The following is a 57,671-nucleotide window of genomic DNA, read 5'->3' as shown; positions in this document are numbered from 1 at the left end:
TCTCCATAAACCATAACATGTAGATACTTATCTAATTGACTCTTTACAGCATTTACAACTTCAGGGTGAGAATGACCTAAAGAACATGCAGAAACACCAGCTACAAAATCGAGATAGGCTTTTCCGTTGGTATCGTATATATATGATCCTTCGGCATGGCTAATTTCCATAGCCAATGGATGTGGAGTTGTTTGTGCTTGATATTTAAAAAAATCATCTTGCATATACCAATTATTGATCCTTTGTTTTGGCTTTAACCTTTATAGTTTCTTTTAAGGGTTTCTTTATGGAGTCTGTTTCTTTTATTTTTGGTTTTAATGGTATAGGAGCCGTCTTTTTTGGTAAATTTTGAGCTGCTTTATTTGGCTTGTTTGGCGTTTCCTTACCAGCTTGCTCAATACGCTCACTTACACTTTCGTCAATAAAGTCTTCTGGAGGTACATAATCGGCTAAGCCTTTAATTTTAGGTAATACTAAAGGTGGATCGTCTTTAAATAAATCTTCAACCGATAATGGTCGTTCTTCTCCTCTCCAATCGAAACCTCTAAACAATTTACCACTTTGTGGAAATTCTGATTCTGGATATAATTTACCGTCAATTTGTTGAATAAGCCTTATTTCTTCAATTTCTTGCGCTTCAATTTTAATATTAATGCTTCCAGATTTAGATTTATTTATACCAACTAATTCGTTTTCAGCATTTCTCGAATAGTAAATGACTTCGGCATTTTTAATAATGTCAACATTATAGAGTTCATTATCTCTAAAAAGTCCGATTAAACGTTGTCCTTTTATTTGGTTAAAATTGTCTTTACTTAGTGTGTCCTTGCTCACTAAAAAGGCATTGTTATACACTTTTAGTGAATCTAATTTTTCTGTTTCTACATTAGAAAGTACATGAATAGTATCTCCTGTCATTTGATTTCCTAAATTCCACAACACTGGTTTTCGTTTTGTAGCAAAAGCATCTGTAGAACTAAATCGGCTAAGATTAATCATTTGCATTAATCCTGTTTTGTGATTAACGTGTATAGAATCTGCTTTTCCGGCCAGATCACTTTTGTATAGCCTTGCATTGTAGTATGCGCGAGTAATACGATTGTCGGCTTTGCCAGTTACCATGAGTTTATCTGCATGTAGGTAAACGGAATCTTTTTCTTGCACAGTAATAGCTAAAGCTCGTTTAGTAATATACATGGAATCTTTTTCTCGCCAAACCTCTGCATAATGCCCTTTAACAATACTTTTGTTTAAAGTATCTGTAACGGTAATATTGTTGGTGGCAGAAGCAAAACTTCGGTTTCTGTCAAAATATAAACTATCACCTTCAACGGTTCTGTTATCGTAATCTATTTTTGCGTTTCGTTGAAAATGTCCTGTATTATTATTGGTGTCATAAAAGCCACGCTCGCAATATATAGTACTAGTTTCTCCAGTAATGGTTGATGGCCCAAAAAGGTAGGCAAATCCGTTTTGAGTGAAAAAATCGAGACGTTCTGTATTTAGTGTATAATCAGGGTTTACCAAAACAACATCTTGGGTAAACTGATATTTATTTGCGTTCATGTAATAGCGCCCAATCTGGCTTGTAATAGTGCCAGACGAATCTCTTACTACTTTCCCTTTAGTATCGTAGTAGGCTAATTGTCTGCTTCTATCATAGTGTAATTTGTCTGTAGTTAAAACAGATTGTGGATCTGTTAAAACCACATCTCCTCTCGCAAATGCTAGTTGCGTTTTACCACTATATTCAATATACTTGGTAGTCATATTGATAGTGTCTCCTTGTTTCATCACTACATTACCAAAGGCTTCTAAGTAATCTTGGTCTTCATAATAGATAGCTCTATCACAGAACACATCGGCACCTTTATGAAAAAAATGAACTTGCAAAGATTTATCTCTTGTAAAAACTTTTGCGCCATCTTTAATCTCAGGATCTGTAGCTAATGTACCAGCATATTTAACCGTAATCTTTTGTTTTTGAGCAAAACTGACAGTGGTGATACTAAAACATAAAATAAAAAGAAAATACTTTATACAATTCAAAGCAAGCTGTTTTTTACAAAATAACATTTATAGGTTTGCTTTAGTATGAGTTAACAGTTTTTTTAACAGAAAAACGCAATTAACTATACAGTCTTTCTTACAATCGTCTGCTTACGATCTGGACCTACAGACACTATTGTAATCGGAATGTTAAGTTCTTTTTCTAAAAACTCAACATAAGCATTTAAGTTTTCTGGTAATTGTGATGCTTCAGTCATACCAGTTAAATCTGCTGCCCAACCTTTTACTTCAGTATAAATAGGAGTGACATTTTCTTCTTCAATATTGTATGGTAAATGTGTAATTTCTTCACCCTTATATTTGTAAGCAGTACAAACTTTTAAGGTTTTAAATCCTGAAAGTACATCACCTTTCATCATAATTAATTGCGTAACACCATTAACTTGGCAAGCATAGCGTAAAGCCACTAAATCTAACCAGCCACAACGTCTAGGACGACCTGTAGTTGCACCAAATTCGTTACCAACTTTAGCCATAGTTTCTCCGTCTTTGTCGAACAATTCTGTTGGAAAAGGACCAGAACCAACACGCGTTGTATAGGCTTTAAAAATTCCGAAAACTTCACCTATTTGGTTTGGTGCTACACCTAAACCTGTACAGGCTCCAGCAGCAGTGGTGTTAGAAGATGTTACAAATGGATAGGTTCCAAAGTCAATATCTAATAATGAGCCTTGAGCTCCTTCTGCTAAAATTGATTTTCCTGAAGCTTGTGCTTGGTGAATAAATTCTTCAGAATCAATGAATTTTAAGCTTTTTAAAGTTTCTATTGCATCGAAGAAATCTGCTTCTAATTCATCTAAATCGTATTGAATATCTACATTGTAGAATGCTATCATCGCTTCGTGCTTATCTGCTAAAGCTCTGTATTTGTCTTTCCAGTCGGCCAATTCAATATCACCAACTCTAATACCATTTCTACCGGTTTTATCCATGTATGTTGGACCAATACCTTTTAAAGTAGAACCAATTTTTGCTTTTCCTTTAGAAGCTTCACTTGCAGCATCTAATAAGCGATGCGTTGGTAAAATAATGTGCGCTTTTCGCGAAATGCAAAGTGATTTTTTGTAATCTACATTTTGCTCGTCTAATTTGTCTAATTCTTTTTTGAAAATCACAGGATCTATAACTACGCCATTACCTACAAGGTTTACCGTATCGTCGTGAAAAATCCCAGAAGGAATGGTGTGTAAAACATGCTTTCTACCATTAAATACTAAAGTGTGTCCTGCATTTGGGCCACCTTGAAAGCGTGCAATAATATCGTATTTAGAGGTGAATACATCGACAATTTTTCCTTTGCCCTCATCTCCCCATTGTAATCCAAGTAGTAAATCTACTGCCATTTTTAAAAATTAGTTAGTCGTCTTTTTTACGGTTACCGTAAAAATATAGTGAATGATTAGTTATCTGAATATCAAAAACCTCTTCTATGGTTTTTTTAATAGATTGAATGCGTGGATCACAAAATTCTATAACCTCTCCAGTATCGGTAAGTATAACGTGATCGTGATTTTTATCGAAATAAGATTTTTCGTAATGTGCCTGACTTTGCCCAAACTGATGCTTTCTTACCAAGGCGCATTCTAGCAATAATTCAATGGTATTGTATAGTGTTGCTCTACTCACACGATAGTTCTTGTTTTTCATTTTAATATAAAGTGACTCTATATCAAAATGTTCTTCACTATCATAGATTTCTTGAAGTATAGCGTAACGCTCAGGCGTTTTTCTATGACCTTTGTCTTCAAGGAATTGTGTAAAAACACGTTTTACAATTTCCTGATTGCTTTCTTCTTTAGTTGCATTCATAATTAAGGAGCAAATTTACATAAATTTATAGGATATGAATTGTATAATTTAGCATTAAAAGAGAAAGAAATGAACAAGTTTTCAAGAATGGTTAAAAACTAAAAAATTACACTCTTGTCACCTTATCAATACCATTAATCTTTTTGAGCTTGTCAATAAGGTTTTTTAACATGGTTTGGTTATTAACTTCAACCGTAATCTTTCCATTAAAAATACCATCGTCACTAGAAAAACTGATGCTTTTCATGTTAACATGTAAATTATCCGAAATTAAACTCGTAATATCGTTTACTAAGCCAAGATTATCAATTCCAGATAGCGTAATTTGTGAGGTGTAAACTCGCTGAGAAGAGTCTATCCACTTGGCTTGCATTATTCTGTATGCGTAATTAGATTGCAAGCTTACAGCGTTTGGACAATTCTTTTTATGAACTTTTATACCATCATTTATAGTTACAAAACCAAAAACTTTATCACCAGGAATTGGATTGCAACAATTAGCTAATGTATAATTAAGTCGTTCTTCTTCCTTACCAAAAACCAGCATATCGTATTTAGAAGTAATTTCATCTTTATCGATGTCTTTCGGAACTTCTGGTTTACGAATTCTGTTTTTAATATAGCTCATAAAAGCATTGCTTCGAGATGAAGCGAAGGCTTTTAATTTTGTGTTATCTATAGTTCCAATACCAACGCGGTAAAATAAATCTAAAGACGTTTTTAATTTAAAATAATTAACAAGCTCATTAATTGATTTTTCATTCAATGTAATTTTAAGCTGCTTTAGTTTTCGTCTTAAAATTTCTTTGCCTTCTTCAGCAATTAGTTTGGTATCTGCATTTAATGCTGATTTTATTTTGCTTCGGGCTCTCGCAGTAGTCGCATAATCGAGCCAGTTAGAGTTGGGTTTAGCATTTTCTGAGGTTAAAATCTCTACACGATCACCACTTTGCAACTCATGGCTAAGAGGCATTAATTTACCATTAACTTTAGCACCTCTAGTTTTCATACCAACTTCGGTATGGATACTAAACGCAAAGTCGAGTGGAGTAGCTCCTTTTGGTAAGGATTTTAAATCCCCTTTTGGTGAAAACACAAAGATTTCTTTAGAATAAAGATTGAGCTTAAACTGCTCCACAAAGTCAACTGCATCTGCCTCGTTATTTTCTAAAGCTTCTTGTAATCGGTTAATCCAAATGTCTAAATTATCCTCTTTGTCTTCTTTGTTTTTGTATTTATAATGAGCAGCATAGCCTTTTTCGGCAATCTCGTTCATACGTTCACTTCGAATCTGAACTTCTACCCAACGACTTTTAGGACCAACAACCGTAATATGTAGCGCCTCGTAACCTGTAGATTTTGGTGACGAAATCCAATCGCGAAGTCGAATCGGGTTTGGAGTAAAATGGTCCGTTACTACAGAATATATTTTCCAAGCTAGAAATTTTTCATTTTCTAAATCAGATTTATATATAATTCTAACCGCAAACTTATCATAAACTTCATCAAAGGAAACCCCTTGTTTTACCATTTTCCGTCTAATACTAAAAATGGATTTTGGTCGTCCTTTTATTTCGTAGTTAAGGCCTTCTTTATTTAATGATTTTTCAATGACTTTAGAAAACGATTGTATATAAGTGTCCTGCTCCTCTTTACTCTCTTGCATTTTTTCAGCAATATCATTGTATACTTCTGGTTCAGTGTATTTTAATCCTAAATCTTCGAGTTCTGTTTTAATGTTGTAAAGCCCAATTCTATGAGCTAAAGGAGCGTAAATGTATAATGTTTCGGATGCAATTTTAACTTGTTTGTCATGCCGCATAGAATCCATAGTTTGCATATTGTGCAAACGATCTGCGATTTTTATAATAATAACGCGCACATCATCATTGAGCGTTAATAACATTTTACGGAAATTCTCTGCCTGAAGCGACACATCCATATCTTTTTTTAGCGAAGAAATTTTGGTGAGACCATCTACAATTCTGGCAACGGTTTCACCAAAAAGACGTTCCATATCTGCAATGGTGTAATCTGGATTGTCCTCTACTACATCGTGTAGCAAAGCTGCAGCTATAGATGTGGCATCAAGTCCAATCTCTTGTGCTACAATTTTAGCTACTGCAATAGGATGAAAAATATAAGCCTCACCAGACTTGCGTCGTTGGTCTTTATGCGCATCAACAGCTACATCAAAAGCATGACGAATTAATTTTTTATCGTCTTCCGTCAACGTCTGATAGCTTACCTTTAGTAATTCTTTGTAAGCTTTAGCAATGGCTTTATTTTCTTTTTCTATGGCTTCTTCAGTCATAGAACTAAAGTAGTGAATTGGTTTTTAATGGGCAATGGTTTTTTTTAGGGAAATTTTAGGTGGTTTCGTTAACGGCTTCGGCTATGATTAGTGCGGGAATAGATAAACCATTAATTTCCGATTAAGAAATTAGCCTAAACTTTTTATTTTATTTTTTAAAGCTAAATCAAAAGATTTGGCGGACATTATAAAAATACACTAAACTTTGAATTAAAAACCAAAACTCGTATTAATTATAGCTATTGTTATGGGCTGGTTTTATTTTGTCCAACCAACAGTTTTTTTCCATTCCTCAATTTCCTGTTTTCTTTTTTCAAAGTCTTTCGGTGGCGATTGTTTATTGTTTTTAGCTTGTTTTCTTATAATTTTAGTTTGTTCTTCAATTGAATTAAGTCCAATAGATTTTCGCCTTTGATTCACTTTTTTCAAGTCATCAAAAATATTAGGGCTCAATTCTCCTTTTTCATCCCAATCAAATTGAGTTCCATAAAGTTGTGGTTTGCTCTCAAAAACTGCGATTCGGTCAGTCAAGTACGCTAAATTTTTTGAATTGGCTTTATTTTGATGAACAGCAATTTCTAATAATTTCACACATTTTTTCATAAAATTAGGTTGTCCGATAGAATGTTGTATTAATAACCAAGTTGCTTCATTTGCTTCTTTGCCAACTTTATCAAGCGTTGGATAACCTATTTTGTTTATTATTTCATTCAGAGTTTTGGCATTTTTGTTGTGAATTTCAGCCATTTCTTTATTGTAGCCTTCACCAAGTTTTCCACTTTCAATTAGCTTTTCACGAAATTCCAAATCAGCATTTTTCAGTTCGATTATTTTTTCTGCAATTTCGTTGTAATTCATTCTGCTAATTGTGTTGTCTTCAACTTGCCCATAACAAGGGTTAACGAAGTTAGTTGAAAATTTTTACAAAGTTAATCGATTATTTTCTCAAATTCCTTACACGTTCTAAAAGCGTTGGATGCGAATAATGCATAAATACATAAGCTTTATGTGGTGTTAAATTACTGAGACTATTTTTAGAGAGCTTTTTTAATGATGTAATTAAAGGCTCTGCTTTATAGGTGCTTTTGGCGTAATCATCTGCTTGGTATTCAAAGACGCGAGAGACGTAATTCATTATTAACCCTGTTATTTCGGAGATAGGTGAGTAGAGTAACCCAAAGGCAATTAACCCAACATGAAAACTTGGAGTTGCTACACCAATAGCATTAGATAACAATGGGTTAGATATAAATATGGATAAAATATACAAGGTCAATCCAGTGAGTAGGATAGAGGTCACTAGGTTAAAAATGATGTGCTTACGTTTGTAATGCCCAACTTCGTGAGCTAAAACGGCAACAATTTCGTCGTCCTCTAAATCGTTAACTAAAGTATCGTATAATGTTACACGCTTTTCAGAACCAAAACCAGAGAAATACGCATTGGCTTTTGTACTGCGTTTTGAGCCATCGATGATAAAGATTTTATTGAGACTAAAACCAACAGATTTAGCATACTCAGAAATTTTATTGCGCAAGTCACCTTCTTCTAAAGGTGTTTGCTTATTGAATAAGGGTACAATTAATCGGGAGTAAAACATATTCATAAATACAGTGAAAACGGTTACAATTCCCCAAGCATATAACCAAAATTGATTTCCTGTTAATTGGTAAAACCAAATAATAAGCGCAATGATGCCACCACCAATAATTGCTGTCATCAGCAAACCTTTTAGTTTATCTAATATGAATAGTTTTTTTGTGGTTTTATTAAAGCCAAATTTCTCTTCAATTACAAAGGTTTTGTAGTATGCGAATGGAGTCGTTATTATATCACTGGCTATCATTATAATGCCAAAAAATATGAGAGCAATGATAATAGGCTTATCAGAATAACTTCTAGCAATAGTATCTACATATTCAAATCCATCTAAAAAAAGAAACGCTAAAGTTAGTACTATTGAAAATAGTGAAGCCCATATCCCAAATCGGTAATTAGTTGCTTTATAGGTTTGCGACTTTTGGTATTCGTCTTTGTCGTAAACATCATTTAATTCTTCAGGAATTGGGTCGTTGTAATGTTTAGCGTTTATGGCATCGAGGATTTTATCTTTGATGAAATTTACTACTATAATTCCGATAATAATATAGAATAGGGTTTGTGCTGTCATGTAATCGTTTATTATTATGTATAATTCTAGTCACTTCGAGTGAAATTCCTTTTTTAGGAATTTTGTACTTCGACAGAGCTCAGTAGAGCTATCGAGAAGTCTATTCCTTTAAATAGTTCTCGATACAATTTTCTCATACTTCGAAAATCACTCGAACTGACGTTTTTGGTTATTTAAAATTTCGTTGTCGTTTTGCTTCAAAAATAAGAATTCCTGCTGCAACAGATACGTTCATAGAATCTATAACTCCTTGCATTGGTATGCTAATATTTTGAGTAGCGGCATCTCTCCATGCCTGTGTTAAACCTGTCGCTTCGGTACCCACCACAATAGCTGTTGGTAACGTGAAATCTTGGGTATGATAGACTTCTGATTCTTGAAGAATTGCCGAAAAAATATTGAAATTGTATTTCTGTAGAAAAGCTATTGCATCTTCAGAACTTGCCATTCCTATTTCTGTTGTAAACACACAACCAACACTAGACCGAATAATATTTGGGTTGTATAAATCTGATTTTGGATTCGCAATAATCACAGCATCAACATTTGCGGCATCAGCAGTACGTAATAAAGCACCAATATTTCCCGGTTTTTCAGGTGCTTCAGCCACAAGAATTAAAGGGTTTTTAGCTTTTAATTTTAAATCTTCAAGTTGATGATTTTTAGATTTCACTACAGCAATAACGCCTTCTGTTGTATCTCTATGCGCTAATTTTTGAAATACTTCTTTCGAGATTTCAATAATCTCAATACCATAACTGCTCATGGCTTTAGCTTCGCTTTCAGAAAATAAATCTGGAAAGAATAATAAGGTGTCGATTTTGTAACCACCTTTAATCGCTAATGATAATTCGCGTTTACCTTCAATTAAGAATAAACCCGTTTTTTTGCGATCTCGAGATTTTTCTTTAAGCTGAGAAAGCTGCTTAATTAATGGGTTTTGTGGACTTGTGATTAACTTATTCATAGATTAAGCAAAAGTAGTGTAATTTTACAGTACTTAAAACGTCAAAAGCATCAACTAAAAACCACATCATGAAAAAAACAGTATTTATTTTTCTTTTAGCCATCGTTTTTACAGCCTGTAAAAATGAAACAAAAACAGAATCGACCGTTATTGAGACTGTAGAAAAAGAAGACATTACAACAAGTATTTATCCAGAAAGTATTTCTAAAGTTTTCGATGCGCATGGAGGTATTGATAATTGGAACAAAATGCAGACACTTTCTTTTACCATGGAAAAGCCAAATGGAAAGGAAATAACAACGACTAATTTAAAGAGTAGAGCAGAGTTAATCGATATGCCAACGCATATGCAAGGTTATGACGGAACTTCTATTTGGATTAAAGAAAAAGGTGAGAATAAAAATGATGGTAGTAGAGCTAAGTTCTATAAAGGTTTAATGATGTATTTTTATACAATGCCTTTTATAGTTGGTGATGATGGTATTATCTATGAGGAAGCAGAACCGTTAACTTTTGAAGACAAAACGTATCCAGGTATTTTAATTTCTTACGAAGCAGGTATTGGAGAATCTCCAGACGATCAGTATATTATTTATTACGATGCTGAAACAGGCCAAATGCAATGGTTAGCCTATACGGTAACTTTTGGCAAAGATGGAAAGAGCAAAGATTTTCATTTTATTAGATATAACAATTGGCAAACCGTTAATGGATTAGTCGTACCAAAAAGTGTAGATTGGTATAAATATGAAAACAATGTACCAACTGAAAAACGAAATACCGTTGAGTTTACAGATGTAGTACTTTCTGAAAATGCACCAGATGCAAAGTTGTTTACAATGCCTGAAGGAGCAAAAGCGATAGAATAATACTCATATTTTTGTCAATCTGAATTTATTTCAGATTCTCGTACAATATTTAGATTCTGAATCAAGTTCAGAATGACACAAAAGAAAAAAGCGAACTTCTCAGTTCGCTTTTTGTTTTAATCTTGATTGCTATATTTCTCAGAATACCGTTTCCAAAGTTCGGTTTGGTGGGTTTCTAGACTTAAACCTCTTCCATCAATAAAGGCTTTTGATACCTTATTAGTTCGCATGTCTAATGCATCTCCTTCACTAATAAAAAGTGTAGCACTTTTACCAACTTCTAGTGTACCATACATATCATCAATACCCAGAATCTTTGCAGGATTCTGAGTGATTAATTGTAATGCTTGTTCTTTAGTTAGCCCATGAGCTACCGTTGTACCAGCATAAAATGGTAGGTTACGAGAATTCATACGTTCCATTTGTCCGCTTGGCTCTAAAGCCACTAAGACACCACCATCAACTAATTTTTTAGCTTGTTTAAATGAATAGTCGTAATCATCATCTTCTAATTGAGGTCGCGAGTGAACACGTTGTAACATGACAGAGACATTATTTTGTTTCAAGAAATTTGTAATATTTCCGGCTTGGTAACCTCCAACAATAGTAATCTTAGAAATTCCTTGTGACTTCGCAAAGTTTACAGCATCAGTGATACTCTTTTCATCATCTGCATTAATGTATAGATGTTTAGAACCATCAAACAAACCAGCTAATGCTTCAAAAGGTAAGTGGTTTTCTTCTTTATTACCTTTATTATAACTTTTAGACTCGTTAAAATAATCTCCTAATTCTTTTACTTGCTTTGCATAATTCTTATTAGGTTTTAAACCAGGATCTTCTCCAAGCCACCAACGTCCTCTACTAAAACTACTTGGCCAATTAACATGAATACCATTATCCATTTTAATTGCAGCATCTTCCCAGTTCCAAGCATCATATTGTACAACTGAAGATGTTCCAGAAATACGCCCACCTCTTGGTACTACTTGCCCTAGTAGCACACCATTTGGTCGCATAGATTCTACAACTTTAGATTCAGTGTTGTAAGCAATAATACTTCTAATATGTGGATTATAAGTGCCCATTTCAGATAAGTCATCAGATGCTTTTACGGCATCTACTTCCACCAAACCTAATGTGCCGTTAGAAACAATAAATCCAGGATACACATGTTTGCCTTTAGCATCTATAATATCCATAGCTTGTCTGGTAAGTGGTGTAGAAGCTTCTGGTCCTATTGTGGTAATTTTTCCATTACTTACAACAATTACACTATTTTCTATAACAGTTCCATTTCCAATATGTGCAGTTGCACCTACAATAGCAAAATCTTTAGTTTGCTTTGATGCTGGTGTTTGTTGCGCAAAACTTAACGAGGTACACAACAAAAACAATACGATATTTATTTTATTTAAAAGTTTCATTTTCTATATAGTTTTAATTGTGATTGTGTGATGTATGCTCGTTATCCATTGAATCGCAATGCAACAATTTCTTTTCTTTCTTAGTTACAGGCTGCGTTTTTAAGCCCTTATTTTTATCTTGAAGCATTAAGTTAATTAATTCACTTTTTTCTTTTTTAATGGCGTCGCGCATTTGCTTGTCCTTTTCTAAATCGAAATAGGTAACTCCTTCAATAATCGTTTTTTCTGCTTTGGCATAAATAGATAAAGGGTGATCTGTCCATAAGACAACATCAGCATCTTTACCAACTTTAAGACTACCAACACGATCATCTAAGTGTAAAAGTTTCGCTGGGTTTAACGTAACAAACTTTAACGCCTCCTCTTCACTAACTCCACCATATTTTATAGACTTAGCAGCTTCTTGGTTTAAACGACGCGACATCTCCGCATCATCACTATTAATAGCAACTGTTACTCCTGCATTATGCATAATGGCTGCGTTATATGGTATAGCATCATTAACTTCGTATTTATAAGCCCACCAATCGCTAAAGGTAGAACCTCCAACTCCATGAGCTTTCATTTTATCTGCTACTTTATAGCCTTCAAGAATATGCGTAAATGTATTAACATTAAAATCGAATTGCTCTGCAACTTTCATCAACATATTAATTTCACTTTGTACATAAGAATGACAAGAGATAAAACGTTCTTTGTTCAATATTTCTGCTAAAACTTCCATCTCAGCATCTTTACGATAAGGCTTTCCGCTTTTCTTAAGTTCGTCATAAGCTTTTGCTCTACTGAAATAATCTACAAAGACTTGCTCAACTCCCATACGCGATTGTGGAAAACGAGCATTTGATCGGCTACGCGATTGTTTTACGTTTTCACCTAAAGCGAATTTTATAAACTTTGGTGAATTGTCATAGATTAAATCTTCTGCAGCTTCTCCCCATTTTAATTTAATAATGGCCGAACGTCCACCAATAGGATTGGCAGAACCATGAAGAATTTGAATCGATGTCACTCCTCCAGCTAAATTGCGGTAGATATCGATGTCTTCATCATCTAAAACATCTTCAATAGTAACTTCTGCAGAAGAGTTTTGACCTCCTTCATTTATAGATGCAGCCGCTATATGCGAGTGCTCATCTATAATACCAGCCGTAATATGTTTGCCAGTAGCATCAATTACTTTTGCTTTTCTATCGGATAAATCTTTACCAATTTTCGAAATTTTACCGTCTTTAATTAAAACATCAGTATTTTCTAAAACACCATCCTTTTCATTGGTCCATACGGTTGCATTTTTAAACAAGATGCTTTCAGCTTTCGGTTTTTCTTTAAAACCGTATGCCAAATTAGGATAGGTAATCGGACTCATAAAAGAATCTTCAGATTTAGAATCCATCATTTTTTTAGCATCCTTTTTATCTCCCTCTTCATTTTGTATTTTATTAGCATAGAATGACAATACATTTCCGTTTGGCATGGTTGCTTTTCCGTTAAGGGTATTGCCATTAGCAGAATTTGCAACAATTCTTATGTATTCTTTTTTAGTACTATCAGCCGTTTTAAAAGTTAGGTTTACCCAATCATCTGTATAGCTCATTTTAGTACCTAAGCTGTTGTCACCAGACTCTATTTTTGCATTAGGTTTGCTATCACTACCAGAGATTGAAAGTTTATAATCATTACCAGCTAATTTAAAATTGTAATCACCATCAATGTCTTTTACATTCATATCTGCAATAACATGAGGTGTACCTTGAACCCAGTTTTCATAAAGCTTAGTTTTCTTGTCAAAAACATCTCCAGAGGTTATTAAAAAATTAGCGTAGCTTCCCGACTTTAATGTTCCTAGTACATCAGATTTCCCTAACAAACCTGCAGGAATAGTTGTTAAAGCTTCTAAGGCTTTTTGTTTTGAAAGTCCACTTTCAATGGCTTTCATTAAGTTAGATTTAAACGATTTTTTAGATTTTAGACCATGAGTAGTCAAGGCAAATTTAATTCCGTTTTCCGCTAGTAATCTAGGATTATGAGGTTCTTGATTCCAAGAGCGCATATCACTTAATGATAATGTTGAAGCCAAAAATGGATTATCGACATCATAAGCCAATTGAAAATCTATAGGAAGAATAATTGCGGCATTGGTAGCTTTAACTTCGTTAATACGTTCGTATTCGTCACCACCTCCAACAATAGTGTATTGTATGTTAAAGGCATCACCTACTTTATCAGCACGTAGAAGATTTGCTCTACTACCAGCTTCAAAAATTTGAGGTAGATTCTTATTACCATTTAATGCTTCTAGCGAAAGATCTTTAGTATCAATATTTCCACCTGCATACCATTTTGCATCATTATACATTTGGCGCAGTAAAGCCATGCTTCCCATTATAGATGATGGATACGACTGACGAGACGTTACACTTTTACTGAAAGATAAATGTTGAGAAGTCTCACCATCAACTACGCGTTGCGAGTTATCTGCATTATTATTTAGTGCAATTAAAGCTCCTGTGCCACGCACAATACCATCTGGCATATGTGTGTTTACAACACCAAAGCCTAGTTTGTGTAATTCTGAAGCCGATTTTGCATCATATTTAAAACTAGCCATTACATCTTGTTCTGGCATTACATGGTCGTTCCAATAGAACCCACTTCTACTGGCTCCATATTGAGGACCACTTCCTCCACGTTTAGGTTTTTGCACTCCAAAATCAGTGTACATATCAATAAAAGAAGGGTAAATGGTTTTTCCTGAAAGATCTACCGTTGTTGTATTCTTTGGAATGTTAACAGATTTACCAACACTAACAACTTTACCATCCTTAATAAGGAGTGTTGCGTTGTCTATAACTTCGGTTGGTGAAACGTGAATCGTAGCATTTGTAAATGCTGTGTAGTTGGAATTATTTGCTATTACTCCTGTATTACTTGGAAAATAATCTTGTGCAAATAAAGAGAAACTGCACATAAAAATGAGCAGCCGTAAATGTACTTTTATCATATAATTGAGTTGGTTAAATTAGTTCACTAAAGATATGAATTATAGGCTTAACGAAAATTTAATTAGAATATTTTAACGTTTTAATTCTGTCATTCAGAATGAGATATCAGTGAAGAATCTTATTAATGAAATATGGGGTTTAAGAGATGCTTCGCTGTATTCAGAATGATACATACGATTTTTTACAACTTAGGCAACCAAATATAATTAGATTGTTAAAGTGTTTTATCTTCATAGTAATTAACTAAAAGCGCAACCACATAACTATAACTTTTCATGCCAGCTGATTGATTGTTTGCTTTTAAGAAGCTATCAAAAGTTTTTTCAAAGAAGGGTTCAATAGGATTTTCATAATCCATCCAAAAATCTTGTACTTCTTGATAGTTTTTAATAATTCCTTTGTTGACCGTAGAAAGTATATTAGAATAAGTCTCAGGTTCTCTTTTATATATTTCAGCTAAGCAATAACGTAATGCAAAGGTGTACCCAGAATATTTAAAATAAATATCGTCGTTATGAATAGCTGCTAAACTTCCAATAAAATTAGCTTCATTTTCTGCGGCATAACCCAATTGATGAGCAGCTTCGTGGCAAGACGTTGTTGGGAATTTGTAAGTAGGCATCAATCTACTCACTTGCGCTTCATTGGTAAAAGGATTTAGATATCCAGAAAAGCCCATATAAATTAATGGTGTACTGTAGATAGATTTTTTTAGGCTTGTAGGTTGATAGTTAAGATGTGGATAGGTTTTAGATAATTCATCGTAACCGTTTTTTACATTGTTGAATATTTCGGCTCTAGTATAAGGTAATTCAACTTTTAAAGTATCATTTTTTGTAAGTTGAGTATGAACTGAGTTAGACTTTTCTATCAACTTTTCTGTAAATGTAATTAACTGTTCTGTTGTATATTCTGCTTCTAAATTTAAGGACTTATATAAAGGTTGCCTGTAATAATTAAAAGCCCAAAGCATATGAAAAGCAAAATAGGCAATAGATATGGTGGCACCAATATCTAAAAGCCACTTAATTGTGTCATTAAGGATGCGTTTTCGGTTTATTATTAACCATCTAATAATGTATATTCCTGCTAAGGTGTAAAAGATATCTCCAACTGAAAACGGTAACCATCCAAAAGCATAACGCATAAGTTTAGATAAGAAAACATATAGTCCATTGCTGTAAAATTGTTCTACGAATTCTGGATAATTTTTCAATATTGAAATCGTAATGATTTGGACTCCTAAGAAAATAACTAAGATTAGTTTTTTGTTTTTCAGCATCCTTCAAAAATAGGGAAAAGTTTGATGTTTTTCGCAATGCCGCAAAGTTGTGAAGAGATTCTAAAACAAGTTCAGAATGACAAAATATAATGATTGGTATTTTGTAATTTTACAATCTTAAATATTATAAAAATATGAGTCAAGATATAAGAAACCTAGAGCCCAAACAACTTTGGAATAAATTCGCAGATTTAAACGCAGTACCACGACCTTCTAAAAAAGAAGAACGTGTCATACAGTTTATGAAAGAGTTTGGTGAAAACTTAGGGTTGGAAACCATAGTAGATGAGGTAGGAAACGTAATTATTAGAAAGCCAGCTACCAGTGGGATGGAAGATAGAAAACCAATTGTAATGCAGTCGCATTTAGATATGGTACATCAAAAAAATAATGATACTGTTTTCGATTTTGATACGCAAGGTATTGAGATGTATATAGAAGGAGACTGGGTAAAGGCTAAAGGCACAACACTTGGTGCAGATAATGGTTTGGGTGTCGCTACAATTATGGCAATATTAGAAAGTGATACTATTGCGCATCCTGCATTAGAAGCTTTATTTACAATAGACGAAGAAACTGGGATGACTGGTGCAATGGGTTTAAAAGGAGGATTACTAAAAGGTGAAATTCTTTTAAATTTAGATACGGAAGAAGATGATGAGATTGGTGTGGGTTGTGCAGGTGGAGTAGATGTAACTGCCACAAGAACTTATAATGAGGAAGACACTCCTGAAACAAAAATAGGGTATTCAATAACGGTAAAAGGCTTGCAAGGTGGACATTCTGGTATGCAAATCCACGAAGGGTTAGGGAATGCTAATAAAATAATGAACCGTTTACTGTTTGACGGTTTTGAAAATTTTGGATTACGTATTTCTGAAATTGATGGCGGAAGTTTACGTAACGCTATACCAAGAGAAAGTAATGCTATAGTAGCAATTGATGCTATACATGAAGCTGCTTTTGAACTCGAATTAAAACAACTAGCAGCCATTATAAAGACAGAATTTAAAACTATGGAACCAGATTTAGAAATTGTAGTTTCTAAAACTGATACGCCAGAAAAAATAATGGATTTAGGTGTGCAAGAAGGAATCACTAGAGCACTGTATGCTGCTTGTAATGGTGTGTATAGAATGAGTCCAGATATTAAAGATTTAGTAGAAACTTCTAATAATATTGCTAGAGTTATTTTAAAAGACGGCTCTATTAAAATTGGTTGTTTAACACGTAGTTCTGTTGAGAGCTCTAAATTAGATTTAGCCAATACATTACGTGCTACTTTTGAATTAACAGGATGCGAAGTAGCGTTTTCTGGTCAATATCCAGGTTGGGCACCAAATATGGATTCTGATATTTTAAAAGTAATGGTGCCAATTTATGAGCGTTTAAACAATGGTGAAAAACCTCATGTGGCAGCATGCCATGCTGGTTTAGAATGCGGAATACTTGGACAGAATTATCCAGATATGGATATGATTAGTTTTGGACCAAATATTAAAGGAGCGCACTCTCCAGATGAACGTGCACAAATTTCCTCTACACAAAAATATTGGGAATTTGTTTTAGAGATACTAAAACACATTCCGAAAGCTTAATTTACGATAACAAAAAAAAGCAGCCTTAGGCTGCTTTTTTTATATCTAATAATGCTACTATTACTCTTTTATACTTGGTAATTCAATATCAAAGATAATATTGGCATTTCCTGGAATCACAGGCGGATTACCTCTTTCTCCATAGCCTAAATAATAAGGAATAAAAACACGAGCTTTATCACCAATTTTCATGTTAAGCATAGCTTCTCTGAATCCGGCAACTAAAGTTGCAGTTTCATTATAAGGCATATCGAAAGGCGCATAGCGTCCTGCTTGATCTTGTCTTTCATCGTACTTACCGTTTTTCTGGGCAACTTCTTTCCAAGTTGTCCAGAATAAAGTACCATCCTCAAAATAACCAGCACAATCAATATTTACTCTTTGTGATGATGTTGGTTTTACACCATTACCTTCATGTGTAAATATCATAGCCATTCCTGTTGGCGACTCAATGCGTCGTCCTGTTAATTCTGTATTACTTTTTAACCATTCTTGTTTAGCTTGGTCAGCTTTTGCTTTAATTGCTTTTTGCGCTTCTTCTTTCGCTTTTTTAATGTTTTCTTCCACTTTTGGCATCTCTTCTTCAAATACTTTAGGCGCATCAAAAGCTTTAGCTTCTTTTCCTTTTCTAATGATATTTAATTTAGTGATAACCACATCTTCTACTGGTTTATGATTTCTAGCAGCTGGATTCATCACTTTTACGTTAGAAATAGAATCTTGCACCGCAAGACCTTTAACAAGTTCTCCAAAAACAGAATGGCAACTTACACCTCTTTGATCACATGGTTTCATTGTTCCTTGGGCATCAAAAGCATCACCTCTTGGATAAGGTGCTTCAGTTATAAAAAACTGACTACCATTAGTATTAATTCCTCCACTATTAGCCATAGAAAGAATGCCTGGTTTATCGTGTTTTAACTCTGGAGAGAAATCTGCAGCAAATCTATAACCTGGTGTTCCTGTACCTGTAGCAGTTGGATCACCTCCTTGTATCATAAAATTATCCATTACTCTATGAAAAGTGATACCATCGTAAAATGGTTTTCCTTTATATTGTTCTTCTGCCATAGGATGGTTACCTTCGGCTAACGCAACAAAATTAGCAACGGTAACTGGCACTTTATCGTAATGTAATTTTGCCACCATTGTACCTTTTGTTGTTACAAATTCGGCGTAAATACCATCTTCTAAATCTGGATATTTTTCTTGACAAGATGTACTCGATAGTACTAATAATACAACTAACGTTGCAAGCGCATTTTTAATCATTTCTTTGAGTTATTGTGTTTAATGTTACTTCGCAAATTAAAGGAATGTTAGTTCCTATTTTATTTTCATCACCATAGTAACCAAATGCTTTTTGAGATGGAAAAATAAAGGTGACACTTTCTGCAGGTTTCATGAGTTTTAAGCCTTCACGTAAACCTGTAAATAATTCTTCTTTATCCATTACATAGGTTCTGTTTTCTGTAGCATATATCTCAGATCCTTGTATGGTTGATACGTTATAATCGAAATCTACTATATCTCCGAATTGAGGTTGTAAAGTATCATTTTCAATTTCATTAGTGTAGTAATACCAAAAACCACTTTCTGAGGCGATATAGTTTTTATCAGGATTACTTTCTATAATGTTTTTTATTTGTTGACGCTCTAATTCGTTGAGCTTTCTGTTGCGTTCCGCAGATTCTTTTAAGAAAGAACCAGACTGTACCGATTCTGGCATTCTGGCTTCAGGAGACTTACAGCTAAAGCAAAAAAGCGATAGACATAATATGAGTAGTAGGTTTTTCATTTTTTAATCTTTTTAATTGATACCAACTATTGGGTTTATTGGGACAATTCTTGTTTATAGGTTGGTAATATACTAATAAATTTGTCAATAGTGGTTTGCATATCAGTTTCACTACGTCCTCCAGCTGCATTGGTGTGGCCTCCACCGTTAAAATGAGCTCTCGAAAATTCGTTAACCGAAAACGCTCCTTTACTACGTAAAGAGATTTTAATTATGCCATCTTGTTGACTTTCAATAAATATGGCAGCAAAAATAATATCTTTTAAAGACAGTGCATAATTTACAAAACCTTCAGTATCTCCTTTTTTAAAGTTAAATTCATCTAACTCCACTTGAGACAATGTTATGTATGCCGTTCTTAATTCCGGAATTACTTTAAGGTTCTGTAAAGCTCTGCCAAGCAATTGTAATCGACTAAAACTATTTGTGTCGAAAATATTATTATGTATTTCTGAGTTGTTTGCTCCTTTTTCAATTAAGTTACCAATAACAAAATGTGTTCTACTTGTTGTAGCCGGAAATCTAAAAGAGCCTGTATCTGTCATTATACCAACATACAAACAGGTTGCAATAGTTGCATCTATCTTGTCTGTATCTCCAAGCATTTCAATAAAATTGAAAACCATCTCGCATGTAGAAGACATGCTTACATCAGAATAGGTATATTTTGCATAATCATCTGGTTGTTGATGATGGTCTATCATTAACTTAATGGCTTTAGAAACTTCTAGAGTTTCTTCCATATCACCAGCACGATGAAACGCATTAAAATCTAATGTAAACAGTAAATCGGCCTTGTCGATTAAAGCTTTACTTTCTTTTTGTTGGGTTTCAAACTTTAGAACCGTGTCATCTCCTGGTAACCATTTTAAAAAATCTGGATAATCGTTGGGTGTAATAACCACCACATTATGATTATACATATTTAAATAATGATATAAGCCTAGTGTAGAACCCATAGCATCTCCATCTGGATTTTTATGCGGAACAATAATAATGTTCTTAGGTGTACTTAATAGAGCTTTTATTTCTGGAATTTGTGCTTTAATCATAAGCAGCGAATTTACAATTTTTAGAGCTTTGGTAAAATGTTTTAATATGAAATTAATAATCTTGTCATTCCTGTGTAGGCAGGAATCTTCTTTTTAGTTAGATGCTAGATTCCTGCCTACGTAGGAATGACAAAAAAGACTTGATATATTAAAGAAATGCATTACTTTTGCACCTCATTAAAAAAAAATACATGGCAACTAACAGAACATTTACAATGTTAAAGCCAGATGCTGTTGAAAAAGGACACATTGGCGCAATATTAGAAAAAATTACAGCTTCAGGTTTTAGAATCGTAGCAATGAAGTTAACACAAATGACAACTGCAGATGCAGAAGAGTTTTACGGTATACACAAAGAGCGTCCATTCTTTGGTGAATTAGTAGAATATATGACTCGTGGTCCTATTGTAGCAGCAATATTAGAAAAAGACAACGCTGTTGAAGATTTTAGAACATTAATCGGAGCAACTAATCCTGCAGATGCAGCAGAAGGTACAATCCGTAAATTATATGCAGCTTCTATTGGAGAAAACGCGGTTCATGGAAGTGATAGCGATGACAATGCAGCTATTGAAGGCGCTTTTCATTTCTCTGGTAGAGAGATGTTTTAAGCCAAAGTATTAATAATACATAAGAAAGACCATCTGTAAGGATGGTCTTTTTTTATACCGTTAAGTTGTTTTTAGAGCGTAGTTTCTGTATAGTTTTTCTTAAGAATTTTACCATTGGTTAATGGTTTGTGCTTTTATTATTTTTTTAATTCTAGATTAATAATTTCAATAATGGAATCTGCTGTTTTATTAATTTTAGTAAGCTCTTTAATGCTGGTTCTATTCACAGCTTGTTTCCAGATAACGTAGGATTCAAATGCTATAATCAAATCTGGAATTCTATCATCAAAATCTAATTTTTTAAATAATTCTGGCTGATTAGGATAGTTCTCAATATTAAGTAGAACTCCACCTTTGTAAGCACAATTCTTCAACAAATCATTAACATCTTTATTGTTGTCCCTAGCAAGTATTTCAATCTGGTTTTTACTACCATTATATTCAGTAATTACATCCATTATCTTTGGGTTTAATATTTGCAAATCACCCGTATTAATTAAGGTTTCTATTGTTTTTGTTTTAAACTCTAAATCTAATGTTAAAACGTCATTTGTACCTAAATTTTGAACAATTTCTGCAAGGCTTAAATTCGGTTTTTTATAACTTTTTCTGTAGTTATCGTATAATACCAGAGAAGAATCAACTCTTGAGATATATCTATTGGCATACGCTTTATCCGCTTTTAAATCTGATATAAGACGATGGTAGTAATTTTTTGCTAATGCGTTTTCTTTCCGTGACTCATTCCAATTGTTGATTTGTAATGCCATTAAAATTCCGATTACTACAAGAATTATTTCTCCGATGGCGTAAGTTAGATATTTTCCGAATTTATTTTCAGAGAGTAGTCGTTGTCTTATGTGTCTGAAGAACTTAATCATGTTTAAAGGTTTTAAATCTTCCGCAAGCGGCTATCTCAACCAAATGCCCACAGGACATTTGATTTTGCTTTGCAAAATTATGTTTGGATATTCTAAAGAATTTTATCATTGGTTAGTGATGATCGATTAAATAATCTTCAATTTGTTTTTCTAATATTTCTCCTTGTTGATACAATCTAAGTCTGGCCACATGACTCGCCCAAATTAATGATTTGATATTACTATAAGTGTCTAATCTAAGGGTAGTGAGTTCATTAACTTCCTCGAAAGAAAAATTAGAAATATCGGGATTGCCAGAATAGGATTGCCAGCGTTTTTCAAATGTAGGCTCAATAAATGTATATAAATTTATACCTTTAGAAAGACTTTTTAAAAGTGCTAATATCTGATCATTATGCCACGATTCTTGCTTTTCAGTCTCTACAAATAGCCTATAATATTTTTGAATTTGAATACGAATACTTTCGGATTGTATTAGGTTAAGATCACCAGAGGATGTTAAATTAGAAAAGACTACATTTTGCCCTTCAAACCAATATGTTTTAAATACTTTGTAAATCATTGGTATCAATTCTTGCTCTGATACTGCAACTGTTTTTAAGTTGGCCTTCATAAAATACGTGTAAGCATCTAAAATAAGGGTGTCTGATTTAAAATGCCTATTTAGTTCTGCTTTATCTTCTTTTAGGTTGTTTTGAATTCCTTTTAGGTATGTCAGTTGTAATTGGTTGTTCTTTCTTGCTGTGTTCCAATTGTTGATTTGTAAAGCCAGCAAAATTCCTATCATTACTAAAACTATCTCTCCAATGGCATATTTAAGGTACTTGCCAGTTCTTCCTTCTGAAAGTAAGTTTTGTCTAATTTTTCTAAAGAATTTTATCATTGGTTAGTGGTTTATTGTTAATAAGCAAAAGTTGGTTGTTTATGGTTAGTGGCGTGTTTCAGCATCTAATTTAGTAAACAAAAACGAATGCGAGATAATTCTGAAGGAATTTTCAAAATAGACAACGACCTAATCAATTAATTATACTCGAGTTATGGATAGTTTTTATTCTAAAATCAGTTTTAACTCTCCGTTTTCAGGAATCAAATTCCACTTTTTGCACAGTTGGTCAAATTCCGATTTCATTTTTTCAATATCTGGTAAGTTCATAATCGGAACTTTAATTCCGCTGATATTTTTAGATTCCCAATTTACTAATTCAATGAACTGTTCAGTTTTTGCTGCACCAGAACCAATGGATTGAAGATTTCTCGCCATAATTTCTGATAGCCAAGTTTCAGAGCCTAAATTTTGGATTATTTTTTTATCGGATAATTCTTCTATTGTCATTCCAGATTTAACCTTTCCGTAAAAACCATTTTCCAGTTTGAATCCTTTCTCAACAACATAGTGAGCAATATCATGATACGGGATATCTGGTCCAAGATTTACACTTGTTATTGTTCCATCTTTTCTTTTACAAGTTAAGGTATTTCTATTTTTACCTTTAGTGATTATTATTTCCATTTTTCAAATTGTAAATAACGACTTTGATTAAGTACTAAACCACAATTATTTTTATAAGGTGTTGTAAATATTGCTTTAACTTTATTCTACTAATTCCATCAACATTTTTCTACCACCAAAATCTATTTCTTGTTTCAAAATCTTTCTTGTTGATTTATCTATGAAATAGTTCATTATTGCGGTATTATTTGAAATATCATCAGTAGTTTCAACTTTCCAGACTTGTGTCTTTTTGCCATTAAAATTGATGCTTGTCTCTTCTGTGTTTTTTATTGTTGCAGTTATTACTCCAATTTTAGAATTAGGATTATAGTCAAAAATCGAAATAGTATTTGAATAACCATTTTTTAGAGGAAGTAATCTTATTAATTGTGGATAAAAATTACTGTCAAAAAAAGGTTTATCTGCTTTTTCTGAAATTTCTGTTTTTTTGTCAGTTTGTTTATCTAAATAATAGCCTGTAATTTTTTCTCCAAATTCTAATATCATATCTCTTTGTTGATTAAATGAAGAATGATATATGGGTTTAAATGTTTCATTTTCTACTATTGTACTGTCAATCCATTTGGTTGGTGACTGTTTCATGCTGACGGTAGTGATAATATATATTTTCTCTTTTTCTTTCTGAATTTGAGTTTGTATAGTTCCTATTTGAATTTTGAGAGTATCCTGTAGCATAAACCAAGACATCTTTGATGTTTCAGAATTTATTAGTTTTTTATTAGCAGTATTATTTAACGGACTCAATAAAGTTTCTTGACTAAATACTTGAACAGTAGCTCCGAAAATAAATAGTAAAATGTAAAGGGTGTTTTTCATTTGTTTATGTTTTATATATGCTTTTAGGCATAATTTATTGTTAATCTCTTAATTGGAAAATAATATCCATAATTTCAAAATTTGGCGCATCATTAATAGCGTAGGCTGATGGAATACTTTTGGCTAAATCAGATTCTTGGTAATTTTTTAGAGATTGTAGAGAGTCCCAAACGTATACTCCTCCATATTCTCCGTCTTTACTTGTTTTTACATAGTATTTTTGTAGAAGACCTGAGATAGATTTAAAATTAGATTCTCTTTCTTTTGCTCTTTTTAATAACTCATCTTCTGGTAAATCCGATTTCAACTTAATAATTTGTAATACCATAATAATTAGATTTTGATTTTTAAAATCGCAATCTATTTATTTTTGATGATGGAAAATTGTAAAAATCGGTCGTTTTCATTTTTTAGCAAAGTAGAAGGTGTAAATCCTGTTATTTTCTTTATTTCTTTAATAAAATGAGATTGATCAAAATAACCTTCTTGAGGATATAACTTACCATTTTTTATCTGGCTATATGTAATAGCACCTTTTCGGATATTACAATAACTTTTTAAGGAAAGTCCAAAAGTAGATTGAAAATATCTATTTATTTGTCGTTTCGACCAATTAGCTTGTTGCGAATAATATTCAACTGTTTTATTTCCTTTAGTTTGGTTAATGGATTTTAAAAGAACTAATTTTCTGGAATCAATTATTTCTTTGTCTTTAATAGACGCTAACAAATATTTGTTAAGGTATTGAAATAAGCAATCATCGCTATTTTTATTAAACTCATCAAGTCTGAAATAAGTTTTATCTAATCGTTTTATTTCATTTAGAAGTAAACTAATATTCTCTTTAATTATATTTTCAACAGCAAGCAATCTAAACTGTACTCCATATATTGTAGTTTCAGGTGAGATAACTACATTGGTTTTATGATTCCATAGACCAGATAAAAACACATTTTGTAGATTGTCATTATGATAGCAAATTAATAAATCGAAAAAACCATCAGGAAATATTGTATACTGTTGAAAATTCTCATTCTTATTTTCAATTTTCCAGTAACACCTTATATAATCTTTAAGATTTTGATGTGGTTGTTGTTGAGAGTAAATCATCCAAAACTCTATTTAATATTTTATTGCTTCTTGTTTGTTTACGTTTATTAATTCGATTTTCAACTAATTAGGCCTAACGATTTTGTATAAGATTAGTTGCGTGGTTTAGCAACGAATTTAGCAAATACAAACCGAATAGAAAATCCGCGAGGATTTACGTTAGTAGGTTAGAACTAGCAATAAATTGTATATGGTGTTAACTTGCGTTTTTTTTCAGTTGTTCTTTATTTGTCAATATTAAAATTCCTCCAATTACAAAACCGCTTATCAGTCCACCAAAATGAGCTGCATTATCAATTCCGCCTAAAAATCCAAACAACAAACTTACTCCTGCATAAAGTCCTAATAGCATCCAAGTCATTCCTCTCATATAATTTGGGTAAATTTTAAAAACTGTAAAAGCCAAAATCAGACCATAAAGCCCAAAAATTGCTCCAGATGCTCCAACACTAACTGTGTTTTCGTGCCAATAAATACTCGCTAAACTTGCAAGTATTCCACAAACAATGTAGATAATTATTAATTTTATCGAACCAAGAATGTTTTCCAATAAACTGCTTCCAAGTCCAAGACCTATTAAGTTCATAAACAAGTGTAATAGTCCACCGTGAATAAACATCGAAGAAAATAACCTCCAATATTCGCCACTCATAACTTCAAACCTTCTATTCCCGCCAATTTCGAGTAATTCTTTTGGTGTAGGCGAAACTATGTTTAGTCCGTCAAATGTCATAATTAGAAAAACAATAATATTTAGAAGCAATAAAATTGCTGTGGCTTTATTTTCGCCCATTGGATTTAAAAAGCCAATCATATCTTTTAAATCATCTTCTTTTAGTGGTTTATTCTTTTTAAAATCGTTTAATTCCTTTTCGTTAATTTTTGGAATTACTACCATTAACAAAAGAGCTAATGCTCCAATTCCAAAAGACCCAAAAATCCAAGTAAATGAATTGCCGAGTCTTTCTTCAAAAACATCATTTTTAGGTACGAGTATTATTTGTTCCTTTTCGTTTAGATTAGCGTTTCTTTCTTTTATTGCTTCTATAAATCCATCTCTGTCGTCTGAATACCCTAGCCGTTCAAAATATTCTACATCTTGAAAATTATAGGTTTTAAATTCTTGTTCTGATTTGTTTAAAAAAGTCCTGTATTCTGAATTTTTCCTTTGTTCATTAATACGATTGCTTAAATTCTTTTTATACTCAACTCCATACCAAATAGAGCTCGTTTCCTCAAATGGACAGGCTAGATATAAGTAAAAGCTCAGATTATCATTATTTCGACCAGAAGTTCTCGCAGTTACATATGGAAGACTTGAGTTATGGTCAATATTAAATGAGCTTATTTTAAAATATTTTTCGTTTTTTAATTCTTTAACTTTTGAGATTGAAGATATTTCGTTTAAGTCAAAGGAACCTTTTTCAATGTAGTTTTGACTTATTATTATTGGTACAGCCATTGCTGCTGCCATAGTAAATTGATATCCAAAATATCCATTATCTCTTTTACCTCTAACATTTAAAATCCGAATTCTTCTTCGTAACCAAATAAGTATTGGAATCCAAGGAAGAGCAAAAGGAATCCAAAAACTCAACAAGTTTTCTTTTAAGGGTAAAATTCCGAGTTTGATATCTAAAGTCCAACGAAATATGTTGTAAAAAAGAATAGTTCCTATCGAAACTATTAAAAATGGAATATATACTTCTTTAAGTTTTATTTTAATATTATTCAATTCTCGATGTTGGTTTTAAATGCAAGCTAACGGTTTTGTATATGGAAAGTTGCGTGTTTGCGTGCGAGGATTTTCCGAAGGAAAATCAGACGTAGCAAACGAGCAACGACCTTTAAATTTATCCCAAAACAGCAATTTTTTATATACGTTGTTGTAACACGTTTTTATTCACGAAATACATTATTCCGCTTACAATTATTAATGTTATAATTATATCTAAAATTAAATTATTCAAATTCCAACCGTAATTCGGATTTGGACAATCTATCATAAATTCTTCGTAATATTTGAAAGGGAAACCAATCTCTAAAGATTTGTAACCAACTGTTCTATTTATTGGTGAAGTCAAATGATTAAACACAGTCAAAAATGAAGTTGATAAAAAAACTAAAACTGACATTAACAAAGTCAGAAATATATATTTGAGTTTAAACATTATTCGTCTTTGTCTTTTAAGTATTTGAGTAAATTTACCAAGTGTTGTTCGGAATGATGTTTCATTAAAAATTCAAATTGATAAAGTCCATCTTTTTCGCTGTTGTTTTCCAATCTCCATTGAACTTCTATTAAGTCTTTTATTATGTCAGTCAAATCATCGATTGAATCTTCAGTAACCAAATCAGCATCTTCGTTAATCTTATGACTTTCCCAAGCAGAATGATACCAACCGAAATCTGGAAAATGTTCAGTTACTATACTTCTAATTCCGTCATAATCTAAGCGCAAAGGTTCTTCGTAATCAGTTTCGTCAAATTCCGTTTCTACTTTCAGATATTCAGTGTAAATTCCAACTAATAGTCTTTTGATTTCGAGTGTTTTATTTTCGGATTCAATTTTTTCATTTGTTCCAAATTCAACAATTCTATCTATTAATTCTTTTAATTTACTCAATGTTTCTTGGTTTGGTCAAATGTGTTACAACGGTCTCGTATAACCGTCAGTTACGGGTTAATATGCGTTAATTTTCGGTTTGACACAGACATTAGCAATTCCGCGTGGATTCGGACGTAGTCGAATCCGCCGTAATTGCGGTTATACATTGTTGTACGCTGGCTTTTTTCAGTTTTCAAATCCGTTTATATTTAGCACTTATTCTTAATTTCTCATTTTTATTCGGATAGTAAAAATTCAGTCGCCTGTCATTAAGTTTTACTGTCCAATTAAAGTCTGTTTTATTTCCATTCCGATATTCAGTCAGGATATAGTATTCTCCATTCCGAGTTATTTTTCCAATACTGATTTCAGGTTCGTATTCTTTATAGTTTTTCCACTCCTTTTTATTATTTACGTTCCAACTTTTCCACGTGAAAGTAGAGTCCGAATGAATAGTTATTTCCGTTATTTCGTATGAGTAAGCTGTACTATAATTATGGTCGTGTCTTAAATAAGTTCGGTCAGAATTTTGTCCGAAAGTATTCAGAGAAGTAAAAGTCAATATTAAAATCAGAAGTGTGTATTTCAATTCGGTTCTGTTTTTTCAGCTTGCGTACAACGGTCTAGTATAACCGTCAGTTACGGGTTAATATACGCAGACTTTTCGGTTTAGCACAGGCTTTAGCAATTCCGAGTGGATTCGGACGTAGTCGAATCCGCCGTAATTGCGGTTATACATTGTTGGCATTAGTTTTTTATTATTCATTTCCGAGCATTGCATTATATCCACCACCATTGTAATTCCGAATCAAAGATTCAATCGAATTCACGTATTGTTTTTCAGATTCGGTCAATTTTTTTGATTTAAGTCCGTCCAATTCCGCTATTGCTTTTTGTTTTTCTCCAATAATAGTTTGTAAAGTCAAATAACCAATATATTCCATTAAATTTTCTTCGTTTTCATAACGGATTTTTGGACTTTGTTCAAATGCTGTTTTGTATAAATCCATTGCTTGATTTAGTTTGTCCATTTTTTCCAGCGTCATTCCTTTCAAAGTCAAAATAGAGTTAGTTTTTTGCATTTCTGTTGGTACAGATTCTAAAATTCCTAAAGCTAATTCGGACTGTTGATTCCACCAATATGTTTTTACGAGACTTTCATAAGTCGGAATATCAGTTGGGTCAATTTCAAGAGCTTTCTTAAAGTAAACAATTGCGCTGTCCGTTTTATTCTGCATTTGAAATTTAATTCCCTTTTCTTGGTATTCGATAACCAATGGATTCGACTTATTTTTCTCATTCTTACAAGAAATGAGAATGACCAAAATCGATATGTAGATTGCTTTTTTCAAATTAATGCCAACGGTCTTGTATATGAAAAGTAGCGAATTTTTACGTACTAATTTTCGGATTATAACTGACCTTTATTTTTTTATTTATCTTTCGTTTAAGCACTAAAACCGCTATTTTTTATATACGTTGTTACCTGCTGGCTTTTATTTCATTCAGTTCAATCTGATGATTCAGATTTGTTATTGGTCAGTTTTTTAATGAATATGTTATTCCGATTTTTTGCTCTTTCGAGAAGTGTAGAATATTTTACAACCTCTGTGTAAAGCGAACCATCTTTTCCTTCATTACTAAACATTCCAGCAATAGTTTTAGATGGTCTAAATAAATAGTCAAAATTATAGGCGTTTTTGAAATCAGCATCATAAGCTCTCACGTCATTTGGTTCAATTTTTTCTCCAATTAGATATCCGTAAAACGTGGTTAACTTCATTTCAGGTTTTGAAAAATTCCTTAACAGAGTTGCATAATTGTTAATTTGATTTAAATGTTGAGATACGCTTACGTCTGGATTTTTGAACTCAATTATTATACATTTCTCTTCTTGTGGAAATAATAGAATATCTGGTCTTTTATCTAGTCTTTTTTCACCTATTGAAGTTATAAATTGCTTTTCTTCTGCGGAAAGGTCTTCACGGATTATGTTTTCTCCTTTAAATTTTATTTCTGATAATTGAAATTCCGAAATACCTTGAAAGTATATGAAATCCTCGTTTATAATCCACAAGTCACTTTTTTCTGGTGTTGTAGAATTCTGTTGAAAAATTAAATTATGCAACAATGCTTCGTCTTTGTTTCTCGAACCATCTTCTTGAACAGTTAATTTTTTGTTTAATATTAATGAAAATAGTTCAAGTACAAGTTTTCTACGTGCAACGTAATGAGTTAATTCCGCTTTATTCTGTTGAGGAATTACTCGAACTATTCTATCTATTTCAGCATCTAATGTGTTTGAATAATCATCTGACGTAGTATCTAAATAATTCAATCTGTCTATGCTATCCTTTAAATTAGAATCTAATTCAGCTTTTTTCTTTGCTTCTGCTGTATAGAATTTTTCTAGTATTTTTTTATCACTATCGTTAATAGAAATTTCAATTTCAGAATCCATATCCTCTGGTAGTAAAAACATTTCTTTGAGATGCTTTAAATCTAGTTGATGTTTTTCCTGTATCTTTTCTATTTGTGGATACAGATTATAGATAGAACCATTTATTTTATTTTCCAACTGGTCTAGTATAATTACTTCTTCTTGAAAAATATTTGGGTCATTTGAGAATATATCATTATTTGGAATATCCAACTCACCTCTTTCATTAGTGTCTTTATCATCTAAATATTCACTAGAAACTAAAAAAAGAAAATGGCTATTATCAATAACTTCGTCTTTTGCAAGAGAAAGTAAGCTGATTTCGAAATTCTCGATTACTTCGTGTTTACTAGTTAGTTTTAAATCATTTTGTTTTAAAAATGATTTATCCAATTTATATGAGTTTACCGTAAACGTTTCAAAATTCTCTGTATTGACAATGTTTTTTGCATCATCTGAAATTTTTGAATAGTGAACTTTCACATTATCGGATTTATCGATTTTTGGAATATCAGATTTTGAGATAGTGGATTTACCTTCTCTGTCATTGAACACATAATGCTCTATTATTATTTCAGGTAAGCTCTCTTTATTGAGACAAAAATATTGGATGTATCTTTTTAAAAGAGCATCTTTTAAATTAACATCATTTAGTGTGTGATAAATGTTTCTTGTTTGGTCCAAAAGACCTTCAAAAGTTAAAACTGTACGAGACGATTCTTCATTTGTTTCAAGGTCAGCTTTATGATATGTTATCGAATTTCTTTTTAGATAATCTTTGTTTTTTGAAACGAAAAATTCTCTTTCTCTAAAACTACCATTATCTTGATATATGCTTTTTACTTTGGTTGTATCGAAATAGTGAGTGAATTGTATTCTTCCAGAACCTAGATTTTTAAAGCCTTTAGTAAAATCTTTATACGTATTAAACCTTTTAAATTCTTTATCATTGAAACCAACACCATTATCACTAATTTGAAGTTTGGAAAAAGTAAAGCTTTGGTCAGTATTTTGTGTTGAAAATATTTTAACCTCAATTTTTCCTTTAAAATCAACTTTTTGGGATTCTTTGATTCTAATTGCTTCGAGTGAGTTGGTAAAAGCTTCATAAACTGGTTGTAATGAAATTTTTGAGCGCTTTACATCTCTAATCACACCTTCGTAATAGACACCATCTCCACTTATATAAGTATTATTTTCAAATTTCATTGTCAATTGTTGTTGGTAGAAATTATCTCCTTATTCTCTTGTCAACTAAAGCTAAATATTTCATACCACTTTGGTCAAATAAATTCTCCGCTTTTTCAACTTTTAGAGCGGAATGTACTGCGCTTACAAATCCAGGAAGGGCTCCAATTAGTGCTCCTGTTGTTTCAGCTGTTTTTAATCCTTGAACGGCACCAATTATTCCACAAACTGAACCGAAAATTATATTGTTGATTTGACTTTCGTTCATTTTTGCCGAAAGTTCATCTTTTCTTATAGTTAATTCCTCAATTTTAAGTTTAAATAAATCCGTTCCGTTTATTAAGTTTTCATCCAAAACAAGTTGTTCAATCCTGTTCTTAAAAGCTTTTAAAAGGTCATTATGTTTGTCTTTAAATCTACGAATTTTATTCAAATCAATTTCTTCAGGAAATGGAATTAAATTGGATAATATTGTTTGTCTTTTTTTATTTTCAATAATATCTTTATAACTGTAATAGCTTTTTTTAAAATTGTCTGTAGTAGGACGCATTTCTAATTTTGTACTTATTATAGTAGCTAAATAGTTCATTAAATGATTAGCAGTGTTCTTTTCTACAGAATACCATTGTCCATTATCTCTTTCTGCAAGTCCTAACTGTTCAAGCTGATAAAATATTTCTCCATCAAATTTGTCTACGTGTATTCTTGCAGAAAAGAATTTTCCGATATGTATTTTGCCTCTACGACCTAAAATGAAGTTTTCTCTTTTTTTTAATAATCGTTTTTCATTTTTTTCTAAAAACTTAATGAATGGTTTAGAAATTTCCCAAGGTTTTTCTAAAACTTCAATTGGATTAATTGGAATTACTAGCTCACTTCTTACCAATTCAAGCATAAATGGTTCATAATTCCTTTCTGGTGAATAAAAATACTCTTGAGGAACAATAGAACTGATATTATCGTAATAAAGCAAAGTTCTTACAGTCCAATCTGTTTTAGGTAAATTGATATAAGGGAAGTAGAGTAGTTTATCCATATGTGCTTAAGTTCTTTTTTCGATTGCGTAAACGTCTTTAATATTTAGAAATATTTTGTCATTCGCACCCATTTCGTTTACTTCTATTTCAAGTGTCGAATCAAATTTAGATTTGACAGTCCAATACAAGTCATAATTTGTCTGAAAGTCTAACTTAAAATAAACTCCATCTCCAATATTTATATCTTCCATTTTGTATTCGGCCATATTTTTCTTTTTTGTTAGGATGTTTCTTCAGCTTGCAGGTAACTAGTTATATAAGGATAATTATTCTCTTTATCCAGTATTATTGTCTAGATAAAGAGAATGTTATTAATCATCACTTTTACGTTTTGCTACAAAAATTCCGTTTGGTTGTACAAATTTTAATTGGTCTATTTTACCATCTTTTTCGGTAAACTCAACTTTATAGCCATCAGCTACTTTTAAATTAAACTTATGTGTTGCGGTAGGTACCAATTCGTATTCTGGTTGGCCTGGTATAAAAACGTAGAGGACATTTTCGTCTTTTATGTAGGTCTTTACTTCGGTACCTCGTAAATCGTATTTGCCAACATATTGTTCTAAAGTCTTTGCATCTACATCTATTGTGTTTGGTGTGCGTTTAAAAGGTATAGCATCTAATGTTGGCTCAATGGCTATACGACCATAATCTATATCACCAGCATCATTAGCACTAAAAGTGATTTTTATAGAATTACCAATTTGAGTGGTATCTGCTTTACCTTCTGCATAATCTAACATTTCAAACGTATCGTAATGAAAATGGTTTAAATAGAGCATTTCATCTTCACGTACAGTAAATAATGAATCATTTTTTATTACAATATCAAATTTACCGTAGCCTTTGTTTTCATAAGCGCCTGTATAATCTAGTTTAATATGAGAAGGCTTTGTGTTTTTTACATTAGAAAGCTCGGTGTCATCGCCAGCTTCTTCCGCTGCTTTAAGCGCTTTTTCTGTATCTTCTTTGTGTTTTTTTGCCCAATCGGTTCTATTTGCCTTTAGCATATGGTCTGCGGCAATATTTCTTATTAACCTTGGTACAGCAGAGCCGTTTTGATTGGCAAGTACTACAATACCTAGTTTGTCGGAAGGGTAAAAAGCTACACTTGCAGAAAAACCATCAATGTTTCCGCCGTGTTCTACCATATAATGTCCTTTATAGGAATGCAAAAACCATCCATAACCATAATTTGCGAATTGAGCATCTGGTAATTCTTTACTTGGCAAACCTGCTGCCACTACCATTTGAGAACTCATAGCCTCTTTTAGATAATCTTCTGGTATTATTTGTTGGTCCTTATACTTTCCGTCATTAATCCATGTCATTAGCCATTTGCTCATATCATTAACACTACTATTAATACTGCCAGCAGGAGACATGCCAGCAATGTCGTAATAGTCCATTTTTTCAATATTTCTATCGGCATCTAATGTGTAGCCAAAAGCAGCATTAGAACTCGTTTTCATGCCTTCAATTGTAGTTTTAGAGCGATCCATTCCTAGAGGTTTAAAGAATTCATCTTCAATATTTTCTTCCCAAGATTTACCTGTGATTTTTTCGGTAATAACACCTTGTACCAGAAAGCCAAAATTATTATAATACCATTGTTGACGCACACCAGTAAATGGTTCTTGATATTTTATTCTTGCAACTAAACTATCCTTATTATGATTTTGAAAAAAATACCACGAGCCATCATGTCTCGGTAAACCTGTACTGTGGCGCATTAAATCTTTAATTATAATTTGGTTGTTCATATCATTATTATAGAACTCTAATTCTGGTATGTATTTTCTCGGACTGTCATCAAACGAGAGTTTTTCATCCTCGCGAAGTAACCCTAAAAGTGCAGAGGTAAATGCTTTACTAGAGGACCCAATAGCAAAAAGTGTATTAGCATTTGCTGGTACTTTATTTTCGTAATCTGCGTAGCCAAAACCTTTGGCATAAATAATTTTATCACCTTCTACAATAGCGACAGCAAAACCTGCAGCTTTGGTACTTTCTAATACAGAGTTAAATTGTTTGTCGATGCCTTTTAGGCGCTTGTCGGTTTGCGAAAAAACTAGAGTAGAAACTAGCGTTAACACCATAATTAAAAATCTATGCTTCATTTTGGTTGGGTTTTAATATTGTGGTTATGCACTATATGTATAGAAATACCTTACTAAGTTACTGATTTTTAAAAAGAATTTTAAAATAATACAATTCGTCATTAAAAAATTACAATTCGGTAAGTGTAGTTTTTAAAACTTGTAATTGTCCTAGATATTTGTGTTAAATAAAAAACATATAATCATGAATGTAGTCATTAGAATAGTTGTAGTATTAATTATAAGCCTTATGAGTGCTCAGGCAGAAGCACAAACCAATTTTGAAAAAGGCATGTCTAAAGCTTTTGAACTTTGGGAAGCCAATAAATGGGACGAAGCAGAAAATATGTTTGAGCGTATTGCCAAAGCAGAGAAAGAGGAATGGTTACCAAATTATTATATAGCACAAATGAATAGTTTAAAAAGCTGGACAGTAAAGGATGAAACTATTTTAAAAGCTCAGTTAGATAAGGCCCAAGAGCATTTAGATATTGCAATGACTAAAAGCGAAGATAATGCAGAATTATTAATAATGCAGGCTCAAGTTTATACCAATTGGGTGGTTTATGATGGAATGACCTATGGAATGAAATATGGCGGAAAAATCACAGAATTATATACCAAAGCTTTAGAGTTGTCTCCAACGAATCCACGAGCAACATTTTGTAAGGCAGATTGGGAAATGAATAGTGCGAAGTATTTTGGTAAAGACACTGCTCCTTATTGCAAACAAATAGAAGCATCAATAGAACTTTTTAATACCTTTAAACCAGAGAGCGAATTTCACCCTAATTGGGGAAAAGAAAGAGCAGAACAGGTTGTAGAATCTTGTAAATAATAACAAAGTTAAAGTATTATGACAAAGTCAATTAAAAATATCATTATAACATTTTTCATTGGATGTATTGTATTCGTTTTAGGGTCATTGTTTTCATCTGGATTTAATTTTGAAAGTGTTAATGAATTTTTAATATACTTTTCAATTTACCAATTGTACACGTTTGTGTTGAGTTATGTTAATACTTTAGTTTTTAATTTTTTGGAGAAGCGAAAGTTTGGTAATTATGAAATTGTAAAGCGTATTGCATTCGGAGTATTAGGCAGTACTGTCGTAACACTTATAACCATTTTTATTTTGCGAGTGTTTGTAGAGGTTGTCATTTTTGGAGAATCCTTTGATCACTTTGTAACACACCAAAGCTGGAGTGGATATTCTTTTGGATTATGGGTCACTTTAACTATCGTTACTGTTTTCTATGTCATTTATTTTTACAACCGTTATCAAAAAAATAAGATTAAAGAACAAAAAGTGATAGCTGGTGCAGCAAGTGCTAAGTTCGATGCTTTAAAAAATCAATTAGATCCACATTTTTTGTTTAACAGTCTAAATGTACTCACAAGTTTAATTGAGGAAAATCCTGATGCTGCGCAAAAGTTTACAACCTCTTTATCTAAGGTGTATCGGTACGTTTTAGAACAAAAAAATAAAGAATTAGTCACTGTCGATGAAGAGTTAAAATTTGCAAGGACTTATATGTCGCTTTTAAAAACACGATTTGAAGATAGTATCATTTTTGAAATCCCTGACAAGGCATCAAATCCAGAAAGTAGAGTTGTGCCTTTATCGCTTCAATTGTTATTAGAGAATGCAGTAAAACATAATATGGTTACATCTAGTAAGCCATTACATATAAAAATATATGAAGATAAAGGTCATTTAGTAGTGATGAATAATCTTCAACCAAAACAAATTGTAAAGAAGAGTAGTGGAGTTGGTTTAGAAAATATAAAACAACGTTATAGCTTACTTTCAGACAGAAAAGTTATCATCAATCAACGAGCAAAGGACTTTGCGGTAGCAATACCAATGCTTACAAAACAAGTATCAATTATGAGAACAACACGAAAATCTCAAGAGAGTCTCAATGACGATTATGTAAGAGCACGCAAACGCGTAGAAGAGTTAAAAGCTTTTTACTATAGTTTAATTTCTTATGTATTTGTTATTCCATTTTTAGTTTTTATTTGGTATCAATATTCTTCTAATACTATACAATGGTTTTGGTTTCCAACATTTGGTTGGGGATTGAGTTTAGTAATACAGGCATATAGAGTTTTTGTAGATGATGGTGCTTTTGGTGCTGGTTGGGAAAAACGCAAAATAGAAGAATACATGAAAAGGGATGATGAAAAAAAACGTTGGAATTAATTTATAGAAATCATGGAAACACAAAATTCTAATTTAAAATATTTAAAGGCTAAGAATAAAGTTGAAAAACTAAAACGCTTCTATACACATGCGGCAGTTTACCTAGTTATTAATAGTGTTATTACTGCTGTTAAAGTGATGAATAATATTAATAATGGTGAAACATTTGAAGAAGCTTTTTACGACTTCTCCACATTAGCAACTTGGATAGTTTGGGGAATAGCATTAGCCATTCATGCTTTTTCGGTATATGGATTACCTCTAATTTTGGGTGACGATTGGGAAGAGCGTAAAATAGAAAAGCTGATGAACGATGAATTAAAAAACGATAAATAACAACTAAGATTATGGAAAAATATAGTTTAGAACCTTATGACGAGCATAAGGAATCTCGCGATTTTAGAAAAGAAGAAGCCTATTTAAGAGCAAAAAAGAAAGTAGATGAAATTATTGGGTTTTACTGGCATTTGGCTGTTTATGTGATCGTAAATTTATTCCTTATCATACTTATTGGTGTTAATGCTGGTTTTGGCGGTTTTGGCCCTTATGCCACAGCTACCTTTTGGGGAATTGGTTTGGCATTTCATTTCTTAGGTGTTTTTGGTCCTAATTTTTTCTTTGGTAAAAATTGGGAAAACAAAAAGATTGAAGAGTATATGGAAAAAGAACGTCAACGTTGGGAGTAAGCAACAAGCAGTTGTTAGTCATAGTTTAGAGAAATTATCAATAAAATTTAGGGTAATGAAACCAGAAATAGATGAAAGACAAATATTAGAAAACGCTAAGAAAAAAGTGAGGCGTGTTAAACTTTTTTACTTACACTTAGCTTTATATTTTATCGGCATAGCTCTTCTCATTTATAATTTATTTATTGTAGAAGATGAATATGCTAAAGTTATTACAGGATTAAATATTTCTATTATTGTGTTGTGGACAATTGTTATTATCGTACAAGCTTGGGTTGTTTTTAAAGGAAAACTGTTATTTAATAAGAGTTGGGAGGATAAAAAAATCGAGGAGTATTTAGATAAAAAACAAGAGCAAGAACATCAACGTTGGGAATAATTTTAATAATTATCTGCCATAATCATTAAATGTATAATAATATTAACATCATTTTTTTAATCTAGCCATACTTTAAAATACCATTTAAGCATGAATATAATAATCATAGAAGACGAAAAACCATCAGCAAGACGCCTACAACGCATGCTAAAAGCTTTAGATGTTGAAGCAGAAACCATGTTACATTCAGTAGAAGAATCTATAGATTGGTTTACAACGAACGAGCATCCGGATTTAATTTTTTTAGATATTCAATTAAGTGATGGTTTATCTTTTGAAATTTTTGAAGCTATAGATATAAAGTCTGCCATAATTTTTACAACTGCTTACGATGAGTACGCCTTACAGGCTTTTAAATTAAATAGTATTGATTATTTGTTAAAGCCAATAGATGAAGATGATCTAAAAGCTGCCGTAGAAAAGTTTAAAGAAAGAGCACCACAAAAGCAATCTGTTACTTTGGATTTTAGCGATATTAAAAAGTTATTAGTAAATCCTATTGAGCGCGAATACAAAAAGCGTTTTTCTGTAAAAGTTGGACAACATCTTAAACTTATAAATATTGAAGATATAGAGTGCATTTATAGCGAAAACAAAGGTACTTATGCGCATACCGTTGAGGGAAGAAACTATCTTTTAGACATGACGTTAGATCAGCTTGAGGATGAACTTGAACCACATGTGTTTTTTAGAATAAGTAGAAAATTCTATGTAAATATTAATGCGATTAAAGATATGGTGAGCTATACCAATTCGCGTTTGCAGATAAAACTCAATACTTTTAAAGAACAAGACATTATTGTGGCTAGAGAGCGTGTAAAGGATTTTAAGAATTGGTTAGAATAATTACTCGTCTTCAATTCTATTATCATCAAAAGCAGAAGGTAAAAGTTTTGGAATAAATTTTACAAACAATGGTAATAGCAGCATACCACCTGGTAACATAAAAATAGCCAAACTTGGAATAGATTTAAAAATATCTAAGAGTTGTGACTGTATTTTCTTCTGCTCTTCGTCACTGAGGTTTCGTTGTGTAGATTGTGCTAAAAGAAACATAGCCTCTTTACTTTCAGACAATTCTTTAATTAAACGTTTACTATTTCGTTTTATAAGTTTAGACACAATCTTACTACTATTGTCATAAAAACTTTGCGCTAAGTTTTTAGAACTTAAAAAAGCAACATCACCTTTATGCTCGTTATAAAAGCGATTGATATCGTCTACAGATCTAGTAATATTTTCATTGTTTAAAGATAAATCTGTTTTTAATCGGTTTAAAAATTCTCGTTCTTCTTTATCAATCACCATATCTGTCCAAGAAGCCATACACACCAAGTCAATAACATATAATTTCTCTAAAGGCGTATTTATAAAGTTAACAGCATCCTTGTAGCTTGGTGATTCTGACTTTTTATGACGGATTGAACCTTCAAATAGCTTAATAAGATTATGATCGTATTCCGTCTTTTTAGACTTAGCTTCGATAACGGAAAAGACAATAGTTTCTAGTGCAGATTCAAGATTATTTACATAATTTCTAATATTAGTTTCATCTTTTAAAAAGCGCTGATAACCTAAAACATCTACAAATAATAAAGCATTAATTAAAAAATAATTAAAACTTTTTGAAATAATATTATCATCAATATGAATGCGTTTGTGTATCATTTTTTCTAGTAAACTATCAGGTTTTTTATCTCCAAATAATTCTTCAAAAAAAGATTGCTTTTGGTCGCTTATAGACTTATAATATCTTATTAAATTTTTTATAAAATCTTCGTCTGGTTGCTCCTTTTTATAAATAAAAAAAAAGGTGAGTAGTAAATTGATTTTACAACGTTCTTCCTCAGTGAAATCAAAGGATTTTACAATCTCAAGAACCACTTTAATGTTACTTCCATAAATGAATCCTGTATGTTTTAATTTATCATAAAACACAGAAGTTTCTGTTTGCGAATACATGGTTTCAGAAACTTCTTTAAGTAATTTTTTTATCCAGCCGTTAGCTGATGGATTCATAGTTAAATTTTATTATAGGTAAAGATACTTTTTATCTCTTAAAATTTGTAGGATTTCAATTTTTTTGAAAAAAATATAAAACCGCCTCTTTCATTTTTGCGTAGGTAGAACAGAGACACAAATAATTAACAAAATCTCAAAATTATGAAAAAAACAAAATTTTTAATCGCAACAGCAATCTTAGGTATTGCAACTTTTGTTGCAATTGCGGCAGATCATATTGATGCTCCTGCAGTTTCTGGTGGTACAAGTGATATCACAGATTTTTACGCCTTTCAAGGTGAAAATTCATCAAACATAGCATTTGTTGCCAATGTGCAAGGTCTTTTAAGTCCGGATGCAACTGGTTCAGCTTCTTTTGATGAAAATACATTGATAGAATTTAATATCGATACAGATGGGGACAATGTAGAAGACCTAGTAATACAAGCAACTGCTAGAGATGGAAAAATGTACGTTTTTGGACCAACAACTCCCACTACAACTGGTTTAAATAGTACAATTTTAGCAAATTCTACGAATCAATTAGCCGTAGATATTACTCCTTATGGACAGTCTGCTATTGTTGAAAGCTCTGGAGGAATACAAGCTTTTGCTGGTCCTAGAGACGATCCCTTCTTTATGGATTTTAACCGCTATGGAGAAATCATTGGTGGTACAGCTACAAGTTTTAATAATCCAGGTGCAGATACTTTTGCAGGATTTAATGTAATGTCTGTAGTTGTTGAAGTGCCAAAATCAATGATTGGTGGTACAGGTACAATAAATACTTGGGTAGAATCTAAAAGAAAACAATAACCTTAAACCTTAAAAATAAGAAAACATGAAATTTAATAATATAAAACTATATGCTGTTGCAATTTTAGTCTCAATAACGGCTTTTAATTGTAGTAACGACGACGATAATAATGATGGCCCAACGGGTCCTAATTTTGCAGGAACTTATGTTCAGGAAGACCAAATGGGTCGACCAGCTGTAAACACTGTGTTTGTATCAGGAGGACAAAAAGATGCCTTTAATACAACGGTGCCTTCAGAACAAGGCGCTATGTTTCAATCAATGTTTCAAACTAACTTAGAAGGATTGAGTCCTGCGTATGCAAATCCAGGTGATACCAACGCATTAGGTTTAGATTCAGCAACATTTACTGGCTTATTAGCTACAGATGTGCTTAACGTTTCTTTAGATGGAGCTACAACATTTTATGATGGTACAAATGTATTAACAGGTAGAGCATTGGCAGATGATGTTATAACCGTAGAACTGTTATTAATCTTTGGAGGAGAAGATTTCTCTGAAAATCCAGGATTATCTAATGATAATGTTGATGCAAATGATAAAGCATTTTTGTCATCATTTCCTTACTTAGCATCTCCTTGGTAAGATGTTAAATCTATATTCTGAAGTAGAGTTTAGACTTTACTTCAGAATTATTTAAAACTAAAAAAAAAACTCACAAATACAATACAATAATCATGATACTAAGAAAAATCTTTCCCTTTATTTTGTTAGTAATAGCTTTCAGTTGTAACTCTAATACTGTTACTAATAGTGACGATTACAAAGCATATTTAACAACCACAATGGACAAGGACAAATTAATGTCTGAAGCTCAATTTTTAACAGATAAAATAGAAGCTACACCAAATCAATTTACACACTTGGCAATACGCGCAAGTGCATACACAAAAATATTTAATACTACAGGTGATATTTCTTACCTAATTAAAGCTGAAGACGACTTAATTGAAGTCATTGATATTACTGGAAGAAAATTTCCAAGCTATTTAAAAAGTTTAGCATCTAATTATATATCTCAGCATCGTTTTAAAGAAGCTTTAGTGTTATTAAAAGAAGCTGAAGAAAATGGTGAAAAATTAAACGGCACTAAGAAAATGTTATTCGATGTGCATTTAGAATTAGGTAATTATTTATATGCAGAAACTTATTTAAAAGACATTAAAAATAATTCCGATTTCGATTACCTTATACGTTTATCTAAATGGAAGGATCATGGAGGTGACTTAGAAGGTGCCATTATTGAAATGGAAAAAGCTACTGCGATTGCAGAATCTTCAAATATTAGTGAAACTAAACAATGGGCTTATACCAATTTAGCAGATTTTTATGGTCATGCAGGTAGAGTAGAAGAATCGTATAACCTGTATTTAAAAGCCTTACAGTTAGATCCAAATGATGCTTATGCCAAAAAGGGAATTGCATGGATTGCATATTCTTATGAGAATAACCCTAAGGAAGCATTGAAAATCTTAAACCATATATCTTCTTATTACGATGCTCCGGATTATTATTTATTAAAAGCTGAAATTGCAGAATTTCTAAATGATAAAAATTTAAAAGCTAATTCTATGAAGAACTATCAAACTTCCGTAGCAAATGCACAATATGGTGATATGTATAATAAATACAATATTATGATATTTACTGAAGAGTTATTATTACCAGAACGTGCTATCGAAATTGCAAAAATTGAGGTTAATAATAGACCTACACCACAATCGTATGATCTTTTAGCTTGGAGTTACTTTAAAAACGGAAATGTTGAAAAAGCTAATTCTATTATAGAAAAATATGTTGATGGACAGACATCTGAGCCAGAAGTATTATATCATATTGCTGAGATTTATAAAGCAGTTGGTAAAACAGGCAAAATAAAAGCTTTAAAAGATGAGTTAATCGCAAGTATCTATGAACTTGGACCTACAATGAAACAAAAAATTAATCAATTATAAATATGAAAAAGCAAATTTTAGCAGCGCTAATTTTTGGTTGTTTCACCTTAATTAATAATGCCCAAAACCTAAAGGGACTTATTGTTAATGAACTTAACCAACCTCTAGAAGCTGTATATGTTTACAACTTAGATTCAAAAAATCATACACATACTTCAGAAAATGGAGTGTTTGTTATTGTAAATACGAAAATAGGGGATTCTATAAGAGTAGGACTTCTTGGTTATAAAACCAAAACACTAGTAGTAAAGGATGCTTCTGATATAAAAATCATTCTAGAAGAAAAAGTATTTCAATTAGACGAAATGGCACTAAATGAAGAATTAAATCCAGTGCGTACAATCTCAAGATTAGATTTAAAGGTGACTCCGGTAAATTCATCGCAAGAAGTATTGAGAAAAGTACCAGGATTATTTATAGGTCAGCATGCAGGTGGAGGTAAAGCAGAACAAATTTTCCTGAGAGGTTTTGATATAGATCATGGTACAGATGTGTCTATTTCGGTTGACGGAATGCCTGTGAATATGGTCTCTCATGCACATGGACAAGGCTATAGCGACTTGCACTTTGTAATACCAGAAACGGTAAACAAAATAGATTTCGGTAAAGGTAGTTACTATGCACAACAGGGAGATTTTAATACGGCAGGTTATGTTGGTTTTAAAACTAAAGATTACTTAAAAGAGAGTAGTATTTCGTTTTCTGCAGGTCAGTTTAATACCCTTAGAACTGTTGGTTTATTTAATCTTTTAGAAGATACTAAAAATAAAAATGCCTATGCGGCTATAGAATATATTGCAACAGATGGTCCTTTTGAGTCACCACAAAATTTTAACCGTTTAAATCTATTTGGTAAATATGTAATGTTTTCTCCAGAGAATGATAAGATAACCTTAACGGCATCGCATTTTACAAGTCGTTGGGATGCTTCTGGGCAAATACCACAGCGTGAAGTTGATAATGGTAATATTACACGTTTTGGTGCAATAGATGATACAGAGGGTGGAACAACAGAACGCACTAATTTTAATGTCACTTTTGATAAATATATTACAGATAATACTAAGTTAAGTGCTAATGCCTTTTACTCGCACTATGCATTTGAGTTGTATTCAAACTTCACATTTTTTTTAGAAGATGAAGTAAATGGTGACCAGATAAAGCAAAAGGAAGATAGAAACATTTTTGGTGCTAATACTGCGATTAATTATAGTACTTATTTAGGTGAAACTGAATTTAGTTTAACTACTGGTTTGAGTGTTAGACATGATATTGTTGATGATGTAGAACTTTCTAGAACTTTAAATAGAACTACAACTTTAGAGAATATACAATTAGGTGACATTAATCAAACAAATATGAGTGGATTTGTAAATACAGAATTTGAATTTGGGAAATTTAAAATTGCACCAGCATTACGTCTAGATTATTTTAAGTTTTTATATAACGATGCATTACAAACAGATTATGAAACTAAGTCTGAAACAAAAACAATTTTAAGTCCTAAGCTAAACTTATTTTACAATGCAAACAATAATTTACAATTGTATATAAAGTCTGGTATTGGTTTTCATTCTAACGATACTAGAGTAGTAGTAGCCAATGAAGGTAAAGATATTTTACCACGCTCTTACGGACTTGATTTAGGAACTGTATGGAAACCATCTCCAAAACTAGTAGTTAATACAGCACTTTGGTACTTATTCTTAGAACAAGAGTTTGTTTATGTTGGTGATGCTGGTATTGTAGAACCGAGCGGAAAAACGCGACGCTACGGATTGGATTTAGGTTTAAGATATCAATTTAATGATTGGTTGTTTTTAGATACAGATGCAACACTTACTGATGCAAGAAGTATAGAAGAAGCGAATGATGAAGATTATATTCCGTTGGCACCAGATTTTACATTAACAGGTGGTCTATCGGTAGATGATTTAGATGGTTTTTCTGGCGGATTGCGTTTTAGATATTTAGATGATAGAGCTGCAAATGAAGACAACTCTATAGTTGCAGAAGGCTATTTGGTAACAGACTTAAATCTTAATTACCAAATTAATAAAATCACTTTAGGAATAGCCGTAGAAAATTTATTTGATGTCGATTGGAACGAAACCCAATTTGCAACAGAATCACGCTTACAAAACGAAGCCCAGTCTGTTGAAGAAATTCATTTTACACCTGGTACACCTTTCTTTATAAAAGGTACGGTTAGTTATAATTTTTAGGAAAAAATTCAACTCTTAATTTGTGGGGAAGCAAATTAAGTAAGTTGATTGGTTGCTAGCAAGAAAGGTTAATCTTAATGTTAGGATTTTGATTAATCGATATCATGATTGATTATCATGGTACTTTTTGAGTTTTTTTGTTAGTAGGAGCACCTGTTCTCTTTTGAGACAGGTGTTCTTTTTTTAAGGACTATAAAATACCTTTGAGCAACAAGGACAAATTTAATTAGGGCTGATCTCTAACTTTTTTAATAGTTTTAATTTAGTTTTATGAATACAAAACACATTAAAATTATTGCCGTAATTATTAGTGATTTCATTTTTATGATCATCAATTAATATGTATTCAAAATCGCGGAGTAATTTTAATACTTCTGGAACATTGTCTGAAACTTCAACCATTATAGTAGGTGAGTGCGCAGCAAGAACATGTTTCATTCCTTGAAGAGCAAATAATTCTGCTCCTTCTATATCCATTTTAATAAAATCAATTTTTTCATTCGGATATTCTTGTTCCATAAAACTATCAAGGGTTATAGTTTCAACCTCAATTTTTGTTTTTGTAGCTTTAACTCCAGAATTTTCTACGACTTTATCAAAGACTTTATAATCACTCAATAAAGAACTATTTTGTCCGGTTAAACTATCCACATAGAAACTGGCCTTTCCGTTTTCATTGGATACGGCCTTTTCAACTAATCGAATGCTTTTATAACAACTAATATTTTTTTTTAAATAAGATAAGTTCTTGGGTTCGGGTTCAAAAACGATTAATTTCTTAGAGTCGTTCATTAAATGACAAAAATACTGACTAAAATAGCCAATATTTGCACCTATGTCTATGGCGAAATCGCACTCAGGAAGGATTTCACTAAATAAATGAATAGTTTCTTTTTCTCGTCTTTTTCCGTAATACCAAAAACCTTTATGTAAAAACGCATCAAGATAAAACGGTTTCTTTGTTAAATGATGCCTTATTTTAATCGTTCCAGGATTAAACGTTTTTAAAAGCTTAATGACTAATTTTCTCATATTTTATTATTTTTAGGTAACATGTTTTAAAAATTTATTACATGTTATATCCCAATGTTTGGGATGTCTAAATAAACTCTTACGAATGCCAATTTGGCTTTCTGTATTATGATAAAACTTGCTATTAATATTTCATCCTGTTGTGTTATCGTAATTATTTATAACTATAATTTTTCTTAAACGAATTATAAATAGTGAGGGTTATATTTAATATGACACAACGTAATTGTGAATAGCTTTTAGTATGTTATTAGATGCCTAAGTTAACAAAAATGAATGAACCACAGAGCAAAGCTCTGTTTTTGTCTAGTATCTTTACTGATTATGAGCAATTTTAAAACGTATATTTTAAGTCTTAAAAATTTAAGGAGTACTCTCAACTACACCAAGCGTGTATAGTTGTTCCATGGTTGGTGAGGCGCTACCTCCAGCAGGTTCTAGTGTTATACCAAACGCTTGACTTTCGTTAGCATTAGCTATTGCAAAGATTTTATTATTGTCTGTATTAAAATCGTCTATGGTACCTAAACTTGTTGGAGTTAATGGGTTTAATGTTAATGACCATACTTGCCAAACCTTACCCTCTGGAGCATCTGGTAATCCTTCTGCATCTAGGTATATGGTATTATCAGCCTTATTCCAATAGACTTTAGCATAGGTAGAAGCATAGTCACCTTGTCCTCCAAGGGGTACTGCTAAAATGTCTTTATCTCTTATGGCATCTAACAGTGTTTTTGTAGCTGCTAAATCTGTTCTAGCATCTTCTATTTGTATTTCTAGATATTGTTTTTCAATTTCAACAGTTTGCAATTGGTCTTCTATCTCGTTTTTATTATTGAGTGTCCATAATAAACCACCAGCTAATAAAATAGAGGCAGCCCAACCTGTATAAGATATCCAATTTGGTTTCTTTGGTTTAAGGTCAACAACTTTAGTATCTGTATGTCCTAGCTTTCCTTTAAAAGAATCAAAGTCTATGGCGTGCGGTGATACTGCTGCGGTTAGTTTTACTACAGCTGCTTCTATCTCCAAAACCTCTTGTAACAATTCAGGATATTTTTGTAAAAGGTCATATACTTCCTGATTTTCTTTTTCAGTAAGTTGGCCTGCTACGTATAGCTCTAAAATACCAGATTCTATGTATGCTTTAATATCCATAATTTATAATACCATATCTCTTAACTGCTGTATACAGTTTCTATTTCTAGTTTTTACAGTGCCTATTGGCATTTGCAATTCTTCTGAAGCTTCTTTCTGAGTAAATCCTTTAAAATAGAGGAGCTCAATAACTTCTTTACATTTTTTTCCAAGATTGGTTACAAACTTTTTAATTCCGATAGCGTCTGTACTGGTATCTAAATTATCATTGCTTGTTATAATATCTACGAAATAATCTGAGTTGAGGTTTTGTTTGGATTGTTTATATGCCTTAGAACGCGTCTTATCGATAGCCGTATTGCGTGCTATATTTAAAATCCACGTAAAAAATCTTCCTTTTTTTGATGAGTAAGTATCAGCTTTGTTCCATGCCTTTATAAAGACATCTTGCATCAATTCATCTGCAATATCTGTATCCTTTACAATATTATAAACTACTCCATGTATGCTCTTACTATACATGTCATAAAGTTTTTTAAATGCAACCTGATTCTTATTCTGAAATTGCACCACTAGTGTATCTAAATCTGTCATTAGAGGTTATTTTAGAATTTTTGCAGAAAAAGGGGAAGAAATTAGTGCTGCAATAGCTCTAGTGTTATAAATATGTTTTTGTAATTTTATTCAATAATACCTGCACAACTCACTCGAGCACCTGCTGCACCCGAAGGTTGCGATGTAAAATCGTCAGTTCCTTGATGTACAATAACGGCTTTGCCAGTAATATCTTTTGTGTCATCTCCACAACCAATGCACCATTCGTCTGTAGTTAGAGAAACAACACCTTGTCCATCAGCAGCAACTTTAAAATTGCCAATATCTCCTTTATGGTAACCTGTTTCTGCTTTCCATTTTCCATGTGGTTGCCCTGTTGGATTCCAATGACCTCCAGTTGATTTTCCATCAGGTGAAGAACAATCTGCTTTTTCATGGATGTGTATAGCGTGCTCACCTTCGGTTAATCCCGTCATATTTGCCGTCATACTTACAATACCATCTTTTTCTTTAAACGTTACTGTACCTTCAACTTTGCTATCACTTTTAGGCGATAAAGTTATAACAAGCTTTTTCTCTTTTGAAACTTCATTTACAACTTCTTCTACTTCAGTTTCTTTTACCTCCTCTTTTTTATCGTTTTTGCATGATGTAGCAAATACAAGAGCGAAAATGATTGTTACAAGTTTTATGTTTTTCATGATGGGTGATTTTTGTTTTTAGTAAAGTTAAGAATATAACGACGTTTGTGCAAATGATTATTGAGCAACAATTTTAGATGATATGATAATTGTCATGTTTTTTGATAATGCATAAGACTAATTTTGAATATTAAATAAAAGGTATGAGCGAATCTTTAGTTAATAAATATAATGTTGCTGGCCCAAGATACACAAGTTATCCTACGGTTCCGTATTGGGATATAAATACATTTTCATTAGAGCAATGGAAAGATTCATTAAAACAATCATTTGCAGAAAGCAATAGTAAGGAAGGCTTAAGTTTATATTTACACTTGCCATTTTGCGAGAGTCTATGCACCTTTTGCGGTTGTCATAAACGCATTACAAAACGTCACGAAGTAGAAGCACCCTATATAAAAGCGCTTTTAAAAGAATGGAGTTTATATATAGATTTATTGGGAAGTAAACCAAAAATTAAAGAATTACATCTTGGAGGTGGCACACCAACATTTTTTTCTCCTGAAAATTTAAATTTTTTAATTTCTGAATTGTTAAAGGTTTCTGATTTAGCAGAAGATTATGAGTTTAGTTTTGAAGGTCATCCAAATAACACCACCGAAACACATCTACAAACATTATTCGATTTAGGATTTAGACGTGTAAGCTTTGGTGTGCAAGATTATAATAAAAAGGTACAAATAGCAATTCATCGTATTCAACCATTTGAAAATGTAAAAAATGTTACTGAACTCGCTCGAAAAATAGGATATACTTCTGTTGGACACGATATCATTTTCGGGTTACCATTTCAAACCGAATTAGATGTTATTGAAACCATTAATAAAACTGAGATGTTAATGCCAGATCGTATTGCATTTTATAGCTATGCACATGTGCCTTGGATTAAAGGAAATGGACAAAGAGGTTTTAAAGATGAAGATTTACCTTCTGCTGAATCTAAACGTCAACAGTACGAAACAGGAAAATACTTACTAGAGAAATTGGGTTATACCGAAATAGGGATGGATCATTTTGCCCTAAAAAGTGATTCGCTTTACAAGGCTATGAAAAATGAAACTTTGCACAGAAATTTTATGGGTTACACAGCCTCAAAAACACAAGCTATGATTGGTCTTGGTGCATCTTCTATAAGTGATAGTTGGTATGGTTTTGCTCAAAATGTAAAATCTATAGAAGAGTATTATCATTTAATTGATGAAGGTATAATTCCTGTATACAGAGGTCATATATTAAATGAAGAAGACCTTATTATAAGAAAACATATACTTAATTTAATGTGCCACTTTAAAACGACTTGGCATACTAAAGCAACAACTTTTAGCGAATTACCAGAAGTACTGATTAAGTTAAAAGAATTTGAACATGATGGTTTGCTAAAGTTTAAGCAGAAGCAACTGATTGTTACTGAAAAAGGGAAACCATTTATTAGAAATATATGCATGGCATTCGATTTATTATTACAACGTAAAAAGCCAAACACACAATTATTCTCAATGACCATTTAAATTTAACACTATGAAAAAAATTATTGTACCAATAGACTTCTCAGAACACTCTGAATATGCACTAGAAACCGCAGCTTCAATAGCTAAAAAATACAATTCTGAAATATATGTTTTGCATATGTTGCAACTATCTAATGCAATTATTACAGCAAGTACTAGCGCACTAAATGAAGAAGCTGTATTTTATCTAAAGTTAGCGGAGCAAAAAATGGAATCCTTTTTAGATAAGCCATACTTAGAGGGTGTAAATGTAATTCCGGTAGTAAAGCATTTTATGGTTTTTAAAGAAATTAATGAACTCGTAAAGGCGCACGATGCAGATCTAATTGTTATGGGTTCTCATGGAGCTTCTGGTGCCAAAGAGGTATTATTAGGTTCTAATGCAGAAAAAGTAGTAAGACATGCCGAAATACCAGTTTTAATTGTAAAACACAATCCTATTTTAGTAGAGTTTGATACGGTTGTTTTTGCTAGCGATTTTACGGAAGAGTCCGTAGAAAGTTATTTAAGAGCAAAAAGTGTTTTTGATAAATTAGATGCAAAAATTCATTTAGTTTATGTTAATACACCAAATAATGGTTTTAAAAGTTCTACAGAAATTGACCGATTAATTTCGAAGTTTCTAAAAATGGCAGAAGGTAACTTAGATAAATTTAAAGAGGTTACAGTAGTTTCAGATTACTCCATAGAGCAAGGGATTCTCAATTTTGCAGATGTTGCTGGAGCAGATTTAATTGCTGTTGCTACACATGGTAGAAAAGGTTTAGCGCATTTCTTTGCGGGTAGTATTTCCGAGGATGTTACTAACCATTCTACATTACCAGTAATGACCTTTAAAATTTAGTTCTTGATGATTTTTATTAGTTAGGGTTAAACCATCAAGTTTAAGCGCCAAAGACATAAATCTTTGGCGTTTTTTATCTTAATGACGCATCAAATTCTCGCTCTTGTTCCGAATTTAGATCGAGATCTTCTGTAATAATAATCTTAGTAGGTCTTAATGAAAATAAATAAGCTAATAATACTGCAGAGATAATTAAATAGAATTGATTACTCGTAATTATATAAATTACTATACCAAATAATGCTGGTGCTTCTAACATAGCATATCGAATAATTCTACTCGTTTGGTACTGAGCTAACTTTTCGTAGAGTGTTGATTTTTCTCTTACTTTTTTTAAATTTTGTTGATATAAAAAATGACTCAAAAAAGCTAATATTATTGCAAAAGCTGGAACCAAATAAAAGAAAACATCTTCAGTATCAGTAAAATTGATACTTCCATTTTTAGTAATAAAAATAGAAACCGTTCCAAAAATTAAAATAGCTATACAATAAGCATAATGAAAAATTGTAAGCGTTTTTATAACTCCTTTAGGAGTTGGAAGTTGGTTCGTAGTACTCATTTTTTTAAATATTGAATAACTAAAGTATAAAAAAGACCAATATTTATATCATATAATTTAATTTCTTCTCATTGTTCAAGTTTGTCATGCTCAATTATCTATTGAAGGAAGTTTGCAGATTTCATTTGTAGAAACGTTTAACACCGTGAGTGAAACAATGGTTTCTAGTTGTTTTTTAGATTAGGTTTAGAATAAAGATTTAATGGCACTCTATTGCACTAGACGCCATTTCGACCATTGGAGCAGGTGAGATGTAAGGTATTCCTAAACCTAGACCACGCAGAATAAATAAAACACCTATTATAACTACAAATACGGGTATCGCTTTTTGAATGCGTTGTTTTACTGTGCTATTTAAAAATTTGCCTAAATAAATTGCTGAGGTCATTAATGGTATTGTTCCCATACCAAATAAAACCATGTATAAACTGCCTTCAACTAAACTGCCAGTTGCAATTGCTCCTAATACAGCCATATATACTAAACCACATGGTAAAAACCCATTTAGGAATCCAATAGTTAAAAATGTATCTGCTGTTTTCTTTTTTAAAGCTTTACCAAGATTAGATTTTACTTTAGAAATTAATTTATTCAATGGTTTAGATAAATTGTATTTACCAAGAGTTTTGTACGGAATGAGTACTAAAACAATCATAATAATACCAATTGCTATAGAAAGTTGTTGTTGTATGCCAAATATGTAAAGACTTTTTCCAACCAACCCAAATACCAATCCGATGAGGCTATAAGCTAATAATCTGCCAAAATGATAGATGCCAATTTGGCTAACCTTTTTAAAAGAGTTAGAACGATCAACAGGAAGCATAAAGGCAATGGGACCACACATACCTACACAGTGTAAACTGCCTAATAAACCTAATATGAGAGCTGAAACTAGCATTTAATAATTGATGTCTTCCTTAAAAAGATAGGTGTTGGTATTATATTTCCAATCGACTTTAAGGTTCCAACGACCACCTAGTAAACGATTGTCAGGTATGAGCAAAGTATGGTTTGATAATGAAATCGGAATTTCAAAATCAAATTGTTTATTAGATGGTCTATATAGGAACACTTTTCCGTTAATATTGTTATAATCTAAATTTTTAGGAAAGAATATTAAGATACCTTCTTTGGTTTTTTTCCAAGTAACATTTATAGTTAAAGTTTTGGCATGTTTTTCTTTATCAATATCATCTTGAAATTCTAATTCTTTACCATAGTAATCTTCAACTACCAAGTCATGATCATATTTTTTATTTGTGCTCATGCTAATTACAAAGTACATTATAAATGAAATAAAACATACAAATGCAATTACTATAGCTGTTCCCCAATTTATTTTCATAATTCAATTTCCTAAATAGGAATCTCCGTATTTTTAATTCTTTAATACAAATAATTAGTTATAGAAGTTTTATATATGGAAATAACTTTAATTAAAACTTCTTGGTCCTAAAAATGTAACAGAAGTGGTTTCAATTAATTCGCCATCACTGTATAGATCAATCATTACTTTATTTTTGTCTCCAGATAAATCACTTTGTTTTAATTCTATAAATAAAGTGCCTTCTCCAATACCTTGAGCCTCTACAGAAAAAGTATCTGATGTTGAAACTACATTTATGGTACCTTCCCAACCTCTTAATTTAAAGCTTAAATCATCAATGTCTTTAGATGTTTTATTAATTAATTTAAAGGTATAAACGTTACTGATTATACCATTTTCTTTATGTTCAAAAAGTTGACCAGGTAAACGTAGTATTCTTGCTTCAACATCGCTTCTCAGCAATAACATACCTGCCAAAACACCAATTAAAATGGTTAGTACAGCTATATAACCCTTCATGCGAGCGGTTAACTTAAAAGGCTCTTTTTTCTCAATTTCGTCTTCACTTGCAAATCTAATAAGTCCTTTAGGAAGGTTAATGCTTTCCATAATATGGTCGCACTCATCTATACATGCTGTGCAATTAACACATTCTAATTGCGTGCCATTTCTAATGTCAATTCCGGTAGGACAAACATTAACACATTGAGAGCAATCAATACAATCTCCATGGCCAAGTGCTTTTCGATCTTCATTCTTTCTAAATTTCTTTCGGCCATTTTCTGCTTCGCCACGTTTATAATCGTATGCTACAACTATAGATTTATTATCTAATAATACACCTTGTAAGCGTCCATAAGGACAAGCGATAATACAAACCTGTTCCCTAAACCATGCAAATACAAAATAGAAAACAGCTGTAAATATTAATAAAGGAATTAATGTGCCTGTATGCTCAAAAGGTCCTTCTGTTATATATTTTATAAGTTTATCTCCTCCAATTAAATAAGCTAAAAATACATTTGCTATTATAAAGGAAATAATTAAAAAGATAAACCATTTTAAAACGCGTTTTCTAATTTTTTCGGCATCCCATTTTTGTCGATCTAAGCGCATTTGTTTGTTACGATCACCATCTATCCAATACTCTATGCGTCTAAACACCATTTCTAAAAATATGGTTTGTGGACATATCCAACCACAAAAAACACGACCAAAACCTACTGTAAATAGGGTTATAAAAACAACACCTATTAACATGGATAACACAAAAAGATAGAAATCTTGAGGCCAAAACGGAAAACTAAAGATGTTAAAACGCCGTTCTAAAATATTGAATAAAAGAAATTGGTTACCATTAATTTTTACGAAGGGTGCAGCTAGTAAAAAGACTAATAAAAAATAGCTAACTAGTTTGCGTTTTTCATAAAGTGGACCAGAAGGTTTTTTTGGAAATATCCATTTACGTTTACCTTCCTCGTCAATGGTAGCAATAGAATCTCTAAATATTTCGTTATTTGGCGTTTCCATTTTTTAATAACTAGTTACTTGTGGCTACAGTCTCCACTGCTTCTTCATCAGTTTCTTCAACGTTGTCTTCTATATTGCCTTCAGATGATTCTGGTTCTGTGTTAGTACTTTCTGCATTTTCATCTACCCAAATTTCACCTTCAGCAGCTTTTGGCTCGGCTGGAGTTGTACCTTGAAATTTTAAAACGTAACTTGCAACTTGAGCCATTTCTAAAGGTTTTAATTCAGATTTCCAAGACACCATTCCTTTTCCGTCTCGTCCTCCTTCAGATATCGTTCTAAATACATTTTTAATTCCACCGCCTAAAATCCAATGTTGGTCAGTTAAGTTTGGGCCAATGCCACCACCTCCATCTGCTTTATGGCATGCTACACAATTGATTTCAAATATTTTTTGACCTGCCTTTAAATCGCTAGCCTCAGTTAATAGTTCAACAGTATTTACATCTACTAAATTTTTGGCTGTTTTTTTATATTCTTCAATTGCAGCATTGGCCTCTGCATATTCGATTTCATATTCAACAAACTGGTCGTCTGCATTTAATACGTGGTAACGTACCATGTAAATAACAGCAAACGCAATTGAAATGTAGAAACTATAAACCCACCATGGTGGTAAATTGTTGTCTAGTTCTTTAATGCCATCGTAATTATGATCTAGTATAATTTCACCTTCCTCCTCAATCGGTTTTTGCTTACCAAGTAATTTTGAATAAATGGCTTTTAATCTTTTAAATTCTGGTGTTTTATTTTTGGCTGCTAAATAACGTTCTTTAGCTTCTTCGTCTAAACTTTGGAAAAGAATATTATCCATAGAACTTACAATACCTTCAATAGCAATGAGTACTAATAATACCAATAATAAGAAGAGTAAAATAATTGGTTGCTCTATAAACGCAGGTTGGTCTCCAGAATCTACAAAGTATTCAACAATACCAGCAATCGTAAAGAAGATTGCGGGTATTCTAATGTATGATGGGATTAAATTTCTCATATTTCGGTGTCGTTTTGGTTGTCTAATGGTATGTTACTAACAGTTGTTATATAATCCTTCTTAGCAGTTATTACCCAATAGAATAACACAACAAAGAAGATGAAAAATATAAGTAGAGATATTAATGGGTATATTTCTATACCTGTAATACTTTCCATATGGTTTTTTACAAATTTTAGCATAACTATTTAGTTTTGAGCAGTTTCTTCTATAATGTCTTTTACTTTAATATCGGTTCCTAATCGTTGTAAATAGGCGATTAAGGCTACGATTTCTCTATTTCGCATTTCTACGAAGTCTTCACCCGAAGCTGCTTTATCAGCTTCATAAGAGGCTACAAAATCAGGGTCGCTATAAAGGTTTTTCTCAATTTGAGTACCTTGCTCTAACATGGCTGCTTGAGCATTAGCTATTTCTTCATCAGTATAAGGAACACCTAATGTTACCATAGTTTTCATTTTTTCCTCTGTACTAGATTTATCTAATTCATTTCTAATTAACCATTGATAAGCTGGCATAATAGAACCTGTGGATATACTTTGAGGATCGTACATATGGTTAAAGTGCCAATTATCGGAATATTTACCTCCAATTCTATGTAAATCTGGACCTGTACGTTTACTTCCCCATAAGAACGGATGGTCGTAAACATATTCACCAGCTTTAGAATATTCGCCATAACGTTCTACTTCAGATCTAAAAGGACGTATCATTTGAGAATGACAACCTACACATCCTTCTCTTATATAAAGATCTCTTCCCTCTAATTCTAATGGTGTATAAGGTTTTACACTACTAATAGTTGGAATGTTAGATTTTACAACAATGGTTGGTACAATTTGTACAATTCCTCCTATTAAGATTGCAATAGTTGCATAAATTGTTAATTGAATTGGTTTACGTTCTAACCAAGTGTGCCATCCTTCTCCAGAAACACGTCTTTTTGATACACGTTTTAATGCAGGAGCTTCTGCCAATTCATCTGTAACCTTATGTTCAGATTTTGCAATAGTCATTATAACATTATACACAAGGATTAATAAACCAGCTAGGTATAGCGTACCACCAATAGCACGCATCCAGTACATTGGCATAATTTCAGTTACGGTTTCTAAGAAGTTACCATATACTAAGGTACCATCTGGATTAAACTGTTTCCACATACTCGCTTGAGCAAAACCAGCAACATATAATGGTAGTGCATATAACATAATACCCAATGTGCCTACCCAAAAGTGTAAGTTGGCTAAACCGATGGAATGTAATTTAGTTTTGAATAAACGTGGTATTAACCAATAAATCATACCAAAGGCAAGAAAACCGTTCCATGCTAATGCGCCAACGTGCACGTGTGCTATAATCCAATCTGTAAAGTGCGCAATGGCATTTACGTTTTTAAGGGATAACATTGGTCCTTCAAATGTTGCCATACCATATCCAGTAATGGCTACAACCATAAACTTTAAAACTGGATCCGTACGTACTTTATCCCACGCACCGCGTAAGGTTAATAATCCGTTTATCATTCCTCCCCAAGATGGCATTAATAACATAACAGAGAATGCAACTCCTAAATGTTGTGCCCATTCTGGTAATGCTGTATAAAGCAAGTGGTGTGGTCCTGCCCAAATGTAAATAAAGATTAAAGACCAAAAGTGAACAATAGATAACCTATAAGAATAAACAGGTCTGTTAGCTGCTTTAGGAACAAAATAGTACATTAAACCTAAAAATGGTGTTGTAAGGAAAAAGGCAACCGCATTATGTCCGTACCACCATTGTACTAAGGCATCTTGTACACCAGCGTATACAGAATAACTTTTCATACCAGTAAAACTAACTGGAATCTCTAGACTATTAAAAATATGAAGTACCGCTACTGTTACAAACGTTGCAATATAAAACCAAATGGCTACGTATAAATGACGTTGACGACGTTTAAGCATCGTACCAATTAAGTTAATGCCAAAAGCCACCCAAATTACTGCAATAGCAATATCAAAAGGCCATTCTAATTCGGCATATTCTTTAGATGTTGAATAGCCTAATGGTAAAGTTATGGCAGCACCTACAATGATAAGTTGCCATCCCCAAAAATTGATATTACTTAATAAATCACTATACATTCTAGCTTTTAAAAGACGCTGAGTAGAGTAGTAGACTCCTGCAAAAATTGCATTACCAACAAAGGCAAATATTACCGCATTGGTATGTAATGGTCTTAATCGGCCAAAACTTAACCAAGAGATTCCATCAGTTAAGTTTGGGAATAAAAACATAAAAGCAAGTAGCAGACCTACAAGCATCCCAACCACACCAAAAACAATTGTGGCGTAGATGAATTTTTTAACGATTTTATTATCGTAATAGAATTGTTGCATTTCCATATTAAAAAAATTAGTCGGTTTTAGTTTGTTTTGATGTATTGTGTTCTTTTACAAGTTCGTCTTCAAAAAGCATACGAACAGAAGGTGTGTAATCATCATCGTATTGACCAGACCTTACTGCCATTAAAAAAATGACGAGGAATGTAACGCCAACAACGACACTTACTGATAATAAAATATAAATAACACTCATA

The 57,671-nt window shown here is 32.2% G+C and carries 55 protein-coding genes (1 of these 55 only partly in view); 15 read left to right on the top strand and 40 right to left on the bottom strand.

Annotation, left to right across the window (positions count from 1 at the left end; genetic code table 11):
- The 8 genes from H8K90_RS12625 to H8K90_RS12590 all read right to left on the bottom strand — a co-directional run.
- A protein-coding gene (locus H8K90_RS12625; RefSeq protein WP_186846348.1) for an aspartate aminotransferase family protein crosses the window boundary here: on the bottom strand, positions 1-224 show its 5' end (the start). The gene continues 952 nt to the left of window position 1, outside the view; the window shows 224 of its 1,176 coding nt (coding positions 1-224); the start codon lies at positions 222-224; its stop codon lies beyond the left edge, outside the window.
- Positions 225-231: 7 nt separating this feature from the next.
- Entirely contained in the window at positions 232-2,049 is a 1,818-nt protein-coding gene (locus H8K90_RS12620; protein WP_315970276.1) for an OstA-like protein, read from the bottom strand.
- 83 nt (positions 2,050-2,132) lie between these two features.
- Positions 2,133-3,413: an adenylosuccinate synthase gene (locus tag H8K90_RS12615; RefSeq protein WP_186846346.1), complete on the bottom strand. Its 1,281-nt coding sequence runs from the start codon at positions 3,411-3,413 to the stop codon at positions 2,133-2,135.
- A 13-nt stretch (positions 3,414-3,426) separates the two neighbouring features.
- The gene (locus tag H8K90_RS12610; protein ID WP_186846345.1) at positions 3,427-3,879 is read right to left on the bottom strand and encodes a Fur family transcriptional regulator; all 453 of its coding nucleotides are present in this window, start codon (positions 3,877-3,879) and stop codon (positions 3,427-3,429) included.
- A gap of 106 nt (positions 3,880-3,985) precedes the next feature.
- Entirely contained in the window at positions 3,986-6,193 is a 2,208-nt protein-coding gene (locus H8K90_RS12605) for a RelA/SpoT family protein (protein ID WP_186846344.1), read from the bottom strand.
- A 258-nt stretch (positions 6,194-6,451) separates the two neighbouring features.
- Positions 6,452-7,051: a DUF6624 domain-containing protein gene (locus H8K90_RS12600; protein WP_186846343.1), complete on the bottom strand. Its 600-nt coding sequence runs from the start codon at positions 7,049-7,051 to the stop codon at positions 6,452-6,454.
- Positions 7,052-7,130: 79 nt separating this feature from the next.
- Positions 7,131-8,363 carry a M48 family metallopeptidase gene (locus H8K90_RS12595; RefSeq protein ID WP_186846342.1) on the bottom strand — a complete coding sequence of 411 codons (1,233 nt, stop codon included), beginning with the start codon at positions 8,361-8,363 and terminating at the stop codon, positions 7,131-7,133.
- A 169-nt stretch (positions 8,364-8,532) separates the two neighbouring features.
- Positions 8,533-9,330, bottom strand: coding sequence for a TrmH family RNA methyltransferase (locus tag H8K90_RS12590; RefSeq protein ID WP_186846341.1), 798 nt, complete (start codon positions 9,328-9,330; stop codon positions 8,533-8,535).
- Between the two features lie 68 nt (positions 9,331-9,398).
- Between H8K90_RS12590 and H8K90_RS12585 the strand changes: the two genes are divergently transcribed.
- Positions 9,399-10,199 (top strand): DUF6503 family protein, encoded by an 801-nt coding sequence (locus tag H8K90_RS12585; RefSeq protein WP_186846340.1) that lies wholly within the window; start codon positions 9,399-9,401, stop codon positions 10,197-10,199.
- Positions 10,200-10,315: 116 nt separating this feature from the next.
- Here the strand turns inward: H8K90_RS12585 and H8K90_RS12580 are convergent, their stop codons facing one another.
- From H8K90_RS12580 to H8K90_RS12570, 3 genes are all read right to left on the bottom strand, one after another.
- A complete protein-coding gene (locus tag H8K90_RS12580) occupies positions 10,316-11,626 on the bottom strand; it encodes an amidohydrolase family protein (protein WP_186846339.1) in 1,311 nt (436 codons plus the stop codon).
- A gap of 13 nt (positions 11,627-11,639) precedes the next feature.
- On the bottom strand, positions 11,640-14,630 hold the full coding sequence (locus tag H8K90_RS12575; protein ID WP_246457735.1) for an amidohydrolase family protein: 2,991 nt from the start codon (positions 14,628-14,630) through the stop codon (positions 11,640-11,642).
- Positions 14,631-14,845: 215 nt separating this feature from the next.
- A complete protein-coding gene (locus tag H8K90_RS12570) occupies positions 14,846-15,913 on the bottom strand; it encodes a DUF3810 domain-containing protein (RefSeq protein ID WP_186846338.1) in 1,068 nt (355 codons plus the stop codon).
- 134 nt (positions 15,914-16,047) lie between these two features.
- On the opposite strand from H8K90_RS12570, the gene H8K90_RS12565 reads away from it, so the two are divergent.
- Positions 16,048-17,511: an aminoacyl-histidine dipeptidase gene (locus tag H8K90_RS12565; RefSeq protein ID WP_186846337.1), complete on the top strand. Its 1,464-nt coding sequence runs from the start codon at positions 16,048-16,050 to the stop codon at positions 17,509-17,511.
- A 60-nt stretch (positions 17,512-17,571) separates the two neighbouring features.
- On the opposite strand, the gene H8K90_RS12560 is transcribed toward H8K90_RS12565, so the two are convergent.
- Genes H8K90_RS12560 through H8K90_RS12550 form a run of 3 tightly spaced genes read right to left on the bottom strand, consistent with a single transcriptional unit; the run spans position 17,572 to position 20,361 of the window.
- Positions 17,572-18,783 (bottom strand): peptidylprolyl isomerase, encoded by a 1,212-nt coding sequence (locus tag H8K90_RS12560; protein ID WP_186846336.1) that lies wholly within the window; start codon positions 18,781-18,783, stop codon positions 17,572-17,574.
- A complete protein-coding gene (gene gldI, locus H8K90_RS12555) occupies positions 18,776-19,309 on the bottom strand; it encodes a gliding motility-associated peptidyl-prolyl isomerase GldI (protein WP_186846335.1) in 534 nt (177 codons plus the stop codon). Before gldI ends, H8K90_RS12560 begins: the two co-directional genes overlap by 8 nt.
- A gap of 35 nt (positions 19,310-19,344) precedes the next feature.
- Positions 19,345-20,361 (bottom strand): DHH family phosphoesterase, encoded by a 1,017-nt coding sequence (locus H8K90_RS12550; protein ID WP_186846334.1) that lies wholly within the window; start codon positions 20,359-20,361, stop codon positions 19,345-19,347.
- A 191-nt stretch (positions 20,362-20,552) separates the two neighbouring features.
- Here H8K90_RS12550 and H8K90_RS12545 point away from each other — a divergent pair, with 191 nt between their 5' ends.
- Positions 20,553-20,972 (top strand): nucleoside-diphosphate kinase, encoded by a 420-nt coding sequence (locus H8K90_RS12545; protein WP_185789413.1) that lies wholly within the window; start codon positions 20,553-20,555, stop codon positions 20,970-20,972.
- 137 nt (positions 20,973-21,109) lie between these two features.
- On the opposite strand, the gene H8K90_RS12540 is transcribed toward H8K90_RS12545, so the two are convergent.
- The 13 genes from H8K90_RS12540 to H8K90_RS12480 all read right to left on the bottom strand — a co-directional run bounded on the left by H8K90_RS12540 (position 21,110) and on the right by H8K90_RS12480 (position 34,685).
- On the bottom strand, positions 21,110-21,853 hold the full coding sequence (locus H8K90_RS12540; RefSeq protein WP_186846333.1) for a DUF6090 family protein: 744 nt from the start codon (positions 21,851-21,853) through the stop codon (positions 21,110-21,112).
- Between the two features lie 112 nt (positions 21,854-21,965).
- Entirely contained in the window at positions 21,966-22,736 is a 771-nt protein-coding gene (locus H8K90_RS12535; RefSeq protein WP_186846481.1) for a DUF6090 family protein, read from the bottom strand.
- Between the two features lie 165 nt (positions 22,737-22,901).
- Positions 22,902-23,363, bottom strand: coding sequence for a hypothetical protein (locus H8K90_RS12530; RefSeq protein WP_186846332.1), 462 nt, complete (start codon positions 23,361-23,363; stop codon positions 22,902-22,904).
- Positions 23,364-23,444: 81 nt separating this feature from the next.
- The gene (locus tag H8K90_RS12525; protein ID WP_186846331.1) at positions 23,445-24,182 is read right to left on the bottom strand and encodes a DUF3108 domain-containing protein; all 738 of its coding nucleotides are present in this window, start codon (positions 24,180-24,182) and stop codon (positions 23,445-23,447) included.
- A 40-nt stretch (positions 24,183-24,222) separates the two neighbouring features.
- Positions 24,223-24,510 (bottom strand): YdhR family protein, encoded by a 288-nt coding sequence (locus tag H8K90_RS12520; protein ID WP_186846330.1) that lies wholly within the window; start codon positions 24,508-24,510, stop codon positions 24,223-24,225.
- 32 nt (positions 24,511-24,542) lie between these two features.
- Positions 24,543-25,292: a helix-turn-helix domain-containing protein gene (locus H8K90_RS12515; protein ID WP_186846329.1), complete on the bottom strand. Its 750-nt coding sequence runs from the start codon at positions 25,290-25,292 to the stop codon at positions 24,543-24,545.
- A gap of 196 nt (positions 25,293-25,488) precedes the next feature.
- Positions 25,489-27,027: a rhomboid family intramembrane serine protease gene (locus H8K90_RS12510; RefSeq protein WP_186846328.1), complete on the bottom strand. Its 1,539-nt coding sequence runs from the start codon at positions 27,025-27,027 to the stop codon at positions 25,489-25,491.
- Positions 27,028-27,462: 435 nt separating this feature from the next.
- Positions 27,463-27,918, bottom strand: a complete 456-nt coding sequence (locus tag H8K90_RS12505) for a DUF5063 domain-containing protein (protein ID WP_186846327.1) — start codon at positions 27,916-27,918, stop codon at positions 27,463-27,465.
- 740 nt (positions 27,919-28,658) lie between these two features.
- Positions 28,659-29,252: a tetratricopeptide repeat protein gene (locus tag H8K90_RS12500; protein WP_186846326.1), complete on the bottom strand. Its 594-nt coding sequence runs from the start codon at positions 29,250-29,252 to the stop codon at positions 28,659-28,661.
- Between the two features lie 158 nt (positions 29,253-29,410).
- Positions 29,411-31,549: a PDDEXK family nuclease gene (locus H8K90_RS12495; protein ID WP_186846325.1), complete on the bottom strand. Its 2,139-nt coding sequence runs from the start codon at positions 31,547-31,549 to the stop codon at positions 29,411-29,413.
- A gap of 22 nt (positions 31,550-31,571) precedes the next feature.
- Positions 31,572-32,564 (bottom strand): kinase, encoded by a 993-nt coding sequence (locus H8K90_RS12490; protein WP_186846324.1) that lies wholly within the window; start codon positions 32,562-32,564, stop codon positions 31,572-31,574.
- A gap of 6 nt (positions 32,565-32,570) precedes the next feature.
- On the bottom strand, positions 32,571-32,771 hold the full coding sequence (locus H8K90_RS12485) for a hypothetical protein (RefSeq protein WP_186846323.1): 201 nt from the start codon (positions 32,769-32,771) through the stop codon (positions 32,571-32,573).
- A gap of 105 nt (positions 32,772-32,876) precedes the next feature.
- Positions 32,877-34,685, bottom strand: coding sequence for a serine hydrolase (locus H8K90_RS12480; RefSeq protein WP_186846322.1), 1,809 nt, complete (start codon positions 34,683-34,685; stop codon positions 32,877-32,879).
- A 184-nt stretch (positions 34,686-34,869) separates the two neighbouring features.
- Between H8K90_RS12480 and H8K90_RS12475 the strand changes: the two genes are divergently transcribed.
- From H8K90_RS12475 to H8K90_RS12450, 6 genes are all read left to right on the top strand, one after another.
- Entirely contained in the window at positions 34,870-35,502 is a 633-nt protein-coding gene (locus tag H8K90_RS12475) for a hypothetical protein (protein ID WP_186846321.1), read from the top strand.
- Positions 35,503-35,520: 18 nt separating this feature from the next.
- Complete coding sequence (locus tag H8K90_RS12470) at positions 35,521-36,873, top strand: histidine kinase (RefSeq protein WP_186846320.1); 1,353 nt, start codon at positions 35,521-35,523, stop codon at positions 36,871-36,873.
- A 12-nt stretch (positions 36,874-36,885) separates the two neighbouring features.
- On the top strand, positions 36,886-37,209 hold the full coding sequence (locus H8K90_RS12465) for a 2TM domain-containing protein (protein ID WP_186846319.1): 324 nt from the start codon (positions 36,886-36,888) through the stop codon (positions 37,207-37,209).
- 11 nt (positions 37,210-37,220) lie between these two features.
- Positions 37,221-37,559 carry a 2TM domain-containing protein gene (locus tag H8K90_RS12460; RefSeq protein ID WP_186846318.1) on the top strand — a complete coding sequence of 113 codons (339 nt, stop codon included), beginning with the start codon at positions 37,221-37,223 and terminating at the stop codon, positions 37,557-37,559.
- 55 nt (positions 37,560-37,614) lie between these two features.
- The gene (locus H8K90_RS12455) at positions 37,615-37,938 is read left to right on the top strand and encodes a 2TM domain-containing protein (RefSeq protein WP_186846317.1); all 324 of its coding nucleotides are present in this window, start codon (positions 37,615-37,617) and stop codon (positions 37,936-37,938) included.
- 90 nt (positions 37,939-38,028) lie between these two features.
- Positions 38,029-38,784, top strand: a complete 756-nt coding sequence (locus tag H8K90_RS12450; protein ID WP_186846316.1) for a LytR/AlgR family response regulator transcription factor — start codon at positions 38,029-38,031, stop codon at positions 38,782-38,784.
- On the opposite strand, the gene H8K90_RS12445 is transcribed toward H8K90_RS12450, so the two are convergent.
- Positions 38,785-39,957, bottom strand: coding sequence for an LETM1-related biofilm-associated protein (locus H8K90_RS12445; protein ID WP_186846315.1), 1,173 nt, complete (start codon positions 39,955-39,957; stop codon positions 38,785-38,787).
- A gap of 144 nt (positions 39,958-40,101) precedes the next feature.
- Here H8K90_RS12445 and H8K90_RS12440 point away from each other — a divergent pair, with 144 nt between their 5' ends.
- From H8K90_RS12440 to H8K90_RS12425, 4 genes are all read left to right on the top strand, one after another.
- A complete protein-coding gene (locus H8K90_RS12440) occupies positions 40,102-40,755 on the top strand; it encodes a DUF4331 family protein (protein WP_186846314.1) in 654 nt (217 codons plus the stop codon).
- Positions 40,756-40,780: 25 nt separating this feature from the next.
- Positions 40,781-41,341, top strand: a complete 561-nt coding sequence (locus tag H8K90_RS12435) for a DUF4331 family protein (protein WP_186846313.1) — start codon at positions 40,781-40,783, stop codon at positions 41,339-41,341.
- Positions 41,342-41,433: 92 nt separating this feature from the next.
- Positions 41,434-42,711: a tetratricopeptide repeat protein gene (locus tag H8K90_RS12430; RefSeq protein WP_186846312.1), complete on the top strand. Its 1,278-nt coding sequence runs from the start codon at positions 41,434-41,436 to the stop codon at positions 42,709-42,711.
- A 2-nt stretch (positions 42,712-42,713) separates the two neighbouring features.
- Positions 42,714-44,936 carry a TonB-dependent receptor gene (locus tag H8K90_RS12425; RefSeq protein ID WP_186846311.1) on the top strand — a complete coding sequence of 741 codons (2,223 nt, stop codon included), beginning with the start codon at positions 42,714-42,716 and terminating at the stop codon, positions 44,934-44,936.
- A 222-nt stretch (positions 44,937-45,158) separates the two neighbouring features.
- Here H8K90_RS12425 and H8K90_RS12420 read toward each other — a convergent pair whose 3' ends face one another.
- From H8K90_RS12420 to H8K90_RS12405, 4 genes are all read right to left on the bottom strand, one after another.
- A complete protein-coding gene (locus tag H8K90_RS12420; RefSeq protein WP_186846310.1) occupies positions 45,159-45,968 on the bottom strand; it encodes an FkbM family methyltransferase in 810 nt (269 codons plus the stop codon).
- A 363-nt stretch (positions 45,969-46,331) separates the two neighbouring features.
- Positions 46,332-47,126 carry an anti-sigma factor gene (locus H8K90_RS12415; protein ID WP_186846309.1) on the bottom strand — a complete coding sequence of 265 codons (795 nt, stop codon included), beginning with the start codon at positions 47,124-47,126 and terminating at the stop codon, positions 46,332-46,334.
- Positions 47,127-47,129: 3 nt separating this feature from the next.
- Complete coding sequence (locus H8K90_RS12410) at positions 47,130-47,660, bottom strand: RNA polymerase sigma factor (protein ID WP_186846308.1); 531 nt, start codon at positions 47,658-47,660, stop codon at positions 47,130-47,132.
- Between the two features lie 86 nt (positions 47,661-47,746).
- On the bottom strand, positions 47,747-48,322 hold the full coding sequence (locus H8K90_RS12405; protein ID WP_186846307.1) for a superoxide dismutase family protein: 576 nt from the start codon (positions 48,320-48,322) through the stop codon (positions 47,747-47,749).
- Between the two features lie 143 nt (positions 48,323-48,465).
- Between H8K90_RS12405 and hemN the strand changes: the two genes are divergently transcribed.
- Positions 48,466-49,830: an oxygen-independent coproporphyrinogen III oxidase gene (gene hemN / locus H8K90_RS12400; RefSeq protein ID WP_186846306.1), complete on the top strand. Its 1,365-nt coding sequence runs from the start codon at positions 48,466-48,468 to the stop codon at positions 49,828-49,830.
- Between the two features lie 10 nt (positions 49,831-49,840).
- A complete protein-coding gene (locus tag H8K90_RS12395) occupies positions 49,841-50,674 on the top strand; it encodes a universal stress protein (RefSeq protein ID WP_186846305.1) in 834 nt (277 codons plus the stop codon).
- A 73-nt stretch (positions 50,675-50,747) separates the two neighbouring features.
- On the opposite strand, the gene H8K90_RS12390 is transcribed toward H8K90_RS12395, so the two are convergent.
- The 8 genes from H8K90_RS12390 to ccoS form a co-directional block, all read right to left on the bottom strand.
- Positions 50,748-51,236 carry a hypothetical protein gene (locus H8K90_RS12390; RefSeq protein ID WP_186846304.1) on the bottom strand — a complete coding sequence of 163 codons (489 nt, stop codon included), beginning with the start codon at positions 51,234-51,236 and terminating at the stop codon, positions 50,748-50,750.
- A 199-nt stretch (positions 51,237-51,435) separates the two neighbouring features.
- Positions 51,436-52,137: a sulfite exporter TauE/SafE family protein gene (locus tag H8K90_RS12385; protein ID WP_186846303.1), complete on the bottom strand. Its 702-nt coding sequence runs from the start codon at positions 52,135-52,137 to the stop codon at positions 51,436-51,438.
- The gene (locus H8K90_RS12380) at positions 52,138-52,584 is read right to left on the bottom strand and encodes a FixH family protein (protein ID WP_186846302.1); all 447 of its coding nucleotides are present in this window, start codon (positions 52,582-52,584) and stop codon (positions 52,138-52,140) included. It abuts the gene before it with no gap.
- A gap of 87 nt (positions 52,585-52,671) precedes the next feature.
- Positions 52,672-54,096: a cytochrome c oxidase accessory protein CcoG gene (gene ccoG, locus H8K90_RS12375; RefSeq protein WP_186846301.1), complete on the bottom strand. Its 1,425-nt coding sequence runs from the start codon at positions 54,094-54,096 to the stop codon at positions 52,672-52,674.
- A gap of 10 nt (positions 54,097-54,106) precedes the next feature.
- Positions 54,107-55,090 (bottom strand): cbb3-type cytochrome c oxidase N-terminal domain-containing protein, encoded by a 984-nt coding sequence (locus tag H8K90_RS12370; RefSeq protein ID WP_186846300.1) that lies wholly within the window; start codon positions 55,088-55,090, stop codon positions 54,107-54,109.
- Positions 55,087-55,272, bottom strand: coding sequence for a CcoQ/FixQ family Cbb3-type cytochrome c oxidase assembly chaperone (locus H8K90_RS12365; protein WP_186846299.1), 186 nt, complete (start codon positions 55,270-55,272; stop codon positions 55,087-55,089). The genes H8K90_RS12370 and H8K90_RS12365 overlap by 4 nt, the downstream gene beginning before the upstream one ends.
- Before the next feature lie 6 nt (positions 55,273-55,278).
- Positions 55,279-57,477: a cytochrome-c oxidase, cbb3-type subunit I gene (ccoN, locus tag H8K90_RS12360; protein ID WP_186846298.1), complete on the bottom strand. Its 2,199-nt coding sequence runs from the start codon at positions 57,475-57,477 to the stop codon at positions 55,279-55,281.
- 10 nt (positions 57,478-57,487) lie between these two features.
- The gene (gene ccoS / locus H8K90_RS12355; protein ID WP_186846297.1) at positions 57,488-57,670 is read right to left on the bottom strand and encodes a cbb3-type cytochrome oxidase assembly protein CcoS; all 183 of its coding nucleotides are present in this window, start codon (positions 57,668-57,670) and stop codon (positions 57,488-57,490) included.
- Position 57,671: the final 1 nt, after the last annotated feature.

Source organism: Winogradskyella echinorum, from assembly GCF_014297365.1.
Lineage (GTDB): Bacteria > Bacteroidota > Bacteroidia > Flavobacteriales > Flavobacteriaceae > Winogradskyella > Winogradskyella echinorum.
This window is presented reverse-complemented; position numbering and strand designations above follow the sequence as displayed.

Excerpts from the sequence above, each read along its gene's own strand:
- H8K90_RS12385 (WP_186846303.1), bottom strand. The coding sequence starts at position 52,137 with ATGCTAGTTTCAGCTCTCATATTAGGTTTATTAGGCAGTTTACACTGT.
- ccoS (WP_186846297.1), bottom strand. The coding sequence starts at position 57,670 with ATGAGTGTTATTTATATTTTATTATCAGTAAGTGTCGTTGTTGGCGTT.
- H8K90_RS12515 (WP_186846329.1), bottom strand. The coding sequence starts at position 25,292 with ATGATTTACTCTCAACAACAACCACATCAAAATCTTAAAGATTATATA.
- H8K90_RS12410 (WP_186846308.1), bottom strand. The coding sequence starts at position 47,660 with ATGACAGATTTAGATACACTAGTGGTGCAATTTCAGAATAAGAATCAG.
- H8K90_RS12490 (WP_186846324.1), bottom strand. The coding sequence starts at position 32,564 with ATGGATAAACTACTCTACTTCCCTTATATCAATTTACCTAAAACAGAT.
- H8K90_RS12530 (WP_186846332.1), bottom strand. The coding sequence starts at position 23,363 with ATGGAAATAATAATCACTAAAGGTAAAAATAGAAATACCTTAACTTGT.
- H8K90_RS12395 (WP_186846305.1), top strand. The coding sequence starts at position 49,841 with ATGAAAAAAATTATTGTACCAATAGACTTCTCAGAACACTCTGAATAT.
- H8K90_RS12535 (WP_186846481.1), bottom strand. The coding sequence starts at position 22,736 with ATGATAAAATTCTTTAGAAAAATTAGACAAAACTTACTTTCAGAAGGA.
- H8K90_RS12475 (WP_186846321.1), top strand. The coding sequence starts at position 34,870 with ATGAATGTAGTCATTAGAATAGTTGTAGTATTAATTATAAGCCTTATG.
- H8K90_RS12610 (WP_186846345.1), bottom strand. The coding sequence starts at position 3,879 with ATGAATGCAACTAAAGAAGAAAGCAATCAGGAAATTGTAAAACGTGTT.
- H8K90_RS12585 (WP_186846340.1), top strand. The coding sequence starts at position 9,399 with ATGAAAAAAACAGTATTTATTTTTCTTTTAGCCATCGTTTTTACAGCC.
- H8K90_RS12545 (WP_185789413.1), top strand. The coding sequence starts at position 20,553 with ATGGCAACTAACAGAACATTTACAATGTTAAAGCCAGATGCTGTTGAA.
- H8K90_RS12605 (WP_186846344.1), bottom strand. The coding sequence starts at position 6,193 with ATGACTGAAGAAGCCATAGAAAAAGAAAATAAAGCCATTGCTAAAGCT.
- H8K90_RS12560 (WP_186846336.1), bottom strand. The coding sequence starts at position 18,783 with ATGATTAAAAATGCGCTTGCAACGTTAGTTGTATTATTAGTACTATCG.
- H8K90_RS12380 (WP_186846302.1), bottom strand. The coding sequence starts at position 52,584 with ATGAAAATAAATTGGGGAACAGCTATAGTAATTGCATTTGTATGTTTT.
- H8K90_RS12435 (WP_186846313.1), top strand. The coding sequence starts at position 40,781 with ATGAAATTTAATAATATAAAACTATATGCTGTTGCAATTTTAGTCTCA.
- H8K90_RS12445 (WP_186846315.1), bottom strand. The coding sequence starts at position 39,957 with ATGAATCCATCAGCTAACGGCTGGATAAAAAAATTACTTAAAGAAGTT.
- H8K90_RS12430 (WP_186846312.1), top strand. The coding sequence starts at position 41,434 with ATGATACTAAGAAAAATCTTTCCCTTTATTTTGTTAGTAATAGCTTTC.
- H8K90_RS12590 (WP_186846341.1), bottom strand. The coding sequence starts at position 9,330 with ATGAATAAGTTAATCACAAGTCCACAAAACCCATTAATTAAGCAGCTT.
- H8K90_RS12450 (WP_186846316.1), top strand. The coding sequence starts at position 38,029 with ATGAATATAATAATCATAGAAGACGAAAAACCATCAGCAAGACGCCTA.
- H8K90_RS12365 (WP_186846299.1), bottom strand. The coding sequence starts at position 55,272 with ATGCTAAAATTTGTAAAAAACCATATGGAAAGTATTACAGGTATAGAA.
- H8K90_RS12485 (WP_186846323.1), bottom strand. The coding sequence starts at position 32,771 with ATGGCCGAATACAAAATGGAAGATATAAATATTGGAGATGGAGTTTAT.
- ccoG (WP_186846301.1), bottom strand. The coding sequence starts at position 54,096 with ATGGAAACGCCAAATAACGAAATATTTAGAGATTCTATTGCTACCATT.
- gldI (WP_186846335.1), bottom strand. The coding sequence starts at position 19,309 with ATGAAAAACCTACTACTCATATTATGTCTATCGCTTTTTTGCTTTAGC.
- H8K90_RS12465 (WP_186846319.1), top strand. The coding sequence starts at position 36,886 with ATGGAAACACAAAATTCTAATTTAAAATATTTAAAGGCTAAGAATAAA.
- H8K90_RS12595 (WP_186846342.1), bottom strand. The coding sequence starts at position 8,363 with ATGACAGCACAAACCCTATTCTATATTATTATCGGAATTATAGTAGTA.
- H8K90_RS12455 (WP_186846317.1), top strand. The coding sequence starts at position 37,615 with ATGAAACCAGAAATAGATGAAAGACAAATATTAGAAAACGCTAAGAAA.
- H8K90_RS12520 (WP_186846330.1), bottom strand. The coding sequence starts at position 24,510 with ATGGTATTACAAATTATTAAGTTGAAATCGGATTTACCAGAAGATGAG.
- H8K90_RS12565 (WP_186846337.1), top strand. The coding sequence starts at position 16,048 with ATGAGTCAAGATATAAGAAACCTAGAGCCCAAACAACTTTGGAATAAA.
- H8K90_RS12390 (WP_186846304.1), bottom strand. The coding sequence starts at position 51,236 with ATGAGTACTACGAACCAACTTCCAACTCCTAAAGGAGTTATAAAAACG.
- H8K90_RS12600 (WP_186846343.1), bottom strand. The coding sequence starts at position 7,051 with ATGAATTACAACGAAATTGCAGAAAAAATAATCGAACTGAAAAATGCT.
- H8K90_RS12415 (WP_186846309.1), bottom strand. The coding sequence starts at position 47,126 with ATGGATATTAAAGCATACATAGAATCTGGTATTTTAGAGCTATACGTA.
- H8K90_RS12460 (WP_186846318.1), top strand. The coding sequence starts at position 37,221 with ATGGAAAAATATAGTTTAGAACCTTATGACGAGCATAAGGAATCTCGC.
- H8K90_RS12495 (WP_186846325.1), bottom strand. The coding sequence starts at position 31,549 with ATGAAATTTGAAAATAATACTTATATAAGTGGAGATGGTGTCTATTAC.
- H8K90_RS12405 (WP_186846307.1), bottom strand. The coding sequence starts at position 48,322 with ATGAAAAACATAAAACTTGTAACAATCATTTTCGCTCTTGTATTTGCT.
- H8K90_RS12420 (WP_186846310.1), bottom strand. The coding sequence starts at position 45,968 with ATGAGAAAATTAGTCATTAAGCTTTTAAAAACGTTTAATCCTGGAACG.
- H8K90_RS12440 (WP_186846314.1), top strand. The coding sequence starts at position 40,102 with ATGAAAAAAACAAAATTTTTAATCGCAACAGCAATCTTAGGTATTGCA.
- H8K90_RS12580 (WP_186846339.1), bottom strand. The coding sequence starts at position 11,626 with ATGAAACTTTTAAATAAAATAAATATCGTATTGTTTTTGTTGTGTACC.
- H8K90_RS12370 (WP_186846300.1), bottom strand. The coding sequence starts at position 55,090 with ATGAGAAATTTAATCCCATCATACATTAGAATACCCGCAATCTTCTTT.
- ccoN (WP_186846298.1), bottom strand. The coding sequence starts at position 57,477 with ATGGAAATGCAACAATTCTATTACGATAATAAAATCGTTAAAAAATTC.
- H8K90_RS12615 (WP_186846346.1), bottom strand. The coding sequence starts at position 3,413 with ATGGCAGTAGATTTACTACTTGGATTACAATGGGGAGATGAGGGCAAA.
- H8K90_RS12550 (WP_186846334.1), bottom strand. The coding sequence starts at position 20,361 with ATGATTAAAGCACAAATTCCAGAAATAAAAGCTCTATTAAGTACACCT.
- hemN (WP_186846306.1), top strand. The coding sequence starts at position 48,466 with ATGAGCGAATCTTTAGTTAATAAATATAATGTTGCTGGCCCAAGATAC.
- H8K90_RS12470 (WP_186846320.1), top strand. The coding sequence starts at position 35,521 with ATGACAAAGTCAATTAAAAATATCATTATAACATTTTTCATTGGATGT.
- H8K90_RS12425 (WP_186846311.1), top strand. The coding sequence starts at position 42,714 with ATGAAAAAGCAAATTTTAGCAGCGCTAATTTTTGGTTGTTTCACCTTA.
- H8K90_RS12525 (WP_186846331.1), bottom strand. The coding sequence starts at position 24,182 with ATGAAAAACACCCTTTACATTTTACTATTTATTTTCGGAGCTACTGTT.
- H8K90_RS12570 (WP_186846338.1), bottom strand. The coding sequence starts at position 15,913 with ATGCTGAAAAACAAAAAACTAATCTTAGTTATTTTCTTAGGAGTCCAA.
- H8K90_RS12480 (WP_186846322.1), bottom strand. The coding sequence starts at position 34,685 with ATGAAGCATAGATTTTTAATTATGGTGTTAACGCTAGTTTCTACTCTA.
- H8K90_RS12575 (WP_246457735.1), bottom strand. The coding sequence starts at position 14,630 with ATGATAAAAGTACATTTACGGCTGCTCATTTTTATGTGCAGTTTCTCT.
- H8K90_RS12540 (WP_186846333.1), bottom strand. The coding sequence starts at position 21,853 with ATGATTAAGTTCTTCAGACACATAAGACAACGACTACTCTCTGAAAAT.